Annotated in this window: 49 protein-coding genes and 1 riboswitch (1 of these 50 cut by a window edge); of the genes, 17 read left to right on the top strand and 32 right to left on the bottom strand. The window is 63.5% G+C overall.

What is annotated here, in order from left to right; translation table 11 throughout:
• Positions 1-837: 837 nt before the first annotated feature.
• Positions 838-2652, top strand: a complete 1815-nt coding sequence (gene mutL, locus DDE76_RS15225) for a DNA mismatch repair endonuclease MutL (protein WP_104891842.1) — start codon at positions 838-840, stop codon at positions 2650-2652.
• Positions 2649-4205 carry a VOC family protein gene (locus DDE76_RS15220; RefSeq protein ID WP_104891843.1) on the top strand — a complete coding sequence of 519 codons (1557 nt, stop codon included), beginning with the start codon at positions 2649-2651 and terminating at the stop codon, positions 4203-4205. Before mutL ends, DDE76_RS15220 begins: the two co-directional genes overlap by 4 nt.
• On the opposite strand, the gene DDE76_RS15215 is transcribed toward DDE76_RS15220, so the two are convergent.
• Complete coding sequence (locus tag DDE76_RS15215; protein WP_104891844.1) at positions 4181-5257, bottom strand: citrate synthase; 1077 nt, start codon at positions 5255-5257, stop codon at positions 4181-4183. The two genes, DDE76_RS15220 and DDE76_RS15215, sit on opposite strands and share 25 nt — an antisense overlap.
• Before the next feature lie 84 nt (positions 5258-5341).
• Between DDE76_RS15215 and DDE76_RS15210 the strand changes: the two genes are divergently transcribed.
• Positions 5342-6475: a citrate synthase family protein gene (locus DDE76_RS15210; protein ID WP_104891845.1), complete on the top strand. Its 1134-nt coding sequence runs from the start codon at positions 5342-5344 to the stop codon at positions 6473-6475.
• Here the strand turns inward: DDE76_RS15210 and edd are convergent.
• From edd to DDE76_RS15190, 4 genes are all read right to left on the bottom strand, one after another.
• Complete coding sequence (gene edd, locus DDE76_RS15205) at positions 6468-8282, bottom strand: phosphogluconate dehydratase (RefSeq protein ID WP_104891846.1); 1815 nt, start codon at positions 8280-8282, stop codon at positions 6468-6470. The genes DDE76_RS15210 and edd overlap by 8 nt on opposite strands.
• A gap of 123 nt (positions 8283-8405) precedes the next feature.
• A complete protein-coding gene (gene pgl, locus DDE76_RS15200) occupies positions 8406-9101 on the bottom strand; it encodes a 6-phosphogluconolactonase (RefSeq protein ID WP_104891847.1) in 696 nt (231 codons plus the stop codon).
• A complete protein-coding gene (gene zwf, locus DDE76_RS15195; RefSeq protein ID WP_104891848.1) occupies positions 9098-10582 on the bottom strand; it encodes a glucose-6-phosphate dehydrogenase in 1485 nt (494 codons plus the stop codon). The genes pgl and zwf overlap by 4 nt, the downstream gene beginning before the upstream one ends.
• A 13-nt stretch (positions 10583-10595) precedes the next feature.
• On the bottom strand, positions 10596-11537 hold the full coding sequence (locus DDE76_RS15190; RefSeq protein ID WP_157955845.1) for a glucosamine kinase nucleotide-binding domain-containing protein: 942 nt from the start codon (positions 11535-11537) through the stop codon (positions 10596-10598).
• Positions 11538-11818: 281 nt separating this feature from the next.
• Between DDE76_RS15190 and cobU the strand changes: the two genes are divergently transcribed.
• Entirely contained in the window at positions 11819-12355 is a 537-nt protein-coding gene (cobU, locus tag DDE76_RS15185; RefSeq protein WP_104891850.1) for a bifunctional adenosylcobinamide kinase/adenosylcobinamide-phosphate guanylyltransferase, read from the top strand.
• Here cobU and cbiB read toward each other — a convergent pair.
• From cbiB to cobA, 4 genes are read right to left on the bottom strand one after another with little or no spacing between them, the layout of a single operon-like run.
• Positions 12348-13310, bottom strand: a complete 963-nt coding sequence (gene cbiB, locus DDE76_RS15180; RefSeq protein ID WP_104891851.1) for an adenosylcobinamide-phosphate synthase CbiB — start codon at positions 13308-13310, stop codon at positions 12348-12350. The genes cobU and cbiB overlap by 8 nt on opposite strands.
• Before the next feature lie 3 nt (positions 13311-13313).
• Entirely contained in the window at positions 13314-14771 is a 1458-nt protein-coding gene (locus DDE76_RS15175; RefSeq protein WP_104891852.1) for a cobyric acid synthase, read from the bottom strand.
• A 54-nt stretch (positions 14772-14825) separates the two neighbouring features.
• Complete coding sequence (locus DDE76_RS15170) at positions 14826-16121, bottom strand: cobyrinic acid a,c-diamide synthase CobB (protein WP_104891853.1); 1296 nt, start codon at positions 16119-16121, stop codon at positions 14826-14828.
• Positions 16108-16920 carry a uroporphyrinogen-III C-methyltransferase gene (cobA, locus tag DDE76_RS15165; protein WP_104891854.1) on the bottom strand — a complete coding sequence of 271 codons (813 nt, stop codon included), beginning with the start codon at positions 16918-16920 and terminating at the stop codon, positions 16108-16110. The genes DDE76_RS15170 and cobA overlap by 14 nt, the downstream gene beginning before the upstream one ends.
• 70 nt (positions 16921-16990) lie before the next feature.
• Between cobA and DDE76_RS15160 the strand changes: the two genes are divergently transcribed.
• Positions 16991-17722, top strand: coding sequence for a cobalt-precorrin-6A reductase (locus tag DDE76_RS15160; protein ID WP_245891975.1), 732 nt, complete (start codon positions 16991-16993; stop codon positions 17720-17722).
• On the opposite strand, the gene DDE76_RS15155 is transcribed toward DDE76_RS15160, so the two are convergent.
• Positions 17653-18126, bottom strand: coding sequence for a cobalamin biosynthesis protein (locus DDE76_RS15155; RefSeq protein ID WP_104891856.1), 474 nt, complete (start codon positions 18124-18126; stop codon positions 17653-17655). The two genes, DDE76_RS15160 and DDE76_RS15155, sit on opposite strands and share 70 nt — an antisense overlap.
• 287 nt (positions 18127-18413) lie before the next feature.
• Between DDE76_RS15155 and DDE76_RS15150 the strand changes: the two genes are divergently transcribed.
• Both DDE76_RS15150 and DDE76_RS15145 read left to right on the top strand, forming a co-directional pair.
• Positions 18414-19307: a cation diffusion facilitator family transporter gene (locus DDE76_RS15150; RefSeq protein WP_104891857.1), complete on the top strand. Its 894-nt coding sequence runs from the start codon at positions 18414-18416 to the stop codon at positions 19305-19307.
• 40 nt (positions 19308-19347) lie between these two features.
• Positions 19348-19818, top strand: coding sequence for a hypothetical protein (locus DDE76_RS15145; protein WP_104891858.1), 471 nt, complete (start codon positions 19348-19350; stop codon positions 19816-19818).
• Here the strand turns inward: DDE76_RS15145 and cobO are convergent.
• The 5 genes from cobO to DDE76_RS15120 form a co-directional block, all read right to left on the bottom strand.
• Entirely contained in the window at positions 19815-20456 is a 642-nt protein-coding gene (gene cobO, locus DDE76_RS15140; protein ID WP_104891859.1) for a cob(I)yrinic acid a,c-diamide adenosyltransferase, read from the bottom strand. The genes DDE76_RS15145 and cobO overlap by 4 nt on opposite strands.
• The gene (gene cobN, locus DDE76_RS15135; protein ID WP_104891860.1) at positions 20449-24291 is read right to left on the bottom strand and encodes a cobaltochelatase subunit CobN; all 3843 of its coding nucleotides are present in this window, start codon (positions 24289-24291) and stop codon (positions 20449-20451) included. The genes cobO and cobN overlap by 8 nt, the downstream gene beginning before the upstream one ends.
• 3 nt (positions 24292-24294) lie before the next feature.
• Entirely contained in the window at positions 24295-25344 is a 1050-nt protein-coding gene (cobW, locus tag DDE76_RS15130; protein ID WP_104891861.1) for a cobalamin biosynthesis protein CobW, read from the bottom strand.
• A gap of 70 nt (positions 25345-25414) precedes the next feature.
• Positions 25415-26086, bottom strand: coding sequence for an energy-coupling factor ABC transporter permease (locus tag DDE76_RS15125; RefSeq protein ID WP_104891862.1), 672 nt, complete (start codon positions 26084-26086; stop codon positions 25415-25417).
• Between the two features lie 148 nt (positions 26087-26234).
• Positions 26235-26454: riboswitch (cobalamin riboswitch) on the bottom strand.
• A gap of 30 nt (positions 26455-26484) precedes the next feature.
• Positions 26485-27084, bottom strand: a complete 600-nt coding sequence (locus tag DDE76_RS15120; RefSeq protein WP_104891863.1) for a hypothetical protein — start codon at positions 27082-27084, stop codon at positions 26485-26487.
• Positions 27085-27183: 99 nt separating this feature from the next.
• Here DDE76_RS15120 and DDE76_RS15115 point away from each other — a divergent pair, with 99 nt between their 5' ends.
• The gene (locus DDE76_RS15115) at positions 27184-27438 is read left to right on the top strand and encodes a DUF2164 domain-containing protein (RefSeq protein ID WP_104891864.1); all 255 of its coding nucleotides are present in this window, start codon (positions 27184-27186) and stop codon (positions 27436-27438) included.
• An 81-nt stretch (positions 27439-27519) separates the two neighbouring features.
• Positions 27520-27876: a DMT family protein gene (locus DDE76_RS15110; RefSeq protein WP_210200307.1), complete on the top strand. Its 357-nt coding sequence runs from the start codon at positions 27520-27522 to the stop codon at positions 27874-27876.
• Between the two features lie 83 nt (positions 27877-27959).
• On the opposite strand, the gene aztD is transcribed toward DDE76_RS15110, so the two are convergent.
• Positions 27960-29141, bottom strand: coding sequence for a zinc metallochaperone AztD (gene aztD, locus DDE76_RS15105; RefSeq protein ID WP_104891865.1), 1182 nt, complete (start codon positions 29139-29141; stop codon positions 27960-27962).
• Positions 29142-29469: 328 nt separating this feature from the next.
• The gene (locus DDE76_RS15100; protein WP_104891866.1) at positions 29470-30471 is read right to left on the bottom strand and encodes a zinc ABC transporter substrate-binding protein; all 1002 of its coding nucleotides are present in this window, start codon (positions 30469-30471) and stop codon (positions 29470-29472) included.
• 194 nt (positions 30472-30665) lie between these two features.
• Between DDE76_RS15100 and DDE76_RS15095 the strand changes: the two genes are divergently transcribed.
• Genes DDE76_RS15095 through DDE76_RS15085 form a run of 3 tightly spaced genes read left to right on the top strand, consistent with a single transcriptional unit; the run spans position 30666 to position 32695 of the window.
• Complete coding sequence (locus DDE76_RS15095; protein WP_104891867.1) at positions 30666-31484, top strand: ATP-binding cassette domain-containing protein; 819 nt, start codon at positions 30666-30668, stop codon at positions 31482-31484.
• On the top strand, positions 31474-32292 hold the full coding sequence (locus DDE76_RS15090) for a metal ABC transporter permease (RefSeq protein WP_104894733.1): 819 nt from the start codon (positions 31474-31476) through the stop codon (positions 32290-32292). The genes DDE76_RS15095 and DDE76_RS15090 overlap by 11 nt, the downstream gene beginning before the upstream one ends.
• A complete protein-coding gene (locus DDE76_RS15085) occupies positions 32276-32695 on the top strand; it encodes a Fur family transcriptional regulator (protein WP_425430640.1) in 420 nt (139 codons plus the stop codon). Before DDE76_RS15090 ends, DDE76_RS15085 begins: the two co-directional genes overlap by 17 nt.
• Positions 32696-32737: 42 nt before the next feature.
• On the opposite strand, the gene rsmD is transcribed toward DDE76_RS15085, so the two are convergent.
• From rsmD to DDE76_RS15050, 7 genes are all read right to left on the bottom strand, one after another.
• The gene (gene rsmD, locus DDE76_RS15080) at positions 32738-33292 is read right to left on the bottom strand and encodes a 16S rRNA (guanine(966)-N(2))-methyltransferase RsmD (protein WP_104891868.1); all 555 of its coding nucleotides are present in this window, start codon (positions 33290-33292) and stop codon (positions 32738-32740) included.
• Between the two features lie 6 nt (positions 33293-33298).
• Positions 33299-35017 (bottom strand): pseudouridine synthase, encoded by a 1719-nt coding sequence (locus tag DDE76_RS15075; protein WP_245891971.1) that lies wholly within the window; start codon positions 35015-35017, stop codon positions 33299-33301.
• A gap of 135 nt (positions 35018-35152) precedes the next feature.
• Positions 35153-35851 (bottom strand): hypothetical protein, encoded by a 699-nt coding sequence (locus DDE76_RS15070; protein WP_104891870.1) that lies wholly within the window; start codon positions 35849-35851, stop codon positions 35153-35155.
• 87 nt (positions 35852-35938) lie between these two features.
• Positions 35939-36475, bottom strand: coding sequence for a signal peptidase II (gene lspA / locus DDE76_RS15065; RefSeq protein WP_245891969.1), 537 nt, complete (start codon positions 36473-36475; stop codon positions 35939-35941).
• Between the two features lie 33 nt (positions 36476-36508).
• On the bottom strand, positions 36509-39493 hold the full coding sequence (gene ileS / locus DDE76_RS15060) for an isoleucine--tRNA ligase (protein WP_104891871.1): 2985 nt from the start codon (positions 39491-39493) through the stop codon (positions 36509-36511).
• Between the two features lie 78 nt (positions 39494-39571).
• Entirely contained in the window at positions 39572-40471 is a 900-nt protein-coding gene (locus DDE76_RS15055) for a glycosyltransferase (protein WP_157955844.1), read from the bottom strand.
• A gap of 284 nt (positions 40472-40755) precedes the next feature.
• The gene (locus DDE76_RS15050; RefSeq protein WP_157955843.1) at positions 40756-41118 is read right to left on the bottom strand and encodes a hypothetical protein; all 363 of its coding nucleotides are present in this window, start codon (positions 41116-41118) and stop codon (positions 40756-40758) included.
• Positions 41119-41343: 225 nt separating this feature from the next.
• Between DDE76_RS15050 and DDE76_RS15045 the strand changes: the two genes are divergently transcribed.
• A complete protein-coding gene (locus DDE76_RS15045) occupies positions 41344-42417 on the top strand; it encodes a helix-turn-helix transcriptional regulator (RefSeq protein ID WP_104891874.1) in 1074 nt (357 codons plus the stop codon).
• Here the strand turns inward: DDE76_RS15045 and DDE76_RS15040 are convergent.
• Positions 42414-43403: a bifunctional riboflavin kinase/FAD synthetase gene (locus tag DDE76_RS15040; RefSeq protein WP_245891967.1), complete on the bottom strand. Its 990-nt coding sequence runs from the start codon at positions 43401-43403 to the stop codon at positions 42414-42416. The genes DDE76_RS15045 and DDE76_RS15040 overlap by 4 nt on opposite strands.
• On the bottom strand, positions 43397-44263 hold the full coding sequence (locus tag DDE76_RS15035; protein WP_104891875.1) for a TIGR01459 family HAD-type hydrolase: 867 nt from the start codon (positions 44261-44263) through the stop codon (positions 43397-43399). The genes DDE76_RS15040 and DDE76_RS15035 overlap by 7 nt, the downstream gene beginning before the upstream one ends.
• A gap of 225 nt (positions 44264-44488) precedes the next feature.
• On the opposite strand from DDE76_RS15035, the gene DDE76_RS15030 reads away from it, so the two are divergent.
• Positions 44489-46933 (top strand): methyl-accepting chemotaxis protein, encoded by a 2445-nt coding sequence (locus tag DDE76_RS15030; RefSeq protein WP_158672371.1) that lies wholly within the window; start codon positions 44489-44491, stop codon positions 46931-46933.
• Positions 46934-46948: 15 nt separating this feature from the next.
• On the opposite strand, the gene DDE76_RS15025 is transcribed toward DDE76_RS15030, so the two are convergent.
• A complete protein-coding gene (locus tag DDE76_RS15025) occupies positions 46949-48205 on the bottom strand; it encodes an EAL domain-containing protein (protein WP_158672372.1) in 1257 nt (418 codons plus the stop codon).
• Positions 48206-48316: 111 nt separating this feature from the next.
• A complete protein-coding gene (locus DDE76_RS15020; RefSeq protein WP_104891878.1) occupies positions 48317-49537 on the bottom strand; it encodes an ROK family transcriptional regulator in 1221 nt (406 codons plus the stop codon).
• 121 nt (positions 49538-49658) lie between these two features.
• Here DDE76_RS15020 and DDE76_RS15015 point away from each other — a divergent pair, with 121 nt between their 5' ends.
• Positions 49659-51086 (top strand): sigma-54-dependent transcriptional regulator, encoded by a 1428-nt coding sequence (locus tag DDE76_RS15015; protein WP_104891879.1) that lies wholly within the window; start codon positions 49659-49661, stop codon positions 51084-51086.
• On the opposite strand, the gene DDE76_RS15010 is transcribed toward DDE76_RS15015, so the two are convergent.
• From DDE76_RS15010 to DDE76_RS14995, 4 genes are all read right to left on the bottom strand, one after another.
• On the bottom strand, positions 51083-51463 hold the full coding sequence (locus DDE76_RS15010) for a hypothetical protein (protein ID WP_104891880.1): 381 nt from the start codon (positions 51461-51463) through the stop codon (positions 51083-51085). The genes DDE76_RS15015 and DDE76_RS15010 overlap by 4 nt on opposite strands.
• Positions 51464-51535: 72 nt before the next feature.
• Complete coding sequence (locus DDE76_RS15005; protein ID WP_245891965.1) at positions 51536-52504, bottom strand: DMT family transporter; 969 nt, start codon at positions 52502-52504, stop codon at positions 51536-51538.
• An 18-nt stretch (positions 52505-52522) separates the two neighbouring features.
• Positions 52523-52714, bottom strand: coding sequence for a hypothetical protein (locus DDE76_RS15000; protein ID WP_104891881.1), 192 nt, complete (start codon positions 52712-52714; stop codon positions 52523-52525).
• Positions 52715-52775: 61 nt separating this feature from the next.
• A complete protein-coding gene (locus DDE76_RS14995; protein WP_104891882.1) occupies positions 52776-53135 on the bottom strand; it encodes a DUF427 domain-containing protein in 360 nt (119 codons plus the stop codon).
• A 197-nt stretch (positions 53136-53332) separates the two neighbouring features.
• Here DDE76_RS14995 and DDE76_RS14990 point away from each other — a divergent pair, with 197 nt between their 5' ends.
• Both DDE76_RS14990 and groL read left to right on the top strand, forming a co-directional pair.
• Complete coding sequence (locus tag DDE76_RS14990) at positions 53333-53623, top strand: co-chaperone GroES (RefSeq protein WP_104891883.1); 291 nt, start codon at positions 53333-53335, stop codon at positions 53621-53623.
• Between the two features lie 60 nt (positions 53624-53683).
• On the top strand, positions 53684-53780 hold the start of the coding sequence (gene groL / locus DDE76_RS14985; protein ID WP_104891884.1) for a chaperonin GroEL. 1544 nt of this gene lie beyond the right edge of the window; the window shows 97 of its 1641 coding nt (coding positions 1-97); it begins with the start codon at positions 53684-53686; the stop codon falls past the right edge of the window.

The following is a 53780-nucleotide window of genomic DNA, read 5'->3' as shown; positions in this document are numbered from 1 at the left end:
GCTTCGTAGGGGATTTCGGTTTGAGCAAGGGCCTCCGCTCCATCCGCCTTTGCAAACCAACTAGTTCTCGCCCAGAGGGTGATAGCCGATGGGTTCGGAGATGGATCTTCGCTACGGCAGCTTTCAGGTGTCTTCAGTAAAGGCCTCGAAGGCCACAATGGGGTCGGAGTCTGCCGTCCAGCTTGTCTCGGATTACCCCCACCCGGCCTCCCCCTGATAGGGGGAGGAGGAGAGGCGCATCGCTAAAACCAAATCAAACGGGATCGGTCCCTTCCCTTGTCAGGGGCTTCGCCCCGTGCCGCAGGCCAAATCGCGCCGGTGGCGCGATTTGAGGGAAGAAGGCCATGAGCGCTGTGCGCGAATGGCAAGTTAGGTGGGGGTATCCCTTCGACAATTTCGCCAACCCAAAAACTTTATCCCCGCACCCAATTCCTCCCTTATTCTCCCCTCATCACTCCCGCGCGGACGGACTGCAGCGAACTTTTGCGGGGGGAGCCGGTTGGGTGCTGGGTCGCTCCAGGGCCTGCCTGCTCGTTGGGCCACCTTGCGACGAGCGATCAAGAGGGGCCACGACAGCAGGAGAAACCCGGCGTCCCGAGGCGGCGACGTCTCTATTATCTAGTTTTACCGAGACGCACGTGCCTCGGGATACGTCCAGTCATAACCGGAAGCCGCAAGGGCCAGCCGGGGCTTCAACGCGCCAGTTAGTGCGAGAGGGTAACACCCCATGCGCCATGCTGCGGCGGCAGAGGGCGGCGAATTGGCATGGGCACAATGTGCCAGGCGGGTCGGAAAGCGCCGGGCGCTGCCCTATATTGGGGGCAAGGAGAATCGCCCTTGCCCATCCGCCAGCTTCCCGAAGACCTGATCAATCGCATTGCCGCCGGCGAGGTGGTCGAGCGGCCATCGAGCGTGGTCAAGGAACTGGTGGAGAATTCCATTGATGCCGGCGCGCGCCGCATCACCATCACCACCGCCAATGGCGGCATGGACCTGATCCGCATTGCCGATGACGGGCACGGAATGGATCGGGACGATCTGCTGCTCTCGGTGGAGCGCCACGCCACCTCCAAGCTCAGCGCCGATGATCTGGACGACATCCGCACCCTGGGCTTTCGCGGCGAGGCGCTGGCCTCGATCGGCTCGGTCGCCCGCCTCTCGGTCGCCTCGCGCACTGCAGAGGCGGACTCGGGTCTCGTGCTGGTGGTCGACAATGGCCGGCGCAGCGGTCCCATGCCACAGGCGATGAACCGGGGCACGGTCATCGAGGTCAAGGACCTGTTCGCCCAGGTCCCGGCGCGGCGGAAATTCCTCAAAAGCGCCCGCTCGGAAACCGCCGCCATTACCGATGTGGTCAAGCGCCTCGCCATGGCCAATCCGGCGGTGCATTTCGTGCTCGAGGGTTCGGACCGTACCGCGTCGAACTGGCCGGCAGTCACCGGGGAAGGTGCGCTGGGGGGCCGGCTGGGCCAGGTGATGGGCGCCGACTTCGTCGAAAACGCGGTTACCCTCGCCACGGCCCGGCATGGTATCGTGGTGGCCGGCATGGCGGGTCTGCCCACCTATACGCGGGCCAATTCGCTCAGCCAGTTCTATTTCGTCAATGGCCGCTCGGTGCGCGACAAGGTGCTGGTCGGCGCGGTGCGGGCCGCCTTTGCCGATTATGTGTTCCGCGACCGGTTCCCGGTGGTGGCGCTGTATCTCGCCATCGACCCGGCCGAAATGGATGTCAATGTGCACCCCGCCAAGGCGGAGCTGCGCTTTCGCGACCAGGGCGCGGTGCGCGGCGCGGTCATCAAGGCCATCGGCACGGCCCTGGCCAGCGCCGGGTTCAAGGCCTCATCAAGCGTGGCCGAAGACATTCTGGGCGCTTTCACGGCGCCCGAAATGGCCGAGCCATCTGCCCCTGCCCCGGTTGCCCCGGCAACGTCCGCCGACCAGCCGCAGCGCTTCGACTGGCAGCCCGACCGGGGCCCGCTCAATCTGGACCGGCATCCCGGCCAGCTTGCCGGTTTCACCGCCCCCAGCGCCCGGGTGGAGGCCTTCGAACCCGCCGCGGAACCCGTCGATTTTCCGCTGGGTACGGCGCGGGCCCAGATGTTCGACAATTACATCATCGCCCAGAACGGCGATGGCCTGCTGCTGGTCGATCAGCATGCCGCCCATGAACGGCTGGTTTATGAGCGGTTCAAGGCCCAGCTTGCCTCCGGCCCTGTCGTCAGCCAGGCGCAATTGATCCCGGTCATCGTCGAACTGCCCGAAGAGGACTGTGCCCGCCTTGAGGAAGCCGCCCCGGAGCTGGAAAAATTCGGGCTCTATCTCGACCGCTTCGGCCCCCGCGCCATTGCCGTGCGCGAAACCCCGGCATTGCTCGGCAATCCCGATATTTCCGGTCTTGTCCGCGACCTTGCCGATGGGCTGGCCGAATGGGACAGCACCGCTGCGCTCACCGCGCGCATGGAGGCCATTATCGGCCGCATGGCCTGCCACGGCTCGGTCCGCTCCGGACGGCGGCTGCGGGTCGACGAGATGAACGCCCTGCTCCGCGACATGGAAGCCACGCCCCATTCTGGCCAGTGCATTCATGGCCGCCCGACCTATGTGGAGCTCAAGAAGGGCGATATCGAACGCCTGTTCGGGAGAAGCCGATGACCAGCGGCATCCATCATGTCACCCTCATCACTGCCGACGTGCAGGCCAATGTCGATTTCTATGTCGGCTTTCTCGGCCTGCGGCTGGTCAAGCAGACCGGCGGCTATGAGGATGCGCGCCAGCTCCATCTGTTCTACGGCGATTTAGCGGCCAGTCCCGGTTCGCTGCTGACCTTTCTGGTCTGGCAGGGCGGCTCGGCCGGGCAGGCGGGCGCTGGCCAGGTCAGCGAAATCGCGCTGGCTATCCCGCAGGGCTCGATCGGCTATTGGCTCGAGCGGGCATTGACGCATCAGGTCAAGGTCGAGGGCACGGGCCAGGAGTTTGGCGAAACGGCTTTGCGGCTGCGCGACCCCGATGGCTTCCTCATCAAGCTGGTCAGCGCCGATGTACCGGCCCTTGAAATGCCCGATGGCGATGTTCCTCTCGAACATAGGGTCCGGCGCATTCGTGGCGTAACCCTGCTCTCGGATGTGCAGGAGGAAAGTGCCGACTATTTCAGCCGCTATTTCGGCTTTGCAAAGGCCGGGTCAGAAGGTCCGATCCAGCGCATTGTGTCGGACATTGGCGATGTGATCGATATCCGCGATGCCGCCGGTTTCTGGCCTGGCGCCCCTGGCGCGGGGACCGCCGACCATGTCGCCGTTCGCGCAGTAGACGCGGCGCAGGTCGAGGCAGTCGAAGCCGAATTGCGCAAGCGTAATTCAAGCCTCACCACGCTGCATGACCGCAATTACTTCACCTCGCTCTATGTGCGCGAGCCGGGCAATGTGCTGATTGAAATGGCCAGCGACGGACCCGGCTTCACGCTGGATGAAACGCTCGAGACCCTTGGACAGACCCTGTTCATGCCGCCGGATACGCCGGACCCGGAAGCGATGAAAGTGATGCTGCCCCAGTTCGGCCTGCCGGGGCAGGAGCGCGTCGCCTATCGGGATCTCATTTACAAGCACCGCTTCTTCACGCCGGAACAGCCGAATGGGTCCACGCTGGTCCTGTTGCATGGCACGGGCGGGGACGAAACCGACCTGATGCCTCTGGCGCACAAGGCGGCGCCAAAGGCGACACTGCTCGGATTGCGCGGGCGCAGCACCGAGGACGGGACACGACGCTGGTTCCGGGCCTTGGGCCCTGCCATCTTCGACCAGAAGGACGTTCGGTTTGAATCCGGGGCGCTGGACGCGTTTTTCGAGGAGGCGCGCGGCGCTTACAGGCTCGACCCGGAGCGGCTGGTGGCCCTGGGTTATTCCAATGGCGCGAACCTGCTCGGCGCGGCCATGCTGCTGCATCCCGGCATGGTGCGGCGCGCCATCCTGCTACGGCCGGTCATGGTGCTGGATGCCGTGCCCGAGGCGGATCTCACCGGTACGCAGGTCCTGGTTGTTCTTGGCGAGAACGATGCCTTCCGCCAGGCAGGCGAAAGGCTGGCCGATGCGCTGGCTCAGTCCGGTGCCAAGGTGAGCACACGCATTGTTGCCGGGGGCCACGAACTGGGTCCAGAGGATGCCCCGGCTATTACCGATTGGCTCAATCACGCCGCCTTGGGTCCGACATAACGTGATTGCGGGCGGATCAGCCGACCCGTGTGGATCTGCTCATGGGCATGAGCGACCCAGCCGCCGACCCGGCCGGCGGCGAAGACGCCGGTGAAAGCGTCCCGTGGGAAGCCCAGCGCTTCGAGTAGCAGCGCGGTGAAGAACTCCACATTGGTTTCCAGCACCCGGTCCGGCTTGGCCGCCCGCAACGCCGCCAGTGCCGTGCGCTCGACTGCCTCGGCCAGTGCCAAGCGATCGGCATCCATGCCACCGGCAGCACCGAGCCGATTGAGCGCAGTTTTGAGCGCGTCGGCCCTCGGGTCGCGGACCCGGTAAATGCGGTGGCCGAAGCCCATTAGCCGTTCGCCCCTGCCCAGCTTGGCCGCAACCCAGTCTGCCGCCTGCTCCGGCGCACCCACCGCATCAAGCATGTCGAGCACTGGACCTGGTGCCCCGCCATGCAATGGCCCCTTGAGCGCTCCAAGGGCCGCCAGCACCGCCGAGGCATAGCCTGCCCGGGTCGAGGCAACGACACGCGCCGTGAAGGTCGAGGCATTGAGACCGTGATCGGAGACGGTCACGAGATAGGTGTCGAGGGCCCTGATATGCTCTTCGCCTGGCTGATCCCCGGTCAACATGGCCAACATGTCTGCGGCATGGCTGCGACCGGTATGGGGCGGTATTGGCTTTCGTCCAGCCTTGGCTCGGATGAGAGCGGGCACGAACACTGCAGGTGCCGCAATCTGCAACAGAGCCACCGACTTATCCTCCCCATCTGGAAGTCGTGCCATAAGGGCACGGAGAGCTTCAGTGAGCGAGAGGGAGAGCAGATCCGTATCCAGCCGCGCGACTTCCCGGAAGGCCCGGAGCCGCGCTTGCGCCAGTTCTGCGCGCACCGCCTCTTCGCTAGAGGACAGCACATCGGGCAGCAGCAGCAGCGCCAAGACCGCTTCGAAAGATTTCTGTCCCGCCAGCGCGTCCAGGCTGTGACCGCAGATCACCAGGCGCCCATTGAGCCCATCGACTTCGGACAATCGGGTTTCAGCGGCAATGACATTATCGAGGCCGGACATGTTGCATCTCCTTGTTGTTCCGCCCTAGATCAAGCTAATCAAGATTGACGTCAATCTTGATGCAATTGATCAATGCGAGGTCACATGAGCTGGCTCACCACGGAACAGGCCCTGGCGCAATTGGGCACCAAGCCACAGACGCTTTATGCCAATGTCAGTCGCGGCCGCATTGGCGCCCGGCCGGATCCGGGCGATCCGCGGCGCAGCCTCTACCGGCAGGAGGATGTCGAACGGCTCGCGGCCCGGCAGAAGGGCCGGCGACCGGCGCGGACCGTTGCGGCGGAAACCATCGCCTGGGGCGAACCGGTGCTGGAGACGGCGATTGCCACCGTTGCAGATGGCCAGTTGCTTTATCGCGGTCGGGACGCGGATACTATGGCGGAAAGCGCGACGCTGGAAGAGGTCGCGGGGCTTCTCTGGCAGAGCAGCGCCCCGCCCGATTTCTGCGGCAGGGCACAGGTGCTCCAACCCGGCATACCGGCTGCCTATCGCGCCATCGCGGAACTGGCGGCGACCGATATGCCCACGACTGGACGCATTCGCAACGTGCTCGTTGCCGACGCAGCGCGGACCGTTTCCTTTCTCGCCGGCGCTTTGGCAGCGCCGGGCAATGGTCCGCTCCATATTCGGTTGGCGGAGCAATGGAGCCGGCCAAAAGCGGCAGAGGCCATAAGGCGCGCTTTGGTGCTGCTGGCGGAGCACGAGCTCAATGCCTCGACCTTTGCGGCGCGGGTGACGGCATCAACCGGGGCGCCGATATCGGCGGCGGTTCTGGCCGGGTTGGCAGCCTTGTCCGGCCCGCTGCATGGCAATGCCAGCCAGAGCATGGCCGGCCTCGTCGAGGAAACACGGCGGCGCGGCGCCGAGGTGGCCGTGGCCGCGCATTTGCGGCAGGGGCAGACCCTGGTCTGTTTCGGTCACCGACTCTATCCCGAAGGCGACGTGCGCGCCCCGGCCCTATTGGAGGCTTTCGCCCTGCCCCAGCCCTTTGCAGAACTGGCCCGTGCCGGAGAGGCGCTGAGCGGCGAGCGTCCCAATATCGACTTTGCCCTCGCAGCCATGACAGCAGCGTTCACCCTGCCCGAGGATGCGCCGCTGCAGATCTTCGCCCTGGCCCGTAGCGTGGGCTGGATCGCCCATGCGCTGGAGCAGGTGGAGACAGGCGCACTGATCCGGCCAAGGGCACGTTACACGGGCCCGGCACCGATGATCAGTTGAAGACGCTGGCGCCTTTGTCGGCCACACCGACCAGGCTCCGGAAGCCGGCGAAGAGTTCGCGGCCCATGCCGAAATGCTGGGAGCGCAGGTCTTCCGTGGCGGGGGTGCGGGAGAAGAATTCCTTCTCATCCCCGAGGAAGGTCAGGGTCCCTTCATTGGCGTCAAGACGGATCATGTCGCCGTCGCGGATCTTGCTGATCGGGCCGCCATCCATGGCCTCGGGGGTCATGTGGATGGCGGCGGGGACCTTGCCCGACGCGCCGGACATGCGGCCATCAGTGAGGAGCGCCACCTTGAAGCCGCGATCCTGCAAGACCCCGAGCGCCGGCGTCAGTTTGTGCAGCTCGGGCATGCCGATAGCGCCGGGGCCGGAAAAACGCACCACAGCGATCATGTCGCCGGTCAGTTCGCCGGCCTTGAACGCGGCCTGCAGGCCTTCCTGACCGTGGAACACCCGGGCGGGTGCCTCGACCACGCGATGCTCGGGTTTGACCGCCGAGACCTTGATGACCGAGCGGCCAAGATTGCCCTTGAGCAGCTTCAGGCCACCCGTCGGCTGGAACGGTGTCTTGGTGCTGGTCAGAACCTTGGGCAATGCGCTTTCTTCGGGCGCCTGCTCAAAGCTCAGCGTATCCTCGATCAGCTTGGCTTCGACCGTATATCCAGAGAGGCCCGTGCCCCAGACGGTCTTGACGTCCTCATGCAGATAGCCGTCATTGAGCAACTCCTTGATGAGGAAGCCCATGCCACCCGCTGCGTGGAAATGGTTCACGTCGGCCACGCCATTGGGATAGACCCGGGCCAGCAGAGGCGTGGCGTCCGAAAGATCGCTCATATCGTCCCAGGTGATCTGAATGCCGGCCGCCGCCGCCATGGCGATCAAATGCATGGTGTGGTTGGTCGAACCGCCAGTAGCATGCAGGCCCACCAGCCCATTGACGATGGCTTTTTCGTCCATGATGTGGCCGATCGGCGTGTAATTATTGCCCAGCGCCGAGAGCGACAGCGCGCGTTTGGTCGCCTCGCGGGTCAGGGCATCGCGCAGCGGCGTATTGGGATTGACGAAGCTGGCGCCAGGCAGATGCAGGCCCATGATTTCCATGAGCATCTGGTTGGAATTGGCCGTGCCGTAGAAGGTGCAGGTGCCGGCCGAGTGGTAGGACTTGCTCTCGGCTTCGAGCAGCTCGGCGCGACCGACCTTGCCCTCCATATAGAGCTGGCGGATCTTGCTCTTTTCGTCATTGGGCAGCCCCGAGGGCATAGGTCCGGCGGGGATAAAGACGGCAGGCAGATGGCCGAAGCTCAGTGCACCGATGACCAGACCTGGGACGATCTTGTCGCAGATGCCCAGATAGACGGCAGCATCGAACATGTTGTGGCTGAGCGAAATGGCTGTCGCCATGGCGATCACATCGCGGCTGAACAGGCTCAAATCCATGCCCGGCTGGCCCTGGGTGACGCCGTCGCACATGGCCGGCACGCCGCCAGCCACCTGCGCCGTTGCGCCGATCTCCCGGGCCGCTTCCTTGATGATCTCTGGGTAGAATTGATAGGGCTGATGGGCGCTCAGCATGTCGTTGTAGGAATTGACGATGCCCAGATTCAGCGTCTTGTTGCCGGCCAGCGCAGCCTTTTCTGAAGGGGAGCAGGCAGCAAAGCCGTGGGCCAGATTGCCGCAGGACAAGGCAGAGCGGTAAACACCCTGTTCCTTGGCCGCATCGAGGCGATTGAGATAGTCGCGGCGGCTGTCGCGGCTGCGCGCGGCAATGCGGTCGGTCACGTCCTGGATAGCCTGGCGGACGGTCATGGCAAGTCTCCATATGCTGGCAAGGACGCGCCAGAGGGGGGCCGCTGGCGCGGTTATCCTTGCATCAAAATACCAGTTCCCGTCAGCGGCCAGGGCGGTCGATTGGGGACCACCCCAGGAGCCTTATGGGCACCAGTAAACTGTCACCGGCGCGCCCGAGCGCAGCACGGCGCGGACCGGCATGTCTTCGACCGGCCCATCGCCCAGCGCCGCATCGAGCACCTCGGCCTTGCCCTCGCCTTCAATGTGAAGGTAGAGGCCGTCGGTCTGAAGCAGGCGCGGCAGGGTAAAGGTCACCCGCGGCTCGCCGGCACCGGGTGCCCGGATCGCGAGGGTCGGGCCGGAGGCGGTCAGTGCCGCGTCGAGCGTATCGCCACCCGGAAAGAAGCTGGCCGTATGGCCATCGCTACCCATACCGAGAATGACCGCCGCAAAAGGCTGCGGCAGTTCGGACATCAGGGCGTTGGTCTTGGCAATTGCAGCGTCGGTCGGCTCTTCGCCGCCAGAATAGAGCGGGAAGAATCGCGCATTGGCAGCTGGCCCCTGCAGCATCTTCTCATTGACCAGCAGCGCATTGGAGCGATCGCTGGTTTCGTCGACCCAGCGCTCGTCGACCAGCGTCACCACCACCTTGGACCAGTCGATGTCCTTGGTCTTGCCCAGGGTCTGGAAGAACTTTCCGGGCGTGGACCCACCCGAGACGGCTATGGCCGCTGCGCCGCGCTCTGCGATGGCTGCGCGGATGCGATCGGCAACGGACTCGGCCAGTTCCCTGGCGAGTGTGGCCTTGTCAGCAAAGCTGCGGCGCTCGATGCTCACGAGGTGGGCCCCTCATACCAGGTGCGACCGTCGCGCTCGATCAGCGCTACCGCACCGCTGGGCCCCCAGGTGCCGGCGGTGTAGGTTTGCGGCGGCTCGGAGGACCGATCCCAGGCCTGACGGATCGGATCGACCCATTGCCAGGCCGCCTCGAGTTCATCGCGGCGCATGAACAGGGTCTGGTTGCCGCGCACCACGTCGAGCAGCAGCCGCTCATAGGCTTCGGGCGTGCGCTCTGTGAAGGTCTCGGCAAAGCTGAGATTGAGCGGCACCTGACGCAGGCGCATGCCGCCTGGGCCGGGGTCCTTGATCATCATCATCATCTTGACGCCCTCATCGGGCTGCAGTCGGATGATCAGCTTATTGGCCTTGGGCGCGCCTTCGGCATGGTCGAAAATGGAGTGCGGGATAGGCTTGAACTGAATGCAGATTTCCGAGACCCGTTCGGCCATGCGCTTGCCGGTGCGCATGTAGAATGGCACGCCAGCCCAGCGCCAATTGTCGATTTCGGCCTTGAGCGCCACGAAAGTCTCGGTGTGGCTGCCCTTCTTGTCATCGGGCAATTCGTCCTGATAGCTGGCCACTGCGGCGGTCTCGGACTTCACGCCGCGATACTGGCCACGTACGGTCTTGGCCGCCACTTCACCATTGGTGATGGGTCGCAGCGCCCGCAGCACCTTGAGCTTTTCGTCGCGCAGGGCATTAGCGTCGTCACTGGCCGGCGGTTCCATGGCCACAAGGCAGAGAAGCTGCAGCATGTGGTTCTGGATCATGTCCCGCAGGGCGCCGCTCTCGTCATAGTAGCCGCGCGTGCCCGCACCGACACTTTCAGCCACGGTCAACTGCACATGATCGATATGGGCCGAATTCCAGATCGGTTCAAACAGCGTGTTGGCAAAACGCAGGGCCAACAGGTTCTGCACCGTCTCCTTACCGAGATAGTGGTCGATGCGGTAAACCTGATCTTCCTTGAAGATCTTGGCGACACCATCATTGATCTCGATGGACGAGGCCAGGTCGTGGCCCAGCGGCTTCTCGATGACAACGCGGGCATCGCGGCGATAAACGCCGGTCTTTTCGAGCTGCTCGGCGATCGGTTCGAACAGATCGGGCGCCACCGCCAGATAGAAGGCACGGACCACGTTGGGATCGTCGCGCAGCGCCTTTTTGATGTCACCCCATCCGGCCTGGTCGGAAACATCGTTGACCACATAGGAGAAAATGGTCAGGAAGCGCTTGATGACGGCAGCGTCCTGATAGTCTTTCTCGACGAACTGGGCGACGGCGTCGCCGGCCAGTTTCTGGAACTCGGCGTCGCTGAGCTTGGAGCGCGAGACACCGATGATGCGGCTCTGCTCGTCGAACTGGCCATCCAGGAAACGATGGTAGAGCGCCGGGATCAGCTTGCGCTTGGTCAGGTCGCCGGTGGCGCCGAACACCACATAGTCGAAGGGCTGGACGGGAATGATGCGGCTGGACAAAGCGGGAAGTCCCTTAGTTTGACGCGAAATTCTGTTTGGCGAGGATCACCGCGCCATGCAGAGGTTCGTATTTGGGCAAAGCGACAAAGTCACCATAGTGCTGCTGCAAAATCGGGAACAGGCGTTGGCCAAGCCCGCCGACAATGGCCATGACCGAGGCGCCATGGCTCTTGAACCAGTTCACATAGGTGTCGATGTAGCCGATCTGGATGGCCAGCAGTTTCTGGGCCACCGGGTCGTTCTTTTCGAGATGATCGAACCAGAGCGGCATCAATTTGCCGAACTCACCTGGGGCGCGCCCCACCAGGGCATCGTCGCAGCCTTCCGACCCATCCCGGCTCAACAGCCTAAGATCCATTTCGGTGGCGAAAGACCACGTCATGGCGGCTTGGTTATTGCCACCCAGTTCGGCGATGACGGCCCTGGTGAGTGGCGAAGCCTCGACAAGGCCATCCTCGGCCTCGACGGCATAGCGCACCAGTTCGCGTCCAAGAATCGCGCCGCTCATCTGGTCGCCAATGTGAAAGCCCCAGCCACCGGCCTGATGGCGGGTGCCGTTGACGATGGACATCGCGGCTGAGCCGGTGCCGATGATGACCACGCCGCCCTCCTGGCCACCCAGGGCGCCGGCATGGGCAATGTCGATGTCATCATAGACCTTCACCCCGGCAAAGGGCCAGGGGCGGGCCGCAAAGGCATCGCGCGCCGAATCCATGCGGCCACCGGCCATGCCGAAGCAGGCATGGGTGTTTGCCGCCTCGGAAAAATCGATTCCAGCCGCCTTGAACACGTCCCGTGCGCCGGCGCTGATAGCCTTGTAGGCCGGCTCGCCGCCGTCGATCTGCAGGTTCGAGCGGCCGTTCTTGACCTCTGCCAGCGTTTCCAGATGTTCATTGGCCAGGCGCACGCGGCAATTGGTACCGCCACCGTCAACGCCAAGGTAATATCGCGGCACGAAAGGCATCTCCGTGGGTGTGAGGAAAATTGAAGGCAACAGGCGAATGCCGTGCTCCACTTCTCCCAAACTAGGTGGTCAATTCGGCGCGGACCATAATGCGAAAGGCGCTAAGACGAAAGTAGTAGGCGCCAAGAAAATGGCATTGCCTAGCCGGCCTGCTGCATGCGCCCCCTGCGCGGGGCGCGAAGCGGGGGAACGCCTTGCAAGCCCGACGCGTTTGGGGCGAAGGTATCGGTCACGGGAAAAGGGCAGCGGCGCGGCCCGAACAAGGATTGACCATGACACGACATTGCCTGGTCCTGGGCGGCGCTCGCTCGGGAAAAACCGCCTTTGCCGAGGGTCTGGCGCTGCATGCCGGCTCCAAGCCCGCCTATCTGGCTACAGCCAGCATCCTCGATTCGGAGATGCACGATCGGGTTCGCAGCCATCAGGCCAGCCGGGGCGAGCGCTTTACAACGATCGAAGAGCCCATCGAACTCTCCCATGCCTTGCTCAAGGCGGCCAAGGTGCATGATGTCATCCTTGTCGATTGTCTGACCTTGTGGATCACCAATCTGCTGCTGGGCAATGACGATGTCGCCACGGCGGTGAGCGAACTCTATGCCACGCTGGAGGAAGTTCAGCAGGCCAAGGTGATCCTTGTGTCCAATGAAGTGGGCTTGGGGATCGTGCCTGACAACGCCATGGCCCGCACCTTTCGCGACCTAGCCGGGTCGGCCCATCAGCGGCTGGCCGAAATCTGCGACGATGTCTATTTCATCGCCGCGGGGCTGCCGCTGACCATGAAGGGGGATGCTCCCGGGGCGCTCAGCTAAGCAGCACCATGAGTGCCAACAGGCAGCTCAGCGCGAGAAGAACGTCCAGCGTACGGCGGTAGAGCAGCAGGGCCAGCAGAATATCGCTCGGTCCCAGATTGGTCTTGCCGCTACCAAACGCAGGCAGATCGACCACTTCCCCGTCGTAGGCCCTGGGGCCGCCAAGCTGGAAGTTCAAAGCGCCGGCGAAACAGGCCTCGGGCCAGCCAGCATTGGGCGAATCATGCTTGGACGCATCGCGCCGGGTCGTCGCCCAGGCTTTGCCCGGGCTGGCTCCGGGGGTTAAGAAGCAGGCCGCTGTGATGAGAACTGCACTAAGGCGGGCTGGCACCCAGTTGAGCAGATCGTCCAGCCTGGCAGCCGCCCAGCCGTAATCGCGATAGCGTTCATCGCGATGGCCGATCATGGAATCAGCCGTATTGACGGCCTTATAGACGGCAATACCCGGTAGGCCGAACAGGACCAGAAACAACCAGGGCGCCACGACGCCGTCGGACGTGCTTTCTGCCAGGGTTTCGACAGCGGCACGGGCTACGCCCGCCTCATCCAGCGTCTGCGGATCGCGACCGACAACGTGGCTGACAGCCTCCCGACCAGCAGCGAGCGAGGTGCGCAGGGCTTCAGAAACCGCTTGGACAGCGCGCCCCAGCTCCCTCTGGGCTAAAAACGCGGTGGCCAGCAGCATTTCGATGACCCAGCCCAAGGGGATCCAGGACAGAATTGTGCGGATGCCGACAGTTATGATGAGAACGGACAGGACCAACAGGCCCAGCGCCACAATCCCTGCCAGCTTGCGCTGGGTAGGGGTTCGGCTGGCGGTGTTGAGCCGCTGCTCACAGAAGCTGATCAGCATGCCGAACCACATGACGGGGTGGCCGATGGTTTCAACCAGCTTTTGCGGATAGCCAAACTGGCGTTCAATGGCCAGGGACAGTGGGGAAATCAGCGGGTCCATGTCTCAGGTCTCTATCGGTGCGGCCAGGGCGAGGAGCTGGTCGATATCGATATGGGTTTCAAGGTGGTGTGCAAGACCATCGAGCGCATCTTCCACGCCTGCTTCATAATTGAGGTCCGGGCCGGCAGACGCTCCCAGGATAGCGCGGCGGAAGCTATCGGCGGCAAACAGGCCGTGCAAATAGGTGCCGGATACGCGTCCATCGGTGCTGACGGCACCATCGGTTTCACTGCCGATCTGGGCGAAGGGCCGTGCCCTGTCGGGGCCGCTCGTGATGCCCATATGCATGTGATAGCCGGCAAGCGCTTCGCCGCTGGCCAGATGGATGGCCCGCTCGGTGCGCAATTGCTTGGTCGGGGCGAGCACGGTATCGACCGCAAGCAAGCCCAAGCCATCGCTGGTGCCGGGGGCGCCTTCGACGCCGTCCGGGTCAGCAATGGTTCGGCCGAGCATCTGGTAGCCGCCGCAAATGCCCATCACATGCCCGCCGGCCCGGTGATGGGCCAGAATATCGATGTCCCAACCATTGGCACGCAGCGCGACGAGGTCGGCCCGTGTGGCCTTGGAACCCGGCAGCAGGATGAGATCTGCGTCACGCGGAAGGGCATGCCCCGGTTGCACCAGGGTCAGCGTCACCCCGGATTCGGCCCGCAAGGGGTCGAGATCGTCAAAGTTGGCGATGCGTGGCAGGCGCGGCACGGCAATATGGAAAGCGCCATTGCCGCCGGCATAGCTTTCGAGCGCCAAGGCGTCTTCCGCAGGCAGCCTTGCTGCATCCGCGAAATGCGGCACGGGGCCGAAACATGGCCGGCCGGTGCGCTCGGCCAGAAACGTGCGTCCCGTTGCGAACAGGGCCGGGTCGCCGAAGAACTTGTTGATGAGGCTGGCCCGCACCAGTGCGGCGTCGCCGGGTTCGATGACGGCCAGAGTGCCCACAATGGAGGCGATAACCCCGCCGCGATGGATGTCGCCGATCAGCACAACCGGAACATTTGCAGCGCGGGCAAAGCCGAAATTGGCAATGTCGCCGTCGCGCAGATTGACCTCGGAGGCGCTGCCGGCGCCCTCGACCAGCACGATGTCCGCGTCTCTGGCCAGCTCAGAGAAGGCGGCCAGAACATCGGGCAGCAATTGCCCGCGATCGGCCCAGTATTGTCGCGCTGAAAGGCTGGCGCGGCGCTGACCGCGCACGACAACCTGCGAGCCTGTTTCACCCTCGGGCTTTAGCAGCACCGGGTTCATCGCGGTGACGGAATCGCGACGGGCTGCGCGGGCCTGCAGGGCCTGGGCGCGCCCGATTTCGCCACCGTCCGCGGTCACGGCGGCATTATTGCTCATGTTCTGCGGCTTGAAGGGCGCGACCTTGAGGCCACGATTGTTGAGCGCGCGGCAAAGGCCCGCCACGATGAGGGACTTTCCGACATCCGAGCCTGTGCCCATGAACATGATGGCATTGGTCATTGAGCACCCCGCCATCCGCACATAGCGCTCATGGCCTCCTTGGTCATGTTGCTCTTATGGCGCACAGATGACGTGGGCGTAAGACCCCATGACCCGCCCAAGTACCGCGCCCATGGGTGGCTGGCGGATGCCTTCGGCATCCAGCGCCTCAAAGAGGGGTGGTAGTCCCGAGCCTTTGGCCGATGAATAGTGGAACTCGTGACCATTGAGGCCAGGTGGCCAGGGTAAAGCGCTCTGGTGCAACAGGCGTCGATAGCCAAGCACCCGTTTTGGACGGTCGATGCGCGTCGTCACCGGCAGGAGCCCGGACATGGCATGGGCGGTGCCGGCCTTGTCGACGATGCCCTGCCCCAGCACCATAAAGCCACCGCACTCACCATAGATCAGCGCGCCGCTATCGCGCGCAGCGACCAGGCCGGCATGGAATGCGGAAGCGCCCGCCAGCACGCCGCCATGGAGCTCGGGATAGCCGCCCGGCAGAAACACCGCATCGGCATCAGGGGCCGGCGCTTGATTGGCCAAAGGCGAGAAAAAGCTTAGTTCCGCGCCCTGGGCACGCCAGCCATCGAGCAAATGCGGATAGGCAAAGGCAAAGGCCGCGTCTCGGGCAATTGCAATGTGCTGCCCCAATGGCGGCAGGGCCATAGGTGGTGCGGCGTGGCTCTGCAAGGGCGCGGCGATAGCGAGCAAGCTCTCCAGATCAACGAAGTCGGCGATTGCCCGGGCGGCATAGTCGAGGAAGCTTTCAAAGCCGCCGGCCTCCTCGGGCAGCACAAGACCCAGATGCCGTTCCGGCGTGACCAGTTCGGATCGGCGCGGGATGGCGCCGAGCAGTGGCAGACCGGTTTCCCGCAGCGCCGAGACCAGCATGCGCTCGTGGCGGGCGCTGGCCACGCGATTGAGAATGACCCCGACGACGGCAACGCCCGGCCGCCAATGGGCAAAACCTGAGACCAAGGGGGCAACGGATTGGCTGTGCTTGTCGGCGTCGACAACAAGGATCACCGGCAGACCAAGCGTTTCGGCCAGATCTCCGGTGGAGCCCTGTCCATCAGCAGCCGCATCAAAGAGCCCCATAGCCCCCTCGACCAGCAGCAGGTCGGCCCCGGTAGCCTGCTGGCTGGCCAAAGCCCGCAATTGATCGCGCGGCATGGCCCAAGGGTCGAGATTGATGGCGTCCCGCCCGGCGGCGCGCCCGGAAAATTGCGGATCAATATAGTCGGGGCCGGATTTGGCCGGCGCCACCACCAGGCCCCGCCGGCGCAGCGCCGCCAGCAGACCAAGCGAAATCACCGTCTTGCCGGAGCCCGAGCGCGGTGCCGAAACGACCAGTCCCTTAGCCAAAGACATGCCTCCGCACTTCGTCGACATACCAATCGAGCGTGGTGCGATAGCGCGTCACTGGCCCGATGACAACGATGGCCGGGGTCGGGACATCAATCAGGGCCCCAACCGTTCCGAGCGTTGTTTCAAGGGCGATCTGTCCGGGACGCGCGACGTTGGAAACGATGGTCACCGCCTCGCCGGGCATGCGTCCGGCATCAAGGAGGCGGGCAGCAATGACGGGCAAGTGCTTGACCGCCATGAACAGGACAATCACTGGCGCGGCGCGGGCTACGGCAGGCCAGTCGACAGCGCTTGGAACGGCGCCGGTTTCATCATGGCCGGTGACGAAAATCACCGCGTGGTTGGTGTCGCGGTGGGTGACAGGCAGGCCTGCATAGGCGAGCCCGCCGAGGCCCGCGGAAATGCCCGGCACGATGCGAAAGGGAATACCGGCTTGGGCCAGGGCCGCGGCTTCTTCGCCGCCTCGGCCAAACATGAAGGGGTCACCGCCCTTCAAACGCAGCACGCGCCTGCCCTGATGCGCCAACTCGATCAGGCGGATAGTGATATCGGCCTGCTTCGGCGATGGCTTGCCGCCGCGCTTGCCGGCATGAATGCGGGTGACATGGTCCGGGGCCAGCGCCAATACGTCAGGAGACACCAGAGCGTCGTGGACAATGACATCGGCCTGCCCCAGGGCGTGCCAGGCGAGCAGGGTTAACAGGCCCGGACCGCCAGGCCCCGACCCGACAAGCCAGACCGAGCCCGGTTCGAAGTCCGGAAAGTCAGCTTTGGCGAGGGTAGCGAGGTGGCGTTCAGTCATTGCGCCTCACGGCACCTTGAGTGCAAGGACTGGGGCGGGCACAATGGCATGGGGCAGTGAAAGAAGAACGATGAAAATCCTGATCCTGGGGGGGACCGCCGAGGCGCGGGAACTGGCCAACCGGCTGGTTGATGCGGGTCATGACACCATCACCTCGCTGGCGGGACGCACCGGGGACCCGATCCTGCCCGCGGGCCGTTTGCGGATGGGGCCGTTTGGCGGCATTCCGGGGCTGAGCGCCTATCTGTGCGCCGCCGGTATTGATTGCCTGGTCGACGCAACCCACCCTTATGCGGGGCAGATCTCCATCAATGCCGTGGCGGCGGCCCAGGTCAGCGGCGTCAAGCTGGTGCGCCTGATGCGCCCCGCCTGGACGCCGCTGCCGGGCCAGAACTGGAGCATTGTGGGATCGCTGCGGGAGGCTGCCGATGCGCTGCCGGCAAATGCCAATGTATTGCTTACGACCGGTCATGCCGGGCTCGACCTGTTCCTGGAGCGCCGGGACTGCTGTCTTTACGTCCGCGTGATCGAGGCTCCGCAAACGCCCCTGCCCGCCTATGCGGAATTGATCGCAAGCCGCCCACCCTATCGGCTGGGCGATGAGATTGCTTTGATGCGGCGTCATGGCATTACCCATCTGGTCAGCAAGAACTCGGGCGGCGGACAGACCGCGGCCAAACTCGAGGCGGCGCAGCACTTGGGTGTTCGGGTGGTCATGATCGAGCGCCCCATTTATGGTCCCGCCGATGAGGTGGACAGCGTCGATGCGACGCTGGCGGCACTCGGCTGTGTCACCTCCTGAGGCCGGTCCAGCCTTGCCAAAGCGCATGTTACATTGGCACTGCGGCACTTTTCGAGCACGAGGGCGCCGAACTGCATAGCCGCCGCCTCTGCGACCGACCCGATGCCGATGTGATGATGGACCCGCCGCGAGGAATTAGGTGCCCTGGCCGAAAGCTTGGTTGCCGCGACGGGCAGGACAGGCACACCGAGGGCGGCTGCGGCCTGGCTGAGGGCGGGGTGCGCCTGCTTGCGGTCCAGCGTGGCCAGCGCCGCGATATCGGCCCGGTTGCGGCCTGCCTCCGCCAGGCATGTGTCGATCAATTGCAGGACGTCACTGGCCTGAGCACCCGCACGCAGGCCGATGCCGGCGACAATGCCGGTCGTTGCGACGCCCGCCGCAGGGTCTGAATAAGAATCAACCATATTTGCCTCGTTCGGACGAGGCAGCTTCACTCAAAACCGGAGCAGCCCCGGGCTTGGTCCCGCAAATTGGTCGACCGCACCGAGCTCTGTTTCAGTTCCGTCACGGGAACGCTGCGCTATCATTGCTTCTAGGCCGGGCAAAGTTCTTGGTCAATCAATGGCTTGGCCCGGGCGCCGACAGAACGATCCGCAGTTACGAATGCTTCTGAAAATCGTTCGCAAATACAATGACTTGCGACCCAGCGACGGGTCCGCTATGGCCAATATTCAAGACCAAGGAGAGCACAATGGCGGCCAACCGCATCCTGGCCATCGCTGCGTCCAGCATTCTGGTGGGGCTGATTGTGCTGGGGCTCAAATTCCTGGCCTGGTGGCTGACCGGCTCGATTGCGCTCTATTCGGACGCGCTGGAATCCATCGTCAATGTGGTGACCGCCATCGGTGCGCTGATTGCGGTGCGCCTGGCACAGCGCCCGGCCGATGCCAGCCTGCCCTATGGTTATCACAAGGCCGAATATTTCTCCGCCGTGTTGGTGGGGGTGATGATCATTGTTGCCGCCATCCTGATCTTGCGAGAGGCCATCATGGGCTTTGTGGCGCCGGAGATGCCGGATGCGCCCATGCAGGGACTGGCGGTCAGTGGCGTGGCCACGGCGATAAACCTAGTCTGGGCCTTTGTGCTGCTACGCCAGGGGAAGGCCGCGAAGTCGCCGGCGATTGCGGCCGATGGCAAACATCTGATGACCGACGTGATCTCGACGGTTGGCGTGCTGGCTGGGCTGGCGCTGGTCTTTGCGACTGGCTGGGCGCAGTTGGACGCCGTGTTGGCCGCACTGGTGGCGCTCAATATCCTGTGGTCCGGTTGGGGCGTCATCCGGGACAGCGTGGGCGGACTAATGGACGTAGCCGTTCCGGGCGATACGCAAAAGACCATTCGCGAGGTGATTGCGACCAGCGCCGATGGTGCCATCGAAGCACACGACATTCGCACGCGACAGGCCGGTAGGATGACCTTTATCGACTTTCACCTCGTCGTGCCCGGCGCGATGAGCGTGGACGACGCCCACGGCATCTGCGACCGCATTGAAAGCCAATTGCGCAAAGCAGTCCGGGATGCGCAGATCACCATTCATGTCGAGCCGGAAGACAAGGCCAAGCACGCCGGAATTGTTGTTCTCTAGCCGGCTTGCCCCGTGAGGGAAGGACAGGCACATTCTCGCCATGCGCTACCTGATCGCCATTGCCTTGCTGCTGACAACCGCCCCCGCAATGGCGCAGTTCTGGACGCATTATGTCAATGAGCGCTTCGGCTATGAGCTTGATGTTCCACCCGGTTATGAAGGCCAGGGTGAGAGCGAGAATGGCGACGGCCAGACCTTCTACCTGCTGAAATCGGAGCAGGTCCTGGCGGCATGGGGCGGCTATTTCCTCGAGAATTTCGAAGCCGAGGTCACCCAGCGGCAACGCTTTGCAAGCGATGAGAACTGGGCGATCACCTATCAGGCCTCGACCCCGCAATGGGCGGTGTTTTCCGGCCAGCGCGACCACCGCATCTTCTACCAGCGCATGATACCGCTCTGTGATGGGGCCAGCTATGCGGCCTACCGGATCGAGTACAATATTCGCGACCTGGCAGAGATGGATGCTGTGATTGACGGCCTTTCGCGCTCGTTCGTGTCTACAGACTGCTAGAACTCAATACCCTTCTGCGCTTTCACGCCGGCGCGGAAGTGGTGCTTGATCTCGGTCATTTCGGTGACGAGGTCGGCGATTTCGATCAGTTCGTCCTTGGCATTGCGGCCGGTGACGATGACGTGCTTTTCTCCCGGCTTGTTGCGTAAGCTTTCGACCACCTCCTCAAGCGGCAGATAATCATAGCGCAGGCAGATATTGAGCTCGTCGAGCAGCACCATGTCATAGGCCGGGTCGGCGATCAGCGCTTTGGCCTGATTCCATGCCTTGCGCGCGGCAGCGAGATCGCGCTGTCGGTCGGCAACATCCCAGGTGAAGCCCTCGCCCATGGCGTTGATGGTCACCTGGTCGGGAAACTTGTCGAGCACATCGCGCTCGCCGGTATTCCAGACCCCTTTGACGAACTGCACCACGCCGACGCGCATGCCATTGCCCAGTGCCCGGAACACCATGCCGAAGGCCGCCGTCGACTTGCCCTTGCCCTTGCCGGTATGGACAATGAGCAGGCCCTTTTCCTCGGTCTTGGTGGACAGGATCTTGTCACGCGCCGCCTTCTTTTTCTTCATCTTTTCAGCGTGATAGGCGTCACGCTCCGCCTCGGTCATGCTGTCGGTCTTCTTGGCGGGTTTGTCAGTCATGTGAGGATTCCAAATAGGCGAACACGGAATTGGAGCGCGGCGACCAGAGGCCGCGCTGGCGGGCTTGGTTGAACTTGGAGAGCAGTTCATCATAGCCGAAGCTGTTGGCCTCAATCAGCCATTCGCGCACGGCATCATTCTCGACAAATGCCTCGAAAGCGAGGTCGAAATGATGCGTCTTCACGGCGCCGGTGGTGACGGCGAAGGCGAACATGAAATCGACCGTGGCGATAATCTCGAAGGCGCCGCGATAACCGTGGCGCTGCATGCCGGCGATCCATTTCGGGTTGACCACACGTGAGCGCATGACGTGGCTGATCTCTTCTTCCAGCGTACGGATTTTCGGCATTTCCGGGCGGGAATGGTCGTTGTGATAGGCGGCTGGCTCGTGGCCGGAAAGCGTTTCGGCGGCAAGGGACAACCCGCCCTCGAACTGGTAGTAGTTATCGCTATCGAGCAGATCGTGCTCGCGATTGTCCTGATTGTGGATGACGGCATCGAGCTGGCCGAGGCGAGCGCGGAAGCGGTCCTGTAGGGGCAGACCGGCGGCCGTCGCGCCATAGGCATATTGCCCCCAGGCGATGGCCTGGTCGGCGAGATCAGCCTTGTCTGTCCACTTGCCATTGTCGATCAACTGGCCAAGGCCGGCGCCGTAAGTGCCTGGCTTGGAACCGAAAATTCGGGCGCCAGCCTCCAGGGCAGCGGCCTCCTCCGACTTGCCAGATGCCATCAACCCAAGCGCCTCGGCGCGCATGCGGGCGGCAATGGGGTTGTCGTCTTCCGGCTCGTCCAGCGCGCCGATGGCGCGGACGGCCCGGTCGAACAGCGCAATCTGTGCCGGGAAGGCATCGCGGAAAAAGCCGGAAATCCGGAGGGTGACGTCGACGCGGGGGCGGCCGAGTTTTGCCAGCGGGATGATCTCATAGCCCGAGATGCGCAGCGAACCGGGGTCCCATGTGGGCCGCGCGCCGATCAGGGCCAGTGCCTGGGCGATGTCATCGCCGCCGGTGCGCATATTGGCAGTGCCCCAGACCGAAAGGGCGACGGCGCGCAGGTAGTGGCCATGGTCCTGCAAGTGCCGCAAAACCAAGCTTTCGGCGGATTTTCTGCCGAGTTCCCAAGCACTTGGCGTGGGAACCGCGCGGGTATCGACGGAATAGAAATTGCGCCCCGTGGGCAGGACATCGAGGCGGCCGCGGGAGGGGGCGCCGGAGGGGCCGGGAGCGATGAACTTGCCGTCGAGCGCGTCCAGAAAAGCCTGCATTTCTGCGGGTCCCGAGGCGGCGAGACGGGGCTTAATCGTGGTTTCGACAGTGTCGAGAACGGCGCGGGTTGCGGGCCAATCGGGCTGGCAAACGCGTGTGCCGGCGACAAGATCGGCGGCGATGGTTTCGAGCTTTTCGACCATATCGCCCACCCGGCGCACCCCTCCTGGAGGGTCAGGATGAACGGATTCGGGACCGTCCGATGAAGGCCCGGTCCAGGGGGTGCCCAGCTTGGCGGTGAGCGGGTCGAAGCCTAGCTTCAGATCGTCGGCGAGGGCGCGAATGAGCGAGTTATCCCCGGGCGCTTCTCCTCGGGGTATTCTGGCCAACGCGACGGCAAGGTCTCGCGCGAAGCCTCCCGCGGGCGATGACCCGAACACATGCAGGCCGTCGCGTATCTGGGCTTCCTTCAAATCGCAGAGGAAGTTGTCGATCTTGATCAGGGCTTCGGTCTCGCCTTCGGGCAGACCGATGTCCTGGTCGAGGCGGCTGTCGCGGGTGAAATCGAGAATGCGGCGCTTGAGATCGGCGAGGCGGCGTCGATCCATGCCGGAGGCGGCATAATATTCATCAAGCAGGGCCTCGAGATCTTTCAGCGGCCCATAGGTCTCGGCGCGGGTGAGCGGGGGCACCAGATGGTCGATGATAACGGCCCCGGTGCGGCGCTTGGCCTGGGTGCCCTCGCCCGGATCATTGACGATGAAGGGATAGAGATGGGGCAGTTGGCCCCAGAGGGCATCGGGATAGCAATCGGCATCGAGCGCCGCCGACTTGCCGGGCAGCCATTCGAGCGTGCCGTGCTTGCCATTGTGAATGAGGGCGTGGGCGCCAAACTCGCGGCGCAGCCAGAGATAGGCAGCGAAATAGGCGTGCGGCGGCACCAGGGCCGGATCGTGGTAGCTTTCGGTCTCGTCCAGATGATAGCCGCGGGCAGGCTGGAGCAGGATGACGATATTGCCGAAGCGATGGGCCGGCAGGTGGAAGGCGTTGTCCCTGATAAAGGGATCCGTTGCCGGATCGCCCCAGCGGGCGATGACAGCGGCGCGGATTTCTTCCGGGAGCGCGTTGAAAAGTTCGGCGTAGCGGGAGAGCGGCAAGACGGCGTCGGAATGGCCGCGTTGGGGATTGGCGTTTGTGGGGCCGGAGGTGAGGCGGGTGATGAGGTCGGCGGAGGTGGTGGGATATCTGGGGGGAAATGACCCCCCACCCCAACCCCTCCCCTCAAGGGGGAGGGGCTTCGGGCCGGTGGACGACAACGAATACCCCGCCCGGTCCAGCGCCATCAGCATGCGCACGGTGGACTCGGGCGCGTCGTAGCCGACGCCGTTGGCGAGGCGGCCGTCGCGGATGGGGTAGTTGGCGAGGACGAATGCGACCTTGCGTTCGGGCCGAGGCGTGGCGCGCAGGCGGGCCCAATTGGCGGCGAGATCGACGGCGCGGCGGATGCCGCCAAGGTCGGGCGCATAGGCCGAGAGCGGGCATTGCGTGCGCTCGTGCCAGACAGCATCGGCCTTATGACCCACCAGAAGGCCGCCAATGCGGCCGTCGACTTCGGGCATGACGAGATACATCGCCATGTCCTTGGAGGAGAGCCCTTGCGGGTCGGCGGCCCATTGGCTCTCGGAACGACCGGACTGGATGAGCTGGATTACCGGCGCATCGGTGCCTGCAAAGGGATTGGCCTTGTCGTCGAGATCGGCCACGCCGAGGGCAAATGCCGTGAGGTTGAAAATGGCGGCCGGTGGGAAGGCTGCGAAGACCTGCTGCGCGAAGGCGCTGCAGGCCGCCTCCTTGAGCGAGGAAACGACAATGGGCACCGGGGCAAGGCCACGGGCCTCCAGTTCGGCAACAAGGGCTTCGAGCGTGGCAGTGCCGGCGCCTTCGAGAGCGGCGCGGTAGAACAGAATGGGGATGTACCCCGACCCGGCCTTCCCCCGATAGGGGGAGGAGCCCGTTCCCGGTGCGCGGACACCCTGCAGCCCGGCCTCGTCGGTGACGCCGGTTCTGGGATGCCAAAGGCCGAAGCGGGGGAAAGGCTGGGGCGCAATATCCCCGGCCAGCAAATTTTGAGACGCCGGAACCTCTACGCCAACAGCCAGTCTCGAGAATGCCTGCAGAATTGCATCGGCATTATCGGGGCCACCGGCAATGAAGAGTTGGTGAAGGCTCGTCCAGTCGTCGGGGGGGATGGTGGAGCGCGATTGCAGGATCGGGTCAGGATTGGCGTCGCCGGGGAGGAGGACGAGGGGAATGTTGCGGTTCGCGCAAAGGGCGGTCAGTTCGTCCACGCCGTATTGAAAATAGGCAGCGCCGCCGATGAGGCGGAGCACCACCAGCCTGGCATGAGCAACGGTTTGCTCCAGCCACATGTCGACCGAGAGATTGTTGGAGAGCCGCAACGTATTGGCCAGACGCAGGCCGCCCTCCCCTGCCCGGTCGGCCGCACCGGCCAGCATGGCCAGTTCACTGTCTGCCGAAGACGCGAAGACATAGTCCCCGGGGGACTGGGCGAGGTCGATAGCCTCGCCCTCTTGCTGTATCGCACCGGCCTGGGCGGAGAGGAGGTGCATGGATCAGGCCGCCGCCTGCCCCAGACTTTGCGTAATCGCCGCACGGTCGAGCGGCGATTCACCGATGACGACGAGCGAGGTCACCTTGGCCTCGCCGGGCTTCCAGGGCCGGTCAAAATAGGCGGTAACGCGCGGACCGACGGCCTGGATGGCGAGACGCGCAGCAGTGCCGGGCACAGCGGCAAAGCCCTTCAGGCGCAGCACATCGTGGGACTTGATGGTTTCTTCGATGATCGAGAGCAGGTGATCCTTGCCCTGAATACTAGGCAGGGTCATCGAAAAGCTGTCGAAATCGTCGTGCTCGTGGGTTTCCCCGCCATGTTCCAGCTCATGGTGGCTGGGGCGGTTGGCGATGTCGTCTTCGGAGGACATGCCCATGCCAAGCAGGGCAGTGATATCGACGTGACCGTTGGCAGCGCGGATGACGCCGACGCCGGGCCGGAGTTCGGCACGGATATTGGCTTCCACCGCATCGAGCATGGCCGGATCGACCAGATCGGTCTTGTTGATGACGATCATGTCGGCGGCGGAAAGCTGGTCTTCGAAAAGTTCGCCCAGCGGCGTCTCATGATCGAGCATTTCGTCCTGCCGGCGCTGGGCATCGACTGCCGCTTCGTCACTGGCAAAGCGGCCTTCGGCGAGGGCCGCGGCGTCCGCCACCGTGACCACGCCATCAATGGTGACCTGGGCCTTGATCTCGGGCCAGTTGAAGGCGCGGATCAAGGGTTGCGGCAAGGCCAGGCCCGAGGTTTCGATGACGATGTGATCGAATTTCTCGTCGCGGGCCAGTAGCGCCTGCATGGTGGGAATGAACTCGTCGGCCACGGTGCAGCAGATGCAGCCGTTGGAGAGCTCGACCATGTCCTCTTCGCGGCAGGTTTCGTCACCACAGCCGGCCAGAATATCCTTGTCGACGCCCAGATCGCCGAACTCGTTGATGATCAGGGCAATGCGCTTGCCCTTGGGCGCGTGCGCCAGCATGTGGCGCACCAACGTGGTCTTTCCGGCGCCGAGAAAGCCGGTGATGACAGTGGTGGGGATCTTGGTGGTCATATCGGGTCCGCCTGCATGAAGAAGACGCGCCTCCCGCGAGGACGCGCGCCTTTGGGATTGGAATAAAAAATCAGGCGTAGAGGCGCGGTGTGACCAGACCGGTCCTGGCAAGGCCCCGCGCCAGCTTGGCGCCGGCCAGCACCGCCAGGTCGACCAGCGGCTCGAGCAAGACCACCAGCATATAGGCGCCACCGAAGGTTGCGACAGAGGTGAGGTTTTCTGCCCCGAAGCCCTGGCCGTAGAGCGCCCAGAAACCCACCCAAAGCACAACGCCACCCTGATAGGTCGCTGACAGGGCCAAAGCCTGGCCATAGCGCAAATCTACGTAAGGGGTGTTGGGCGCAATGATGCGATCGGCCAGGAATTTGATGGCGACCAGGGGCGCGACCAGCGTGGTCACATTGGCGAAATATTGCGGCAGGTCGAAGGGAGCGAAGAACAGCCCCTGGATCAGGAGACCCAGCGCGAGGCCGATGGCAGCCGGAGCGGCGCCAAAAAGCAGCAGCAGGGTGGAGCCGAGGATAAGATGCACCTCGCTGACGCCTACCGGATAATGCGGGAAGACTTCGAAAAAGACGAAGACGGCGGCCGTGGCCAGAACGGCCCGGGCGGCAAGGGAAACCAAGCCGCGTTCGGTAATGGCGTCGGCAGCGAATTTGATCGTCATGGCACCAGCGGCGGCGGCCGTACCATAGGCGAGCAGCATTTTTTCAGGGGATACGAGTTCGGGTTCGATATGCATGATCAAGTGTCCAGAATGGAAATCACGGGAATTGGCAACAGCGCGCGATGATGCTCTCGCAGCATGGCGCATGGGACACCGGGTCCCGATCCAGGGTTAGCCGGACGGCTTGAACATCTTGGCCTCCATCTGTCCCACCGACAGTCGAGTATGCGATCAGAGGCTGGCAGGTCTCCTGGCTCGCGGGTCAATGTGCCGCTCCACCTTCCCAATCTCCCAATGGAGATCAGTGGCGTATAGGAGGGCACTCGCCGCTTACAGTTGCGGGGGCAGCCACGGATTTGGTCCCTGATGGGTACGCCGCACCGTGTTCCCTTTTGATCCCGTTGCGCCTTTGCGCGCGGGGAACCAACCTGAAACCAGTGTTAGGCGCAGCCAGGCCACCGGTCAATGGCGGCTTATTCGCGATAGTCGGGATGGGGGTAGCTGACAAAGACCTGATCCACGCGGGCATTGACCTGTTCAAGCAGGGGGTTGTTCGATTGCACCGGTCGGTCGCCGATGATTTCGTCCGCATCGAGCCCTTCTGGATAGTATTCGGGGCTGAAGGTCACGCCGACCGCGCAGCCGCCTGGCAGATCAGACAACGCACCCTTGTCAAAACCGGCATGACCGCCATAGTCCCAGCCGAACCCACTCAGGGTGAAGGGTGCGCCATTGAGCGCTTCGACCTGAGCGACGCTCATGCCATAGCGCACGCCACCGGGACCACTCATTTTGGCCGGCAGTTCGACATAGCTGAGATCGGTTCGCGCCTGCTCGTCCCACCAGACAAATTGCAGCCGCCGCTTGGCGCTGTCTGGGTAGACCTCGGTGGCAAGCATTTCGGTGCCCTCCGGGCCGGGCACAATGCCGGTGCGCACATTGTCGGCACCGTAGATCTCGATCAGCCGGGCTTCGGAGGAATCAATGGCAAAGGCGCCTTCGCAGGCAATCTCGACAGCAGCAACCGGGCTGGTCATCAGCAGCAGAGGCAAGAGGCAGAGGCGCAGTGTCATGGTGTGGTTTCCTCCATTGGCGCCAGATTGGCGCAAGCAGACGTCCACAACAAGAAGCGACTCGCTTAATGAACGGGCTATGAAGCAAGGAGCCAGGCCATGAAACCGATTACCTTCAGCCGCGAGGAAACCAAGGCCATAGTCGGGGAGATCCAGGACTATTTCCGCGAGGAGCTGGACCAGTCGATCGGCGCCATTCCGGCGGAACTGCTGATGCAGTTCTTCGCCGAGAAGATGGGCGCCTATTTCTACAATCGCGGCCTTTATGACGCGCAGGCGCTGGTCAGGAAAAAGATCGACGATGTCAGCGACGAAATCTTCTCGCTCGAGCAGGTGACCAAACACGCGCGCTGATTGCGCTTGCCAGCGGTGGAGCGGTTGATCAGATGGCTTTCGGCCCGGCCATGGGCCGATTCGCCCTCATATGGTGACCAATTGGGTTTCAACCTTGCTACGCTGGCCCCGATCGGGCTGCTGATCGCCTCCAACCTATTCATGACTTTCGCCTGGTATGGCCATCTGAAGTTTCCCGGCGCGGCTCTCTGGGTGGTGGTGCTGGTGAGCTGGGGGATCGCCTTTTTCGAATATTGGCTGGCCGTGCCCGCCAACCGGATTGGCTATGGGGTCTATTCAGGGGCCGAGCTCAAGACCATCCAGGAGGTCATCTCCCTTTCGGTGTTTGCACTCTTTGCAGTGCTTTATCTGGGCGAGAAATTTACCTGGAACCACGGCATCGGCTTTGCGCTGATCGGGCTGGGCGCCTTCTTCATCTTCAAGGGACCGCTGAAGTAGGTAAAAGGGCGAGAGGAGCGTGTCCCCTCACCCGGATTGCCGTGTCATCCAACCTCTCTGCCAGCAAGAGGGGTACAGGATGCCTAGTGGACGGTGCCGGAGCCGCCGACGGCGACGATGGTATAGGGCAGCCCCTCCACGCTGAGCGCGCGGGTGATTTCGAAGCTTTGGGCATCGACCAGATGCACCTTTCCGGCCAACGGGTCGGTGACGGCGATGACGTCGCCGGCAACAGTCAGGCGGGGCCGCGGCAGGCTCCATTCGCCATCCATGGAATAGGGCTCGGTGATGGTCACGGACCTCGTGATCTCGCCCTTGAGCACGTCGAGCTGACGGAGCTGGCCATCTTCAGTGAAGATGTAAGCGAATTTGGGCCGGACCGGATCGGTGACGAAATGCACGCGGCGGGTGGGGAGGTCGATCAGGCGGTAGGGCTCGGCTTCGGTGGGATCGATGATGACCAGCTTGTCGGCGCCGTAATTGCCGAGGAAATATTGCAGCCCCTGCCCGCCGATCAACGTGGTCACCTTGCCATCGGGCAGGCCCGCATAGTCGAGCTTTTCGATTGTAGGCGTATCCGAGCCGGAGACGAGCAGCAGGCCATCGCCGCAGCCGACCATGGCGAGGTTGCCCGAACTCGCCTCGCCATGCAGATCCGGGCACGGATAGGTTTCACCCACCTGATCGCCATTCGCGTCGAGCACGTTGAGGCCGAGGCGGGGCTTTTTCTCGTTATCGGCATCGGCGGTCGAGACCAGCGTATAGTCGCCCCAGGGGATAGCCACGCCGTGATGAGCGGTGCCGCTGTCGAGCTCGGTTGTCGCGAGCTCGCCGTCATGTGCCCAGTCGTGTGCGGTGAACAGGCTTACCAGCCCCGAGCCGTCGAAGAACATGGCGACCTTGCCGTCGTGCTCGACGAAATGGGCGGGCTTTTCGCCGGTGAGTACAGGCTCGATCAGGGATGGCGCGGTGATCTCGATATCGCCGTGGTCGCCGTGGTCGTCCACGGCAATGCCTGCATCGATGGCCGAAACCTGATTTGCGGCGCCCTGCACCGCAAAGACCACGCCATCGGTGGTGTAGAGGCTGGCCGGGCTGGCCAGCGGGAAGGTGGCAATTGCTGCGCCGGTTTCGAGGTCCAGCGCCGTCACCTCTGGCGCAGTGTGATCGCCGATGAACAGGCGCCAGGCGCTGGTTTCATCAGCAAGGGCGGGGACACTGAGCGCCGTGGCGGCCAGCAGGGCCAGGGGGAGGGTCTTGTGCATATCAAACTCCGATATGTTAGCACATTACATCGCGGGAGGCGCGAATGGGTGAGGTCAGGGGTGTGGAAGTCTGGGGGATTGGCAGGTGGTAGGATGAGAGGTGGAGGACTGGAGGGGGGGAGAAGTTGGCTGACGGGCTGTGGGTGCCGGACTAGCGCGTGCGGGCCGGGAGGACAGAGGAGCGGCGGATTTTCGGGCGATTCACCGTGCGAGAAATGGCGGCACCGAATGAAGCACCGGCCCGAGCTCCTGACACGCTCGGGATGGGCCCCGGCCTGCGCCGGGGAGACATTGATCTTGACCAGGATATTCGGTCAGCCCGCGACCTTTACCCCAGGCACTCGACCAGCCCATTGGCCAGGCCCCGCAAGAGCTCGGGATAGAGGTCGGGCCCTTCGGTCAGGGCACTGCCCTCGGGATCCAACGTGCCCGCCTGGGCAGTGGTGCCTTCAACGATGGTGCGGACAATGGCAGGTTCGAAATTGGGTTCGGCAAAGACGCAGGTGGCGCCCAGCTCAACCACCTTGGCCCGCAATTCGTCGATGCGCGCGGCGCCGGGCATGGCTTCGGGCGAGACCGTGACTGTGCCGGCGACCGTGAGGCCGAAGCGGTTTTCGAAATACTGGTAGGCGTCGTGGAACACGATGAAGGGTTTATCGGCAACCGGCGCCAGGGTGGCCGTCAGTTCGGCGGAGAGGGCGTCCAGCCGGGCCGCTTCGGCTTCGGCATTGGCGGCGTAGGCGGCGGCATTGTCGGGATCGGCGGCGGACAGCGTCTGGGCAATATGGGCGACCATCAGCTTGGCGTTTTCGGGGTCAAGCCAGAAATGCATGTCGCTCTCGTCATGAGCATGGTCATGTCCCTCGTGATCGTCATCCTCGTGCTCTCCATGGCCATGTTCATCGGCATGATCATGACCGTCCTCCTCATGGTCGTGCTCGTGGTCGTCCCCCTCATGCATATGCGCCTCAAAGGCTCCGCCTTCCCGGACAGGCAGCAGTTCTATTCCTGGGGCTTCGGCGAGCTCGACCACCTTGGCATTGGTGGACAAGGTCTCGAGTGCGTCAGCCAGGAAGAGCTCCATGCCATGCCCAGTCCAGAAGACAATATTGGCTGCCTCAAGGGCCGCGGCATCGGAGGGACGGAGCGAATAAGTGTGCGGGGAGGCAGCGCCTTTGACGATGAGAGCGGGCGTTCCAACATCACCCATGACGGCGGAAACGAGCGAGTGGACAGGCTTGGTGGACGCCACGACAGCGGGGGCAGCAATTGCCGTGCCGGTCAGCAGCAGGGTTGCGAAGGTGGCGAGAGGGAGGGTGAATTTTGTCATGTCTGGCCTCTTGGCAACGGAAGGGTCGAGAGCGATATGTTATGTTATTACGCTTGCAGCAGTGTTATGCTATAACGTATTGATTGGCGTCAAGACGGGTTGCTGGGCTTTTTTTGGTCGCGTATGCGAAGGGGCCACCAACCCCCAACGACCTCCCCCGAAGAAGGGGGAGGGGCGAAGGAAACCTGAATTTCATGCATGACTATCGGCAGAGAGAACCCCTGATCACGCTTGCCGGCGCCGGCGTGCGCAGTGGCGGTCGGGTATTGGTGGAAGGCGTGGACCTGTCGATTTCACGTGGCGAGATCGTCACCCTGATCGGGCCGAACGGATCGGGCAAATCGACAACAGCCAAGATGGTGACCGGTGTTTTGCGACCGAGCATGGGCACCGTGACCCGCAAGCCGGGCCTGACCATCGGCTATGTGCCGCAGAAGCTGGCCATTGACTGGACACTGCCACTGACCGTTGAACGGCTGATGACACTGACGGGACGGTTCTCATCCGCCGAGATTGGAGAAGCCCTTGAGGCGGTCGGGGCAGCACACCTGCGCAAAGCGGCCGTGCAGGAACTGTCGGGGGGTGAGTTCCAGCGCGTGCTGTTCGCTCGTGCCATGATCCGCAAGCCGGACCTTTTGGTGCTGGACGAGCCGGTGCAGGGGGTCGACTTCTCCGGCGAAGTGGCCCTCTACCAATTGATCCGGCAGATCCGCGACAAGACGCAAGCGGGCATATTGATGATTTCGCATGACCTGCATGTGGTGATGGCCGAAACGGATACTGTCATCTGCCTCAATGGCCATGTCTGCTGCCGGGGCACGCCCAATGCGGTCAAGACCAGCCCGGAATATCTGCGGCTGTTCGGCGACCGGGCGGGTTCGGCCCTGGCGATCTATGAGCATCATCACGACCATGAGCACCACGAGGATGGTTGTGTGGTCGGGGCGCATGGGGAGCATGAGCATTCCCACGGCCATCAGCATCAGCATGGGGAGCACGGCCATGTTCGGTGATTTCTTCTCACGCGCTCTGGTTGCCGGGGTGGGCCTTGCCGCCGTGACCGGCCCGTTGGGCTGCTTTGTTGTCTGGCGCCGCATGGCCTATTTCGGCGACACCATGGCGCATTCGGCACTGCTGGGCGTCGCCCTGTCGATCCTGCTGTCCGTCAATGTGACGCTGGGCGTCTTTGCCGTTGCGGCGCTGGTGGCGGGAGCGCTGTTGCTGCTGCAAAAGCAGAACACGCTTTCGACCGATGCCCTATTGGGGATTCTCAGCCATTCGAGCCTGGCTGTCGGGCTGGTGATTGTCGGCTTCCTGACCCAGGTGCGGATCGACCTGATGGGGTTCCTGTTCGGCGATATCCTGGCCGTCTCGGTGGAGGATATTGCAATCATCTATGGCGGGGGTATCGCCATTCTCGCCATCCTGGTGCTGAACTGGCGGCCGCTGCTGGCGGCAACGGTCAGTCCGGAACTGGCCGAGGCCGAGGGCTTGCGCCCGGAAGTCAGCCGCATCATCCTGATGCTGCTGATGGCCAGTGTGATCGCCATTGCCATGAAGCTGGTCGGGGTTCTGCTGATCACGTCCCTTCTGATCATTCCAGCGGCCACGGCACGGCGCCTGAGTGCCACGCCGGAGATGATGGCCGCAGTCGCGGCGGTGCTGGGCGGGCTTTCCGTGGTCGGCGGCTTGTTCGGGTCGCGGACCTGGGATACCGCTTCTGGACCATCCATCGTGGTGATGGCGCTGGCGCTGTTCTTACTGTCGCTGGTGGTGCCCACGGCGCGGCTGTTTGGCAGGAGTGATCACTATGGCACATGACCATGTCATGCCCACGGACCTGACCCGGAACCAGGAACTGGTGCTGGGCACGCTGAACCACGCCCCGGCTCCGCTCTCGGCCTATGACATTCTCGACCTGCTGCGCAGTGAAGGCCTGCGCGCGCCATTGCAGGTCTATCGGGCGCTGGACAAGCTGGTGGAACGCGGCCTGGCGCATCGGCTGGAATCGCTCAATGCCTTCGTGGCCTGCGCAGACGAGCATTGTCATCGCAAAGGGCTGATCGCCTTTGCCATTTGCGAAGGTTGCGGCAAGGTGGATGAATTCGCCGATGCGGTGATCGAAGAGCGGCTGGGCAAATGGGCAGGCGCGACCGGTTTCAAGGTCGAGCGGACAACCATGGAAATTCGCGGCAAGTGCGCGGAATGCCTGAAGGCGGCCTGAAGCACGGGCCGCCGCTTTTCTCTTCAGGCCGCATTGCAGCCGTTAGCTGAATGTCAGAAACCGCACGGCGGCCGCGCCATACTCACGGGTATCTTCGAGTTCAAAGCCCGACGGAATAGTCACCTCGGCACTGGCAGCCTCTTCCCAGACGATGGTGGCACCGGGCGCGATCCAGCCATTGGCGGCGAGTTCGGCGAGGGCCTTTTCACCCAGACCCTGCCCATAGGGTGGATCGAGAAAAATCAGGTCGAACTCGCCAAAGGTGCCCGGCGCGCCAAGCGCGGTAGCATCGCGGCGCAGCAGCTTGGTGATGGCTGCGACACCAAAGGCCTGGATGTGATCGCGAATGAGGCCGCGCGCCTCGGCCCCCGTATCGACAAAGGTAACATGGGCCGCACCGCGTGAGAGCGCTTCGAGGCCCAATGCCCCCGTACCGGCAAACAGATCGAGCACGCGCTTGCCCTCGAACACCGGCCCAAGCCGGGACCCGAGAATATTGAACATCGACTCGCGCGCCCGGTCCGAGGTGGGGCGGATGCTGTCATCTGAGGGCGAGGACAATTGCTTGCCGCGAAATTTGCCGGCGACGATGCGCATGATCGGCTAGCCCCTCGGCTTACGCGGGCCACTGGAGGGGCGCCCGCCTGTGGGCCGTCCGCCAGTAGGACGCGGGCCACCGGGTTTGCCCGCAAAAGGCTTGGCACCGGGACGGCCACCCGCCGAACGGGCACCACCAGGTTTTCCGGCATAAGGCTTGGCCGCACCACCAGGCTTGCCGGCGAAGGGCTTGCGGTCACCGAAGGATTTGCTGCCCGGGCGAGTGTCGGCGCGCTGCGGGCGGTCACCATGGGGTCGTTCGCTGCGGACCGGCCGATCGCCCTGGGGGCGTTCGGTACGGGGACCATGGGCCGGCCTGTCACCGTAAGGCCGCTGCGGACGATCCCCATAATCACGCTTGGGACGATCATCGAAATTCCGTTCGGGACGCGGGCCACGGGCCGGACGTTCGCCCTGCGGACGGGCAGGCTTGCCGCCGAAATCGCGTTTCGGGCGGTCACCAAAGTCCTTCTTGGGGCGTTCGGAGAAACCGCCCCGAGCCGGCTTGTCGCCAAAGCTGCGCTTGGGCCGATCCTCAAAGCCACGGTCTGTTCGCGGACCGCGTGCGGGCCGGTCACCAAAGTCGCGTTTGGGGCGGTCCGCAAAGCCTCCGCGCGCCGGCTTGTCGCCATCACGGCGGGGCGGCCGGTCGCCAAAGGACTTGCGGCCCTCGGGGCGATCGGACCGCTCGGGGCGGCCAGCGGGTTTGCCGAAGCTGCGGGCGGGCTGTTCATCACGATCCCGACGCGAGCGGCCGTCACCCTTGGGCTCGAAGGCCTCAGGGGCGCGACCATCATCCTCGAAATGGATGCGACGCGGCCGCATTGGGCGACCTTCATCGCGATCCCGTACGCCGTCCCGACCTATAGCGGGACGTGGACGCAGCGGTTGCCGGTCACGCGGGGAACGAACCGGGCGTTCATCGCGGACCGGGGCGGTATCGGGCATCTCGCTCTCGAAATCGACGCCAGCCGACTCGGCCAGCTTCTTGCCGAGCTGATCGCGCAGCATGCGCGCCTTGACCATCTCGACGCCACCTTCGGCCAGATCACCGAGCTGGAATGGCCCATAGGAGATGCGGATCAGCCGGTTCACCTCAAGGCCGAGCGAACCCAGCACGTTCTTGACTTCGCGGTTCTTGCCTTCGCGCAGGCCCAGCACCATCCAGACATTGGAACCCTGCTCGCGCTCCAGCGTGGCGGTGATCGGGCCGTATTGCACGCCATCGACGGTGATGCCGTGCTTGAGGCTGTCGAGCTGGGTCTGGGTGACCGAGCCGAAGGCACGCACGCGGTAGCGGCGCAGCCAGCCGGTGGAGGGCAGCTCGAGCACGCGCTTGAGGCCGCCATCATTGGTGAGCAGCAGCAGGCCTTCGGTGTTTATATCGAGGCGGCCCACGGTCAGCACGCGGGGGAGCCCCATGCGGTCGAGTTCCTCGAAAATGGTGGGTCGGCCTTCAGGGTCCTTCTCGGTGACCACCAGGCCGGCCGGCTTGTTGTAGAGCCAGACGCGGGTGCCCTGGCGCGCGGCGAGCGGCAGGCCATCGACCTCGATCTTGTCGCGGCTGGTGACGTTGAAGGCTGGCGTCAGCACGGTCTTGCCGTTGACGGCCACGCGACCGTCGGCAATCCAGCCCTCGGCATCGCGGCGGGAGCAGAGACCGGCCCGGGCAATGACTTTTGCCAGACGGTCGGCAGATTCGGGTTGTTTGGGGGTGTCGCTCATTGGAGCACTTTCTGACATGCGGGACCCATGATGCCACAAGCGGGATCGCAGTGGCGGGCGGCGCGGTAAAATCGAAGACGCCCCGCCGGAAGGCGGGGCGCCGTTTTCGGTGTTAGGTCCTGGATCGAACCGGGGCTACTCGTTCCGACCAAGGGTATTGTTGATGTCCGTGCCGATCAGGCCCGAACTGGACACGCCCGGATTGGCTTCCTGCAGCGCCCGGCGCACATCGGCGGGGCAGCGATCATCCCGCAGGGAGACCAGTTCGCCCGAGGCGGTGCGGCAGACCAGTTGCGAATCGCCAACGCGAGTAAAGTATTCGGCCGGTGGCAGGTAGAGCGGGCGCTCATTATTGGCCGTGACAGCCATGTTGGCGGCCTGCATGCGTGCGGTGAGCTGGCGCGCTTCAACCTCGGTCAGCGGGCGGCCGCCCAGAGTGCGCATATCGACAACGCGGGCGTCACGCAGCAGGCGCAGGTCGGCCTCGCTGAGATTGGTGGTGTCGATCTGTACCGTGTCGCTGTCGGCAGGCAATTGCGCCGCGGCAACCTGGGTGCGGGGCGCCGGCAGATTGGCGTCGGATTTGGGCAGCACCAAAGGGGCACGTGCGGCGGTCAGATCTTCCTTTGGCGGGTCGCCCGGGATCAGGCCGACGCCGCGGGCGGTCGTGTTCATCACTTCCCGTTCGAACGTGCCGAAATCGGTCAGGGCATTGGTGCCTTCCACCGTCGTACAGGCCGCAAGTGCCAGGCTGGCCAGCAGCCCTAGAGCGGCAAGACCCGCGCGTGTGGCGGCAGAAATGGCAGCACCCTGCCCGGTCAATGCGATCCGCATGCAAATTCCCTTACGATATCGGCGGCCTCTATAGCGCATTCCCAGCCGTAAGACCAGATTCTGGCAGCACGGTGATGAATTTGCCGCTCAGTCCGATTTGGCCGGGCGGCGGCGGAACAGGCCCAGCAGATCGACAAAGAGCAGTATGACGCCCAGCGTGATGGCCACATCTGCCAGGTTGAAAATGTAGAATGACCAGCTTCCCCAATGAAAGTGGAAGAAATCGGCCACGGCCCCATAGATGAGGCGGTCGAGGGCGTTGGACAGGGCCCCGCCCACGCAAAGGGCCAAGCCAAGCCGCACCAGGAATTCGGTGCTGCGCCACCACCAGACCGAGAGCGCCACGATGGCAACAAGCATGATTGCGCCCAGCGCCCAGACCGGCAGGCCATCGAACAGGCCATAGGAAATGCCGGTATTCCAGACCAGAACATAGTCGAAGAACGGCGTGACGCTGAGCAATTCGCCGCCGCGCCAGCCGGTCAGCGTGATGGGCTCGAAGAAATAGGGGACGCTGACGCAGGCGGCCTGGCCGATGACGTAGCATTCGGCGGCGATGTGATAGGCCTTCTGCGCGCGGTCCAGCCCAAAGGCGATGATCGCCACCATGAGGGAGGCGATCACCGAGATGTCAAAGCGGCGCAAGGCGGCCAAAGGTCAAAGACCCGCGGCAGCGCGCTCGCGCAGCGCCTGGGCGTCGCGCGGCGAGACATCGGGATAGTCCGGGTCAGTGCCGACTTCGGGCAGCACCTTCCAGGAACGAGCGCAGCGCTTGCCCTCGGCCAGGGCCGGCATGACGGAGACGCCCGGCACGTCGTCGAGGCGGAAAGCCTCGCCAGGGCCTTCGTTCTGCTTGATTTCAACGGCCGAAGTGATGGCGATTTCGGCCAGATCCTGGCCTTCCAGCGCAACGATATAGCGGGCGTCGGCGATGAATACCTTTGGCGCGGCCTCCAGCGAGGAGCCAATGCGCTTTTCGCGACGCTCGATCTCGAGTGCGCCGGTGACGACACGGCGGACAGCACGGATGAGCTGCCACTTGGCCGCCAGCTCATTGTCCAGCCAGGTCTGCGGAATGTCGGGGAACTGACGCAGGTGGACCGAGGCACCCTCCTCCGGGTGCCGTTCAAGCCAACATTCTTCCATGGTGAAGACCAGGATCGGCGCAAGCCAGGCGGTGAGCGCGTTGAACAGGTGGTCGAGCACGGTCAGCGCCGAACGGCGCTTGATCGAGGAAATCGGATCGCAATAGAGCGTGTCCTTGCGGACATCGAAATAGAACGCCGACAGCTCGATATTCATGAAGTTGGTGAGCAGCGTCACCACCTTGCGATAGTCATACTCGTTATAGGCCGCGCGGACGCCGGTATCGAGCTGGGCCAGGCGATGCAGCATCAGCCGCTCAAGCTCGGGCATGTCCTTGGGGTCGACGACGTCGTCTTTCTGGAAATGGGCCAGATTGCCGAGCAGCCAGCGCAGGGAGTTCCTCAGCTTGCGATAGCTGTCGACCGTGGTCTGGATGATCTCCTTGCCCAGGCGCAGATCTTCCGAATAGTCGGACGAGGCGACCCAGAGCCGGAGGATATCGGCGCCAAACTGCTTGATGATGTCCTGCGGGGCAACGGTATTGCCCAGCGACTTGCTCATCTTGCGGCCTTCCCCATCCATGGTGAACCCATGGGTGAGGACGCTGTCATAGGGCGCGTGGCCATTGGTGGCGCAGCTTTCGAGCAGGGACGAATGGAACCAGCCGCGATGCTGGTCCGAGCCCTCGAGATACATCGAGGCCGGGAATTTCAGATGCGGCCATTTCTGCTTGTTGCGCAGCACGAAGGAGTGGGTCGAGCCCGAGTCGAACCAGACATCGAGCACATCGCGGACCATTTCATAGTCCTCGACCTTGTAGTCGGCACCAAGATAGCGCTCGGCAGCGCCGGGCTTGTACCAGGCGTCGGCACCCTCTTCCTCGAAGGACTGGGCGATGCGGTGATTGACCATTTCGTCGCGGAGGATTTCGCCGCTCTGCTTGTGCACGAAAACCGTGATCGGCACGCCCCAGGCGCGCTGGCGCGACAGCACCCAGTCGGGGCGATCGGCGATCATGGCGCGCAGACGGTTCTGTCCGGTAGCGGGATAGAACTTGGTTGCGTCGATGGCGTTGAGGGCGCGGGCGCGCAGAGTGTCGCCTGCCTCCCCTTCAATGTCCTTGTCCATATAGACAAACCATTGCGGGGTATTGCGGAAGATCACCGGCTTCTTGGAGCGCCAGGAATGGGGATATTGGTGTTTTACGCGGCCGCGGGCGATGATGTTGCCGTGCTCTGCGAGGGCCGTGATGACGCGCTGGTTGGCGTCGCCCTTTTTGCCGTTGTCGTCGATGACGCGCGCGCCATCGAAGCCCGGCGCGTCCTTGGTGTAGAAGCCGCCATCGTCGACGCAATAGGGGATGGAAGGGTCAATGCCGCGCTCCTTGAGCAGGCGGGTCGACTCCATCCAGATGCCAAAGTCGTCGAGGCCATGGCCCGGCGCGGTGTGCACGAAGCCGGTACCGGCATCATCGGTGACATGCTCGCCGTCGAGCAGGGGCACGTCGAAATTGTAGCCGCCAGCGAAACTGCGCAGGGGATGGGCTGCCGTGATCGAAGCGAGTTCCTCAGCCGTGACGGTTGCGCGCTTTTCGAAGCCGGCAACCTTGGCCTTGGCGAAGACCTCGGCGGCGAGCTTGTCGGCCAGGATCAGCTTGTCGCCGACCTTGGCCCAGTTCTCGGCAGGCGCCTCGGTAACCTCGTAGAGACCGTACTCGATCCGACTGGAGAAGGAGATGGCCCGGTTGGCCGGGATGGTCCACGGAGTAGTAGTCCAGATCACGACCGACGCTGCCGAAAGTAGCGGACGAAGGGCGTCTTTCGCCTCGATGCTCTGTTTGTCGTCGGGATTGAATCCAAGATCATATGAGACAACCGGGAACTTAACCCAGATGGTGTCGCTCTCGTGGTCGGCATATTCGATTTCGGCTTCGGCGAGCGCGGTGCGCTCGACCACCGACCACATGACGGGTTTGGAGCCGCGATAGAGCTGGCCGGTCATCGAGACCTTCATCAGCTCGCGGGCGATCTGGGCTTCGGCGTCGAAGCTCATGGTGAGATAGGGATTGTCCCACTCCCCCAGGATGCCGAGGCGCTTGAATTCCTCGCGCTGGATATCGACCCACTGCTCGGCAAAGGTACGGCATTCCTGGCGGAATTCGACCACCGGAACCTCGTTCTTGTCCTTGCCCTTGGCGCGGTACTGCTCCTCGATCTTCCATTCGATGGGCAGGCCGTGACAATCCCAGCCCGGCACATAAGCCGAGTTGAACCCCGCCATCTGCTTGGAGCGGGAGATCATGTCCTTGAGCGTCTTGTTCAGCGCATGGCCGATATGGATGTTGCCATTGGCGTATGGGGGGCCGTCATGCAGGGTGAAGAGCGGCCGGTCCTTGGCCTGTTCGCGCTGCAGGGCGTAAATATCCATGTCTTCCCAGCGCTTGAGCCATTCGGGCTCGCGCTGAGGCAGGCCAGCGCGCATCGGGAAATTGGTTTCCGGCAGGAAGAGCGTGGCCGAATAGTCTTTTTCGGTCGCGCTGGGAGCGGTGTCGTTCATGGATCGGCAATCGGGGTTGGAAGAATTGCGCGCCTTTTAGCAAGGCATGGCGCATGGGGCAAAGGCTGATTTGCCCGATCAGTCGAGGAGCGGCCCGACGCGGTCGCGCACCAGCCGCGCGATATCCCCGAAGAGGTCAGGGTAGAGGCTTGCCGCAAGGGCCTGGCTGCGCGCGGCACGATCCGGATCAAAGTACAGTTCTCGGGTCAATGCGATAATCTGCCCGGCGTCCCAGGATCGATAGGGCACGATTTCCGCTACCCCAAGATCAAAGGCGCGCCGGGCGTGATAAAGATGTTCGAGGTGCTGGGGCAGTGTGAGCTGCGGAATACCCAGGCCCAGTCCCATGCACAATGAGCCATGCTGGCCGGCATTGAGCATCAAGCGACTGCGCGCAGCGATCTGGTCCACCGGCACGGGCGCGAGCTCCACCATGACGCCTGCCTGGACAAGCCGGTCCAGCAATTGCGCGTCTGCACCCGGCAGATAGGCGCGGACCGGCAGGTCAAGTCCGCACAGGCCTCGACCAGGGGGGGCATAGGCGGTTTCCGCCGTCGAGAAATAGACAAAGATCTCGTCACCAGAACCAGTGCCACGCGGTACTGCTTCGTTGAGTGGCGGGAGCAAGGGGGACGCTCGCAATCCGTCATAGGGATCAAGCTGCCGAATGGTGCGCGGCATGGAGACAGACGCCCGGTAGATGTCGGAGAAAGCCCCCAGAGGTTCGAGATTGAAGGGCGCCAGAATGGCATTGGTGTTGGCCAAAAGGGCCGCCTCGTCATGCACAAGAGTGGTGTATTCCGGCAGCAGGATGGGGAATGATGTCATGCCCGGCGGCGGGGCAGAATAGCCGGTTCCCACGCAGACCGAGGGAATACCAAACGCCCTGGCGGCGAGCATGGAAACGGGTGCGAAGTCGGCGATAACGAGATCGATACGCCGGGAGCGCAGGACCTCTATCCACCAGTCGAATTGCACCTGCAGCCGCTCGGGAAAAGCAAAAAACCAGATCGCCGAGAAAGTCGGCCCAGCTCGCTGTCCGCGGCCAGCCCAGGGCCTTGCGGGGGGCAGCATGCAGGTAGAGCCCGGCCGAGGGATAGACCGCCCCGCACACAGCCGACAGCTCTGCCGCATGGTCCATGCGGCAGAGTGCGGCTTCGTAGTGAGGCTGCGGGCCGAGGGCCTCCGCCATGACCCTGAGGGTCACGACATGGCCCCGGCCGGCGCCGCCCTCCCAGGCGAGCAAGATCCGCTTGGCCATGTCAGTTCGGGTAGAAGCAGCCTCCGCAGGGATTGACGCTGCCACCGGGGCACGGATCTTCCACTTCTTCCTCCTCCTCGGTCACTTCCGGCGCAGGCGGCGGCGGTGGCGGCGGGGGCACAACCCCAGGCCCACCGCTGATGCTCTGCGAAAGTGAGGCCGGCGAGGATTGCGGGCCGGGATTGCAGACCGCCACATGCTCGACCGGGTCGGTCAGCATCAATATGGCGCAATTGATCTGAAAGCGGACTTCATCTTCGACCGCGGGATCGAAGGCAGAGGTGGGCAAAGCCGTACCCATGAGAAGCAGGGCCGCGGCAACGCCGACCGCACTGGGCCGTCTGGGGTTATTCCTTGTTGGCATGGTCGTTCCTTCACGCTGACACTCGACGGGAAGCCAAACCGGCTCCACACAACAAAAATCAGCTCCACCGTCCCGAGCGGACATTGCACCCTGCGTGCGAGGCGCACGCCTCTGCCGAGCCCGGCTTAACTATTTGTTGACCATTTCACACTAGGGCGCGCAAATATCTGCTACATCGGACAGGTGTTCTACGACAAAGAACATGATTAACAGCAGGGTGCGCGCATGGATTTACATGAGCGACTACGCGATAATCTGCAGGCCACGACAGTGTCGAACGCGGCATGGCCGGAGTTCCTGCTGAAACTATCGGACCTGTTGGGCGCCAGTGAAGCGGTTCTCGGTGGCGGGGACCGCAGCGGGGCCAATGAGTTCTTTGCACCGCGCACCGATCCGGACTTCGTGACCCGGTATCGCGAAATATTCCACCAGCAGAACGCCGTCATGCGGGCCGTGGCGCGCCAAGGCGCGGGCGCGATCACGCTGACGGACACCTTGCCCGAGATCGACGATTTCCGGCGCAGTGATTTCTACAATCTCTGGTGCGTGCCACAGAAGTTCAACTATGGCCTCGCGCTCAACCTGGCCAGCAGCACGGGATGGTTTGGTTCGCTGGTCATCAATACCAGCAGCCAGGTGACCACGACCCAGATCGAGCAGTTGCACGCCATTGCCCCCGATGTGCAACGCGCGGTTGAGCGCTGGAAATGGCTCGAACAGTTGCAGCTAGCCAATCGCATGACGCTCAATACACTCGACATGGCCGGCCAGGGCGCCCTGCTGCTGAGCCAATCCGGGCGCGTGCTGGACTGCAATGGCATGGCCCAATCCATGTTGACCGATGGGCGATTGCTGCTCCGTGACGGGCAGATCGGCTGTGCCGATACGGCCAGCCACCAGGCGCTGGTGCGGCTCATCGCCCATTGCCTGGCACACCCTGACAAGGGCGGTGGCCGCGTGCAGATATCGGGACGAGACGGGGCCTTGCTGGTGCAATGCGCGCCGTTTTCGGCTGACATGCACTATGCCGCGCCACAGCGTCCGTCCGCGATATTGATGATTACCGACCCAACCCAGCGGATGCGCCAGCGCCTGCGCGAGCTAACCCAGCGTTTCGGCCTGACCCGGGCCGAAATCGAACTGGCGCTGGCCGTGGTGGAAACCGGCAGCCGCAAGGCGGCCGCCGAGGCGCGTGGAGTATCGGATGCGACGGCGCGCGCGCAGCTCACCAGCATATTCGACAAGACCGGGGTGCGCCGGCAGACCGAACTGGTGCGCCTCTTGATGTATGATGGCTAGGCGAAAAAGCCCAGCCTTGCATCGACCGGGCTGACCGGCGTGGCATTGGCAAGCAGGTCACGCGCCTTGCTGGCATCACGATCCATAGCCGCCATGAGCGCGTCGAGCCCGGAAAAGACCTCCTGCCCGCGAATGTGTTCGACCAGGGCGACAGCCAGGGTCTGCCCGTAAATATCCTCGTCGAAGTCGAACAGATGCGTCTCGAAGGGCGGCAATTGATTGTCGAACATGGGCTTGCCATAGGCCGCCACGCCGTCGAGCAGGCGATCGCCCAGCCGCGCCCGGACGGCATAGACGCCCTGGGCGAGCTGGAACCCGGTCGGGGTCATGGTGTTGGCGGTGGGAAAGCCCAGCTCCCTGCCCCGCTGGTCACCCTTGACCACGCAGCCTTCGAAGAACCAGTGATAACCCAGAAGCCGATTGGCGGCGGTTACGGCCCCCTCAGACAGCGCCGCCCGAATGCGCGAGGACGAAATGGGTTCGTTGCTCTCGTCCATCAGGTCCAGAATTTCGACATCAAAGCCCAAGCGCTCCCCGGCCGCCCGTAGAAAGGCCGGGGTGCCGCGGCGCTGGCGGCCGAAATGGAAGTCGGCGCCAACGATCACGCTGCGCACGCCGAGCTGTTCCACCAGCATGGTTTCGACAAACACCTCTGCCTCGTTCTGCGAAAAGGCCTTGTCGAAAGGCAGGATGATGATGCCGTCGAGCCCCATGGCCTGGGCCAGGCGCGCCTTGGCGTCGCCCTGGGTCAAACGGAACATGAAGGGCGCTGGCGCAAACACATCGCGCGGATGTGGCTCGAAGGTCAGCATCAGGGCCGGGACGCCGGCTGCTTCGGCGCGGGTGCGCAAGGCTGCCACGATGGATTGATGACCACGATGCAGGCCGTCAAAATTGCCGATCGCCACACAGGCGCCGCGCAGGCTATCTGGCAGATCGGCGAGGCTGGACAGGCGCATGAAGCCGGACACTTCAGTCCTCACCATGCCAGACGCGGCAGATAGCCGGCGACGCGGGCGCGACTGGGCGCAATCAAGTCGGCGATGGCCTGCGGATCGGGCTTGCCGAAGGCGTCGAGCTCGGCGGCGTGGATGGACCCTGTGATGAACAGCAGATCAATATCGAACTGGGCCGCGCCGGCCGCATCGGTGCGCACGCTGTCGCCAATGGCCAGCACGCGGGATTTGTCCAGCGTGCCGCCGGCGGCCTTTTCGGCCAGGGCAAAGGCCTGTTCATAGATCGGCGGATAGGGCTTGCCGGCCATGTGCACCATGCCGCCCATGGCCGAATAGAGGTCGCCCAGCGCGCCGCCGCAATAAATGATCTTGTCGCCATGTTCGACCACACGATCGGGATTGGCGCAGATCATGGGCAGCCTGCGGCTGAGCCAGAGCTTGGCCCGCTCGCGATACATTTCGGGCGTGTCGTCATCGGTGTCGAGATCGGTCACCACGACGACCTCTGCCTCCTCAGCGCCGGTGCGGCGCAGGTCGAGCCCTTCATAGAGTGCGTCGTCCTCAGTCGGCGGGCCGACGTGATGGATGGCCTTGCCGCGATATTTCTCGATCATGGCGCGGGTCGAATCGCCCGAAGAAACAATGGCGTCATAGGCGTCGCGCGGTACGCCCAGACGATCGAGCATGGCGACAATCGGCGCGGAGGGACGCGGCGCATTGGTGATCAATACCGCCCGGCCCCCGGCTCGACGGAAGGCCCGCAGCGCCTCGACGGCCTCGGGAAAGGCCGAGACCCCGTTATGGATCACACCCCAGACATCACTGAGCACGGCGTCATAGCGGCCGGAGAGTTCGGAGAGGCCGGAAATGGTTGGCAGGGGCGCAGTCATGGGTTGCCTTGGCTGGTGTGGCACATGGGGTCCTATGTGGCAGTTTGCGGCGCAGGATCAAGCAAAAAGCAGATATGGCAGCACTGTGACAGACGCAGACTCGCTTCGTTAACCACTGATTTTCTATGATTTGCCAACGATCTGGGCGCGGAGGGAGGGGCCGCAACCGGGAAATCTCATTCGATGCACGATACAGTCAGGTACGACCCTTCGATGTTCAGCAAAATGAAACTTTCGCTCCGACTGCCGATCCTGGTCATCGGCATTGCCGTGGCGACCGGCGCTGGCCTGGGCATTGCAGCCTATTTCAGCGGCGATGCCATCGTCACCGACCAGGCCGAGCAGCGCCTCAACTCGGCGGCAGACAATGCGACGGCTGCGCTGGACGCCTATCTTTCAGAGGTGCGGCAAGACCTGACACTGTTCGCCGGCCGCAAGGATGTGGCCGCAGCGATCTATTCGTTCACCGGTGCCGTGCACTCGCTCAAGAGCCAGGGCGAGCCGGCCGATCTGCTGCAAGACGCCTATGTGGCGAACAATCCGCATCCGCAAGGCGAGCGCCTGTTGCTCGACACTTCGGAAAAACTCTCGGTCTATGACCAGATCCACCGCGCCCAGCACAATGAATTCCGCAATCTGCTGCAGACGCGCGGCTACTACGATGTGTTCCTGTTCGACCTGAATGGCAACAATGTCTATTCGGTGCAGAAGGAAGCCGATTTCGGCACCAGCTTTGCCGAGGAGGGCGGCCCCTGGGCGGACTCAAATCTGGGCAAGGTGGTGCGCGCCGCCATGGTGGGTAATCCGGGTGATGTGTTCCTGACCGATTTTGCACCCTATGGCCCAAGCGACAACATACCGGCCAGTTTCATCGCCGCACCGGTTTATGACCAGGGCCTGCAGGCGGGCGTGCTGGCCTATCAGATGCCGATAGGGCGGATCAGCGAAGTGCTGGCCCGCACCAAGGGTCTGGGCGAGAGCGGGCATGTGTATCTGGTGGGCCAGGACGGGCTGGTGCGCAACGATCCGCCCGAGACCGAGGCTGATGAAGCCTTCAACCTGACGCTGGAGGGCCCTGTGGTTCTTGCCGCGCTGGAAGGCACGCCGGGGATCGGGACGCTATCCGATTTCAACGGGACCTCGCATGTCGCTGCGGCGCGCCCGCTCTCGTTCGGCGGATCGGACTGGGCCGTGGTGGCGCTGGAGAACACGGCGGAAATCCTGGCGCCGTCGGCGGGCCTGCGCAACACAATGATCCTGATCGGCGCGGTATTGTTGGCCCTTTCGGCAGGGTGCAGCGTGTTGATCGCGCGGACCATTACCCGCCCGGTTGCGAAGCTGACCACTGCGATGAGCGAGATTGCCGGCAATCATTTGGATGCCGACGTGCCGGGCCTGGAACGCGCGGACGAGCTGGGCGACATGGCCAAGGCGGTGGAAGTGTTCCGCCAGAACGGCCTGCGGATCGCCGAACTGCGTGCCAGTGAGGATAGCCTCAATGAGGAACGCGCCGACCAGGCCCTGCGCATGCAGGAACTGCAGGCCGATATCGACCGCGTGGTCGGCGCGGCCATTGAGGGCGATTTCACGCTTCGGGCAAATACCGACCTGTCCGACCCGGACCTCAAGCGGCTGGCGAGCAATGTCAACGAGCTGCTCGCAACGGTTGATCGCGGCATCGGGGAAACCGGCGAGGTCCTGGCGGCGCTGGCCAAGGCCGATCTCAGCCTGCGGGTGACCGGTACCTACAAGGGTGCCTTCGACAGGCTCAAGACCGATACCAATGGGGTGGCAGAGCAGTTGGGGGAGATCATCAGCCAGTTGCGCGACACCTCGGGCGCGCTCAAGACCGCAACGGGCGAAATCCTCTCGGGCGCGAACGATCTCTCCGAACGCACGACACGGCAGGCCGCTACCATTGAGGAAACATCGGCCACCATGGAGCAATTGCGCGATACCGTGGCGCAGAACGCCGTGGAGGCTGCCAATGCCAGCAAACAGGCCCGTATCGTGTCGACCGAAGCCGAGGCCAGCGGCACCGTGATGGGCCAGGCCAACAGCGCCATGGAGCGGATCACCCAGTCCTCGGCCAAGATATCCAACATTATCGGGCTGATCGACGACATCGCTTTCCAGACCAACCTGCTGGCGCTGAACGCCTCGGTAGAAGCCGCAAGGGCTGGCGAGGCGGGCAAGGGCTTTGCCGTGGTTGCCGTGGAAGTGCGGCGTCTGGCGCAGAGTGCCGCCGAAGCCTCTTCGGAGGTCAAGGTGCTGATCGAACAGAGCGCCAATGAAGTGCAGGGCGGATCGAAGCTGGTGGCCGAAGCGGCTGAGCGCCTGCTTGCCGTACAAAGCGGGATCAGTGCGAATGCGAGCTTGCTTGAGGGCATGGCGCGGGCCAGCCGCGAACAGGCTTCGGCTATTGAAGAGGTCAATGTCGCCGTGCGTCAGCTCGATGAAATGACCCAGCACAATGCGGCCCTGGTGGAAGAAACCAATGCCGCGATCGAACAGACCGAAGTCCAGGCGGCAGAACTGGACCGGGTGATCGGCATCTTCAGTCTGGGACGCAGCGGTGGCGAGCCAGGCGTTGTCGAAGAGCCTGCGCAAAGCGGGGCGCGACGGCTGCTGGGTGGGCTCAAGCGGGCCGTCGGCGGCTTCGGCCGCTAGACGATTGGCAAGGTGTTACAGCTCCGCCCGGCGTAGAGGCTGGGCGGAGGCACGGGCCGGCTCAAGGACCAGATCACTGCGGACCGGACCGGCAGCCGCGATATGGTCGCCCTGCACCTGCAGGATGTCATTGTCGAGCAGTTCCACGATCTGCCGTTCACTGGTGATGCCGGTCGCCAGCAGCGAGACTTCGAAGCGCGCCATGTAGTTGGCGATGTCGGAGATGTGGAAATCGGTGAACCTGTCCGGTCTTTCGATGAAGCTGGCGGCGTCGACCCGCAAGGACCGCACACCAAGCGCGGCGGCATCGGCCAGATCGATGCGCAGCGATTTCATGCGGGCGATGGAGAACCCGGCGCCCTTGCGTGCAATCTGCTCCACCACGGCACGTTCGCGCGTGGTCAAGTCCAGCCAGTCGCTCTCGCTCACCAGGAACGTCAAAGCGTCGGCAATGGCGCGATTGGCATCGAGCGTCGCCAGCAATTGCTCGGCTGACGCCTCGTCCCCAAGACTGGCCCGCGACAGCGGCATATGCAGAACGGCCGGCCGGCCGCCTGTGCGCGAGCGACGGGCAATTGCCACAGCTTCAACCAGCCCGGTTCCCTCGATAAGCCGGACAACGTCCTTGCCGCCGCGACGGGGCATGAAGTCAGGCGCGTCAGCCAGTTCGCCATCTTCGAGCATCAGCCTGGGTACCAGGTCGTAGCCAATCGCGCGGCGCTGCGGCAGGCGCACAATCGGCCGGATATGGTGGACGAGACGGTTTTCCTCGATGGCCTGGCGCAGGACTTCGAGCGGAATGACCGGCTCGGGGTCCGGCACGACGATTGGCGTAGCTGGGGCAGGCGGTGGCGCGGCAATCATGCGCGCATCGGAGGGGCGGGTGTCAGCAGGGCGCGCGGCATTGACCTTGGCCAGCTTGGCCTCGACTTCCGCCACCGCCTCTGCCACCTGGCGAATGACCGTGCCGAGCACGGAAATATCGGCCTCAACCGTTTCCAGCCGCTGGCCCGGATTGAGATCGGCAATGGCATTGATGCGCTGCCCCAGAACGGCGCCGGCCTGGGCATCGGTCGAGAGCAGCCTGGACAAGTCCTCGATGGCCCGTTCGAGACGATTTTCCGCGCGCTGGCGCAGCACACGTTCCATCAGCACGACACAGGCGCAGCCGAAAACCACCGCGACAAGAATCGCATTGGCCGGGGTGAAGGTGAGACCAAAATAGGCCAATGCCCCCAATCCGGCTGCGGATAGCGCAATGAACGAATACACAAGTGCCTGCACGGCGGACCTGAAACCCCTTGTCATTCGCCGGGATTCGGCCTGTTTTACTTAGCACCCCCGACACTTGGGAAAAAGCACCGCAAATACGCTCTCCCCGGCCTATTTGTCCTGTGCAGGGTCAAACAACTCCCAGGCGCGCGAAAAATGCCGCCGAAACAGCAGCAATTGCGCCGCGCCGAATGCTGCAGCCGAGGGACCGCCCAGACCCGTCGTCAGTCGCGGGCGATGGGCCAGCAGAACCGGAAACCGGGCAAGATGGGCGCTGGTGGAGTCAACAAGGCGCGACAAGATCGATTCGGGCAGGTCGCCGTTGAGCGCAACAATATCCACCTCGGTCATTGCCGCCGTGCTCAGAATGGCTTGCGCCAGCGCATGGCCCGCATCGTCGAGCCATTGCGTCACCACCGGCGCCAGTCCGGCCCAGTCCCATTTGCGAGGCGATCCAACGGGCACGGCATGACCGGCATCGATGGCCTTGAGAACAAGGGCGTGAAGTGATGCGGTCAGGTGCAGATAGGCGGGCATGCCTGCCCGGTCGTGCACGACGAGCGCGCCCAGGTCGGCGCCATTGCCATAGGGCCCTTCAACGAGTGCGCCCTCGGAGACGACCCCGCCGCCGACAAAGGTTCCGACAAAAAAACTCGCCAGGCCTTTGGGACGCGGCGTCGGGTGCGCGGTGATCTCGCGCCAGGCCGCGGCACTGCCATCATTGACCCAAAGCGCGGGCAGGCCGGTTTCCTCTGCCAGGCGCGGCCCCACATCGATCTTGGCCCAGGCGTCGATCGCACAAGGGGGCGCACCGATATGGGCCAGCAAAGGGCCAAAATTGCCTGGCGAGGTCACCCCGATGCCTGCGACGCGCCCGCGCTGGTCATTGGTCAGTCCCGAGAGCAGCGTTTCGACGTCGGCAGCGATTTCGGCGAAAATGGCCTCGGGATTGGGAAAGTCATGGCAGCGCCGCGTGACCGCGATGGGCTGGCCGGCAATATTCTGGAGCAGGATCTCGACATGCTGCCAGCCGATTTCCACCCCTATCGAATACCCGCCCTGCGGATTGAGGCGGTAAGGGGTCGCAGGCTGGCCGCGCCGCCCGCGCAGCACCTCGCCGCGAATGATGAGGTCGCGTGATTCGAGATCGGTCAGGATGCGCGCCGTGGTCTGAGGGCCAAGCCCGGAGCGGCGCGCGATGTCGGCATTGGAAACGCCGGGAATGCCTGCAATCAGGGTCAGAACCGCGCGTTCATTGGCCAGCCGCACCCCCGATTGGGTAATGCCGCGCACGATTGGTTCGAACACATCCTGATCGGGGAGGTCACGCATGGCGCAGAGATAAACGCTGTTTGGCCGGCGGAGGCAAGAACGGAATATTTACCCTAATCGACAACACTTGACCCAACCACAAGAACGGTCCGGTTGCGGACGGAGCAAGGTATATAGCGGCATGACGAAGACGAGCGGAAGCGACAATGTGCTGTGCGGCCGGCTTCTGCTGATCGACCACGATGCCGCATGCGCGCGCCAGACCAGCGCCGAACTGACCGAGGCCCTGCTGGTCGCTCCGCAGATCACCCATGCCGGTACCGGCCGCGAGGCGGCGGACCACCTGCGCAAATTGCGGTATGACGTCATCATCTGCGAACTGGCCAGCCTGGGCGATCTGGCGGCCAATGTGGAAGACGCCATGAGCCGCCTGGTGCGCCTGGCCAATGGGGCATTGATTCTGGCGGTGGCCGATAGCGGTTCGGTAAGTGCTGCCCTGGGCGCCATGCGTGCGGGCGCGCATGACTATCTCGCCAAGCCGGCGGGGGGCAGCACGCTGGCCGGACGACTGGCCGAACTGGCGCAGCGCCATGGCCGGCCGCGCTCGCTGGGTGTGGAAGTCACCCCCGAGCCCGAAATCTCCGATTTCGCCGGCTTTGTCGGCGCGTCCAGCGCCATGCAGTTTCTCTACGAGCAGATCGGCCGGGTGGCGGCCTCTGCGGCCCCGGTCTTCATCACCGGGGAAAGCGGGACGGGCAAGGATGTCTGTGCCGAGGCGCTGCACAGCCGGGGCCCGCGGGCCGGCAACCGGTTCGTGGCGATCAATTGCGCGGCCATCCCCCGCGACCTGATGGAAAGCGAATTGTTCGGCGTGGTGCGTGGCGCCTTTACCGGCGCGCATGAAGACCGCAAGGGCGCCGCCGAGCTGGCCGATGGTGGCACGCTGTTTCTTGACGAAGTGGGCGAACTCGACCTGTCGCTGCAATCCAAGCTGTTGCGGTTCCTGCAGAGCGGCTGCCTGTCGCGTGTTGGCGAGACAGCGGCCCGAAAGGTGGATGTGCGGGTGATCTGCGCCACCAATCGCAATCCCATGCAGATGATTGCCGACCGGCAGTTCCGCGAAGATCTGTTCTATCGCCTGCATGTGCTGCCGATACATCTGCCACCCCTGCGGCAGCGTCCAAGCGACATCATGCTGCTGACCCGGCATTTTCTCGCGCGCTATGCCCAGGAGGAGCACAAGAGCTTCTCCGATGTCACCCCGGACGCCGCGCAGCGGCTGACAGCGGCTGACTGGCCGGGCAATGTGCGCCAATTGCAGAATTTGGTGCGCCGGCTGGTGGTCATGTTCGATGGTGGCCAGATCACCACGGACATGATCGAGGCAGCCGACATCGAGTCACGGGTCTCCATGCCGGCGCCGGTCGAGGCGCCCCGCTGCGAGAAGCGCACCGTGCTGCCCATGTGGCAGCAGGAACAGCGCATAATCGAGGATGCCATCGCCACGTTTGGAGGCAATATTTCCATGGCCGCGGCGGCGCTGGAAATCAGTCCCTCGACAATCTATCGCAAGCGCCAGAGCTGGTCGGAGCTGGCGGCAGCCGGCTAGGACAGCGCCACGGTCAGCCCCAGCACGAGCAGCACCACAATCAATGGCGTCATGGTGAGGCGTTCGGGCAGGCTGCGCGAAATTGCATTCACCACGACCCCCAGCGCCAGATACGCCAGGATGATCCAGCTTGCGGGCATGATCCAGCTCATATCCGGCCATGGCGCGAGAAGCCCGGCCCGCATCAGCAGGGTAAGGGCGAACAATCCATAAAGCACAATGGCCACCGCACTGCCGATCCGCAGGCCTGGCGGCAGGATGCGTTGCTGACCGCCCCAGGCAAAATGCCCCAGGGGCGCAACTGCTATGAGCGCAGCCTGAAAGATGGCCAGAGCGCCCATCAGGACTGTAAAGATGATTGCTGCCGATTGCGCCATGCTGCCCCCTGGGTCGGCCTAGAAGTCGGATCCGGAGCCGCTCGGTTCAAGGCCCGCGCGACAATTGAAAGATCAGGGGGTATTGGCCTGGCGCGATTTGGCGCGATCCAGGCCCAGATAGCGCTCACGCAGGATTACGGCGATGCCTGATGCGACGATGATCAGGGCCCCAACCAGCATGGTCGCGGTTGGCACATCGGCAAAGATAACGAAGCCGATGATGATGGTCAGGATCAGCGAGACATATTCGAACGGCGCAATGACCGACATGTCGGCATAGCGATAGCATGAGGTCAGCAGGAGCTGGCCAATGCCGCCAAAGAACCCCGCCCCGACCAGCAATGCAGCCTGTTCGGGCGTGGGCCAGACCCAGCCGAAGGGAATGGTGAACAGGCTGATGACGCTGGCGCTGATGAAAAAATAGGTGACGATTGCCTCGGTGCGCTCGGTCTGGACCAGGGTGCGCACCTGCAGCATGGCGAAGGCGGACAGAACGGCCCCGGCAAGAGAGGCCAGCGCCCCGACGGATTGGGCGTCGCCCATCGGCGTCTCACCGGAAAACACGGTCAGGCGCGGCCAGAGAATGACCATCACACCGGCCAGACCCACAAGAACGGTGGTCCAGCGGAAGACATGCACGCGTTCGTGCAGCAGAACGGCCGAGAGTATGACGATGATCAGCGGCGCCGCGTAGCCGATAGCCGTTGCTTCGGGCAACGGCAGCCGGGTGAGCGCAAAAAAGCCCAGGCTCATCGACGACACACCGATCAGGCCGCGCAGGATGTGTCCAAGCGGTCTTTTAGTCTGGAAAGCGCGCGTCAGATTACCCTTCCAGGCCAGATAGCCCAGGACGGGCAGCAGGGCGAAGAAAGAGCGGAAAAACACCATCTGTCCCGAAGGAATGGTGAGCGTGGCCTTGAGCATGGTCGCCATGACCACGAAGCAGCAGACCGATGCGATCTTGAGCGCAATGCCACGCAGCGGGCCGCCCAAATCGCGTTTGGTGGTCGCGGCGGCAGGCTCGGCAGATGGCGCGGTCAATTCGGTCCTGTCCGGGGCCTACTTGCCCGCAGCTTCCAGCTTTTCCTTGGCAATGCGGGCGGTGGCAAAGGCCTTGTGCTCAGGACCGACGGCGCTGCCGGTCTTGAGGACAGCGCCTGCTGCGTCCTGGACTTCCCAATGCCAATTGGTGTTGGCCCCGACGCCGCCGGTGCGGCGCAGCTTGATCTGCAAAGAGGATTGTTCGCTCATGGCTGTGCTTATGGCCCAGACTTGTATCGGGGGGAAGGGGAATTCTGCAGCGATCCGGCGGTCAGACCTGAGATACCCGCACCGATATGCGGTTGCCGCCAAAAGTGAGCATGTCACGGATCGGCGCGTAGTCGCCCTCCGCATAGGGATAATACCAGGCCTCATCGGCGCCATTGGCGGTCAATGTCTTAATGGTATAGAAGTGCGCCTCTCCCGGACCGGCATCGGTGCGTCTGGTATCGGATGCCTCCAGGATGCCGGGATGAACGTCATCGAGCGGCACGAAAATCTGTGAGTCCATGCCGCCGCGTTCAAGCCGCAAGGCCTTGGTTGAACTGACGATCTCGGCATCGTCGAAAGAAATGTGCACCCGTCCCTCCACGGGGACAATCTTGGGCGTCGATTGGGTCGTCTGGGCCATGTGAATCACCTTGTGCTGGACGATGTCTCGGATATGTCGTGCTGGCTTGCTAACGCATGAGTGAAAACTTCGGTTCACGCGCCTTGACTCTGGACCGGCTCGATCCCTATATCCCGGACAGCCTGTTAGCACTCACTCAATGCGAGTGCTAACAGGTCCGAAATTGCATTCAGAAATGATGCCAAGAGGAACAAAACATGGGCTTCCGTCCCCTGCATGACCGCGTGGTCGTCCGTCGCGTCGACAGTGAAGAAAAGACCAAAGGCGGGATCATCATCCCCGACACCGCCAAGGAAAAGCCCTCTGAGGGCGTGATCGTATCCGTGGGCCCCGGCGCCCGCGACGAGAGCGGCAAGGTTGTCGCCCTCGACGTCAAGGCCGGTGATCGTGTGCTGTTCGGCAAGTGGAGCGGTACCGAGGTCAAGCTCAATGGCGAAGACCTGATCATCATGAAGGAAAGCGACATCATGGGCGTGATCGAAGCCTAATTCGGCTTCTCACGTCTTTTTTGTCGTTCCCACTCAACAGATATTCTCAAGGAGCCATAAATGGCCGCCAAGGAAGTCAAATTCTCGACCGACGCCCGCGAAAAGATGCTGCGCGGCGTCAATGTCCTCGCCAATGCGGTGAAGGTCACGCTCGGCC

Origin of the sequence: Devosia indica, from assembly GCF_003056405.1 — a bacterium.
In the GTDB taxonomy this organism is placed as follows: Bacteria; Pseudomonadota; Alphaproteobacteria; order Rhizobiales; family Devosiaceae; genus Devosia; species Devosia indica.
This window is presented reverse-complemented; position numbering and strand designations above follow the sequence as displayed.

What these genes read in the sequence shown, in the direction of transcription:
- DDE76_RS15160 (WP_245891975.1), top strand. Translation starts at nt 16,991, where the DNA reads ATGAAAATCCTGATCCTGGGGGGGACCGCCGAGGCGCGGGAACTGGCC.
- DDE76_RS15090 (WP_104894733.1), top strand. Translation starts at nt 31,474, where the DNA reads ATGTTCGGTGATTTCTTCTCACGCGCTCTGGTTGCCGGGGTGGGCCTT.
- edd (WP_104891846.1), bottom strand. Translation starts at nt 8,282, where the DNA reads ATGACCGTCCGCCAGGCTATCCAGGACGTGACCGACCGCATTGCCGCG.
- DDE76_RS15075 (WP_245891971.1), bottom strand. Translation starts at nt 35,017, where the DNA reads ATGAGCGACACCCCCAAACAACCCGAATCTGCCGACCGTCTGGCAAAA.
- DDE76_RS15120 (WP_104891863.1), bottom strand. Translation starts at nt 27,084, where the DNA reads ATGACACTGCGCCTCTGCCTCTTGCCTCTGCTGCTGATGACCAGCCCG.
- DDE76_RS15095 (WP_104891867.1), top strand. Translation starts at nt 30,666, where the DNA reads ATGCATGACTATCGGCAGAGAGAACCCCTGATCACGCTTGCCGGCGCC.
- DDE76_RS15010 (WP_104891880.1), bottom strand. Translation starts at nt 51,463, where the DNA reads ATGGCGCAATCGGCAGCAATCATCTTTACAGTCCTGATGGGCGCTCTG.
- cbiB (WP_104891851.1), bottom strand. Translation starts at nt 13,310, where the DNA reads ATGGACCCGCTGATTTCCCCACTGTCCCTGGCCATTGAACGCCAGTTT.
- aztD (WP_104891865.1), bottom strand. Translation starts at nt 29,141, where the DNA reads ATGCACAAGACCCTCCCCCTGGCCCTGCTGGCCGCCACGGCGCTCAGT.
- cobO (WP_104891859.1), bottom strand. Translation starts at nt 20,456, where the DNA reads ATGACTGACAAACCCGCCAAGAAGACCGACAGCATGACCGAGGCGGAG.
- DDE76_RS15175 (WP_104891852.1), bottom strand. Translation starts at nt 14,771, where the DNA reads ATGACCAATGCCATCATGTTCATGGGCACAGGCTCGGATGTCGGAAAG.
- ileS (WP_104891871.1), bottom strand. Translation starts at nt 39,493, where the DNA reads ATGAACGACACCGCTCCCAGCGCGACCGAAAAAGACTATTCGGCCACG.
- DDE76_RS15215 (WP_104891844.1), bottom strand. Translation starts at nt 5,257, where the DNA reads ATGTCCGGCCTCGATAATGTCATTGCCGCTGAAACCCGATTGTCCGAA.
- DDE76_RS14990 (WP_104891883.1), top strand. Translation starts at nt 53,333, where the DNA reads ATGGGCTTCCGTCCCCTGCATGACCGCGTGGTCGTCCGTCGCGTCGAC.
- cobA (WP_104891854.1), bottom strand. Translation starts at nt 16,920, where the DNA reads ATGACTGAACGCCACCTCGCTACCCTCGCCAAAGCTGACTTTCCGGAC.
- cobN (WP_104891860.1), bottom strand. Translation starts at nt 24,291, where the DNA reads ATGCACCTCCTCTCCGCCCAGGCCGGTGCGATACAGCAAGAGGGCGAG.
- rsmD (WP_104891868.1), bottom strand. Translation starts at nt 33,292, where the DNA reads ATGCGCATCGTCGCCGGCAAATTTCGCGGCAAGCAATTGTCCTCGCCC.
- cobU (WP_104891850.1), top strand. Translation starts at nt 11,819, where the DNA reads ATGACACGACATTGCCTGGTCCTGGGCGGCGCTCGCTCGGGAAAAACC.
- DDE76_RS15155 (WP_104891856.1), bottom strand. Translation starts at nt 18,126, where the DNA reads ATGGTTGATTCTTATTCAGACCCTGCGGCGGGCGTCGCAACGACCGGC.
- DDE76_RS15220 (WP_104891843.1), top strand. Translation starts at nt 2,649, where the DNA reads ATGACCAGCGGCATCCATCATGTCACCCTCATCACTGCCGACGTGCAG.
- DDE76_RS14995 (WP_104891882.1), bottom strand. Translation starts at nt 53,135, where the DNA reads ATGGCCCAGACGACCCAATCGACGCCCAAGATTGTCCCCGTGGAGGGA.
- DDE76_RS15050 (WP_157955843.1), bottom strand. Translation starts at nt 41,118, where the DNA reads ATGCCAACAAGGAATAACCCCAGACGGCCCAGTGCGGTCGGCGTTGCC.
- DDE76_RS15125 (WP_104891862.1), bottom strand. Translation starts at nt 26,086, where the DNA reads ATGCATATCGAACCCGAACTCGTATCCCCTGAAAAAATGCTGCTCGCC.
- DDE76_RS15040 (WP_245891967.1), bottom strand. Translation starts at nt 43,403, where the DNA reads ATGGTGAGGACTGAAGTGTCCGGCTTCATGCGCCTGTCCAGCCTCGCC.
- DDE76_RS15015 (WP_104891879.1), top strand. Translation starts at nt 49,659, where the DNA reads ATGACGAAGACGAGCGGAAGCGACAATGTGCTGTGCGGCCGGCTTCTG.
- DDE76_RS15170 (WP_104891853.1), bottom strand. Translation starts at nt 16,121, where the DNA reads ATGTCTTTGGCTAAGGGACTGGTCGTTTCGGCACCGCGCTCGGGCTCC.
- cobW (WP_104891861.1), bottom strand. Translation starts at nt 25,344, where the DNA reads ATGACCACCAAGATCCCCACCACTGTCATCACCGGCTTTCTCGGCGCC.
- DDE76_RS15150 (WP_104891857.1), top strand. Translation starts at nt 18,414, where the DNA reads ATGGCGGCCAACCGCATCCTGGCCATCGCTGCGTCCAGCATTCTGGTG.
- DDE76_RS15000 (WP_104891881.1), bottom strand. Translation starts at nt 52,714, where the DNA reads ATGAGCGAACAATCCTCTTTGCAGATCAAGCTGCGCCGCACCGGCGGC.
- DDE76_RS15020 (WP_104891878.1), bottom strand. Translation starts at nt 49,537, where the DNA reads ATGCGTGACCTCCCCGATCAGGATGTGTTCGAACCAATCGTGCGCGGC.
- DDE76_RS15145 (WP_104891858.1), top strand. Translation starts at nt 19,348, where the DNA reads ATGCGCTACCTGATCGCCATTGCCTTGCTGCTGACAACCGCCCCCGCA.
- DDE76_RS15100 (WP_104891866.1), bottom strand. Translation starts at nt 30,471, where the DNA reads ATGACAAAATTCACCCTCCCTCTCGCCACCTTCGCAACCCTGCTGCTG.
- DDE76_RS15070 (WP_104891870.1), bottom strand. Translation starts at nt 35,851, where the DNA reads ATGCGGATCGCATTGACCGGGCAGGGTGCTGCCATTTCTGCCGCCACA.
- DDE76_RS15115 (WP_104891864.1), top strand. Translation starts at nt 27,184, where the DNA reads ATGAAACCGATTACCTTCAGCCGCGAGGAAACCAAGGCCATAGTCGGG.
- DDE76_RS15045 (WP_104891874.1), top strand. Translation starts at nt 41,344, where the DNA reads ATGGATTTACATGAGCGACTACGCGATAATCTGCAGGCCACGACAGTG.
- DDE76_RS15030 (WP_158672371.1), top strand. Translation starts at nt 44,489, where the DNA reads ATGAAACTTTCGCTCCGACTGCCGATCCTGGTCATCGGCATTGCCGTG.
- DDE76_RS15210 (WP_104891845.1), top strand. Translation starts at nt 5,342, where the DNA reads ATGAGCTGGCTCACCACGGAACAGGCCCTGGCGCAATTGGGCACCAAG.
- DDE76_RS15035 (WP_104891875.1), bottom strand. Translation starts at nt 44,263, where the DNA reads ATGACTGCGCCCCTGCCAACCATTTCCGGCCTCTCCGAACTCTCCGGC.